This is a genomic window from Kitasatospora sp. NPDC018058 (genome assembly GCF_044327205.1).
GTDB lineage: Bacteria > Actinomycetota > Actinomycetes > Streptomycetales > Streptomycetaceae > Kitasatospora.
Genome location: NZ_JBIRFA010000025.1, coordinates 1 through 57671 on the forward strand (window position 1 = coordinate 1; position 57671 = coordinate 57671).

Annotated in this window: 43 protein-coding genes, 3 pseudogenes and 1 riboswitch (1 of these 47 running past the window's edge); of the genes and pseudogenes, 28 read left to right on the forward strand and 18 right to left on the reverse strand. The window is 72.3% G+C overall.

The features are described 5' to 3' along the window. A pseudogene (locus ACH4E7_RS29805) lies at positions 1–2888 on the reverse strand (hypothetical protein); the annotation flags it as partial. Between the two features lie 411 nt (positions 2889–3299). Between ACH4E7_RS29805 and ACH4E7_RS29810 the strand changes: the two are divergent. The 11 genes from ACH4E7_RS29810 to ACH4E7_RS29860 all read left to right on the forward strand — a co-directional run bounded on the left by ACH4E7_RS29810 (position 3300) and on the right by ACH4E7_RS29860 (position 19255). Then, complete coding sequence (locus ACH4E7_RS29810; protein WP_396252187.1) at positions 3300–10184, forward strand: RHS repeat domain-containing protein; 6885 nt, start codon at positions 3300–3302, stop codon at positions 10182–10184. Positions 10185–10282: 98 nt separating this feature from the next. Continuing rightward, entirely contained in the window at positions 10283–10888 is a 606-nt protein-coding gene (locus ACH4E7_RS29815) for a hypothetical protein (protein ID WP_396252189.1), read from the forward strand. Between the two features lie 235 nt (positions 10889–11123). Then, entirely contained in the window at positions 11124–11441 is a 318-nt protein-coding gene (locus ACH4E7_RS29820) for a WXG100 family type VII secretion target (RefSeq protein WP_396252190.1), read from the forward strand. Positions 11442–11443: 2 nt separating this feature from the next. Then, positions 11444–13024, forward strand: a complete 1581-nt coding sequence (locus tag ACH4E7_RS29825; RefSeq protein WP_396252191.1) for a hypothetical protein — start codon at positions 11444–11446, stop codon at positions 13022–13024. Between the two features lie 10 nt (positions 13025–13034). Beyond that, entirely contained in the window at positions 13035–13424 is a 390-nt protein-coding gene (locus ACH4E7_RS29830) for a hypothetical protein (RefSeq protein WP_396252193.1), read from the forward strand. Next, a complete protein-coding gene (locus ACH4E7_RS29835; RefSeq protein WP_396252194.1) occupies positions 13421–13885 on the forward strand; it encodes a protease inhibitor I42 family protein in 465 nt (154 codons plus the stop codon). Before ACH4E7_RS29830 ends, ACH4E7_RS29835 begins: the two co-directional genes overlap by 4 nt. A 163-nt stretch (positions 13886–14048) precedes the next feature. Then, entirely contained in the window at positions 14049–14843 is a 795-nt protein-coding gene (locus ACH4E7_RS29840; RefSeq protein ID WP_396252195.1) for an ABC transporter ATP-binding protein, read from the forward strand. Next, positions 14828–16849, forward strand: a complete 2022-nt coding sequence (locus ACH4E7_RS29845) for a hypothetical protein (protein WP_396252196.1) — start codon at positions 14828–14830, stop codon at positions 16847–16849. The genes ACH4E7_RS29840 and ACH4E7_RS29845 overlap by 16 nt, the downstream gene beginning before the upstream one ends. A 52-nt stretch (positions 16850–16901) precedes the next feature. Beyond that, positions 16902–18200: a histidine kinase gene (locus ACH4E7_RS29850; protein WP_396252198.1), complete on the forward strand. Its 1299-nt coding sequence runs from the start codon at positions 16902–16904 to the stop codon at positions 18198–18200. Beyond that, positions 18164–18820: a LuxR C-terminal-related transcriptional regulator gene (locus ACH4E7_RS29855; RefSeq protein WP_396252200.1), complete on the forward strand. Its 657-nt coding sequence runs from the start codon at positions 18164–18166 to the stop codon at positions 18818–18820. Before ACH4E7_RS29850 ends, ACH4E7_RS29855 begins: the two co-directional genes overlap by 37 nt. Before the next feature lie 33 nt (positions 18821–18853). After that, entirely contained in the window at positions 18854–19255 is a 402-nt protein-coding gene (locus ACH4E7_RS29860) for an ArsR/SmtB family transcription factor (RefSeq protein WP_396252201.1), read from the forward strand. Between the two features lie 111 nt (positions 19256–19366). On the opposite strand, the gene ACH4E7_RS29865 is transcribed toward ACH4E7_RS29860, so the two are convergent. After that, positions 19367–20773, reverse strand: a complete 1407-nt coding sequence (locus tag ACH4E7_RS29865) for a nitrate/sulfonate/bicarbonate ABC transporter ATP-binding protein (RefSeq protein WP_396252203.1) — start codon at positions 20771–20773, stop codon at positions 19367–19369. 26 nt (positions 20774–20799) lie between these two features. After that, positions 20800–21042 carry an Arc family DNA-binding protein gene (locus ACH4E7_RS29870; protein ID WP_396252205.1) on the reverse strand — a complete coding sequence of 81 codons (243 nt, stop codon included), beginning with the start codon at positions 21040–21042 and terminating at the stop codon, positions 20800–20802. Positions 21043–21074: 32 nt separating this feature from the next. On the opposite strand from ACH4E7_RS29870, the gene ACH4E7_RS29875 reads away from it, so the two are divergent. Continuing rightward, a complete protein-coding gene (locus ACH4E7_RS29875) occupies positions 21075–22226 on the forward strand; it encodes an RNA-guided endonuclease InsQ/TnpB family protein (RefSeq protein ID WP_396252206.1) in 1152 nt (383 codons plus the stop codon). 73 nt (positions 22227–22299) lie between these two features. Here the strand turns inward: ACH4E7_RS29875 and ACH4E7_RS29880 are convergent, their stop codons facing one another. The 5 genes from ACH4E7_RS29880 to ACH4E7_RS29900 all read right to left on the reverse strand — a co-directional run bounded on the left by ACH4E7_RS29880 (position 22300) and on the right by ACH4E7_RS29900 (position 27308). Continuing rightward, positions 22300–24078, reverse strand: a complete 1779-nt coding sequence (locus ACH4E7_RS29880) for an ABC transporter permease (RefSeq protein WP_396252208.1) — start codon at positions 24076–24078, stop codon at positions 22300–22302. Between the two features lie 82 nt (positions 24079–24160). Then, positions 24161–24538, reverse strand: coding sequence for a glyoxalase (locus ACH4E7_RS29885; RefSeq protein WP_396252209.1), 378 nt, complete (start codon positions 24536–24538; stop codon positions 24161–24163). Continuing rightward, on the reverse strand, positions 24535–25008 hold the full coding sequence (locus ACH4E7_RS29890; RefSeq protein ID WP_396252211.1) for a hypothetical protein: 474 nt from the start codon (positions 25006–25008) through the stop codon (positions 24535–24537). The genes ACH4E7_RS29885 and ACH4E7_RS29890 overlap by 4 nt, the downstream gene beginning before the upstream one ends. Before the next feature lie 67 nt (positions 25009–25075). Next, positions 25076–25468 carry a winged helix-turn-helix domain-containing protein gene (locus ACH4E7_RS29895; protein ID WP_396252212.1) on the reverse strand — a complete coding sequence of 131 codons (393 nt, stop codon included), beginning with the start codon at positions 25466–25468 and terminating at the stop codon, positions 25076–25078. 163 nt (positions 25469–25631) lie between these two features. Then, positions 25632–27308, reverse strand: coding sequence for an NRAMP family divalent metal transporter (locus ACH4E7_RS29900; RefSeq protein ID WP_396252214.1), 1677 nt, complete (start codon positions 27306–27308; stop codon positions 25632–25634). A gap of 344 nt (positions 27309–27652) precedes the next feature. Further along, a riboswitch (M-box (ykoK) riboswitch) is annotated at positions 27653–27832 on the reverse strand. A gap of 185 nt (positions 27833–28017) precedes the next feature. Here ACH4E7_RS29900 and ACH4E7_RS29905 point away from each other — a divergent pair. Then, entirely contained in the window at positions 28018–29319 is a 1302-nt protein-coding gene (locus ACH4E7_RS29905) for a DUF3533 domain-containing protein (RefSeq protein WP_396252216.1), read from the forward strand. 19 nt (positions 29320–29338) lie between these two features. Here ACH4E7_RS29905 and fdhD read toward each other — a convergent pair whose 3' ends face one another. The 3 genes from fdhD to ACH4E7_RS29920 all read right to left on the reverse strand — a co-directional run bounded on the left by fdhD (position 29339) and on the right by ACH4E7_RS29920 (position 33142). Beyond that, positions 29339–30211: a formate dehydrogenase accessory sulfurtransferase FdhD gene (fdhD, locus tag ACH4E7_RS29910; RefSeq protein ID WP_396252218.1), complete on the reverse strand. Its 873-nt coding sequence runs from the start codon at positions 30209–30211 to the stop codon at positions 29339–29341. A 194-nt stretch (positions 30212–30405) separates the two neighbouring features. Continuing rightward, entirely contained in the window at positions 30406–30885 is a 480-nt protein-coding gene (locus ACH4E7_RS29915; RefSeq protein ID WP_396252219.1) for a GreA/GreB family elongation factor, read from the reverse strand. Positions 30886–30991: 106 nt separating this feature from the next. Continuing rightward, complete coding sequence (locus tag ACH4E7_RS29920) at positions 30992–33142, reverse strand: UvrD-helicase domain-containing protein (protein ID WP_396252221.1); 2151 nt, start codon at positions 33140–33142, stop codon at positions 30992–30994. Between the two features lie 323 nt (positions 33143–33465). Between ACH4E7_RS29920 and ACH4E7_RS29925 the strand changes: the two genes are divergently transcribed. Then, complete coding sequence (locus ACH4E7_RS29925) at positions 33466–34908, forward strand: glyceraldehyde-3-phosphate dehydrogenase (protein ID WP_396252222.1); 1443 nt, start codon at positions 33466–33468, stop codon at positions 34906–34908. Positions 34909–35078: 170 nt separating this feature from the next. Then, a complete protein-coding gene (locus ACH4E7_RS29930; RefSeq protein WP_396252224.1) occupies positions 35079–35912 on the forward strand; it encodes a hypothetical protein in 834 nt (277 codons plus the stop codon). 49 nt (positions 35913–35961) lie between these two features. On the opposite strand, the gene ACH4E7_RS29935 is transcribed toward ACH4E7_RS29930, so the two are convergent. Beyond that, on the reverse strand, positions 35962–36291 hold the full coding sequence (locus tag ACH4E7_RS29935) for a hypothetical protein (protein ID WP_396252225.1): 330 nt from the start codon (positions 36289–36291) through the stop codon (positions 35962–35964). Between the two features lie 256 nt (positions 36292–36547). On the opposite strand from ACH4E7_RS29935, the gene ACH4E7_RS29940 reads away from it, so the two are divergent. From ACH4E7_RS29940 to ACH4E7_RS29950, 3 genes are all read left to right on the forward strand, one after another. After that, the gene (locus ACH4E7_RS29940) at positions 36548–37582 is read left to right on the forward strand and encodes a hypothetical protein (RefSeq protein ID WP_396252227.1); all 1035 of its coding nucleotides are present in this window, start codon (positions 36548–36550) and stop codon (positions 37580–37582) included. 132 nt (positions 37583–37714) lie between these two features. Further along, a complete protein-coding gene (locus ACH4E7_RS29945) occupies positions 37715–39586 on the forward strand; it encodes an HSP90 family protein (protein WP_396252228.1) in 1872 nt (623 codons plus the stop codon). Then, positions 39586–42495 (forward strand): hypothetical protein, encoded by a 2910-nt coding sequence (locus ACH4E7_RS29950; RefSeq protein WP_396252230.1) that lies wholly within the window; start codon positions 39586–39588, stop codon positions 42493–42495. Before ACH4E7_RS29945 ends, ACH4E7_RS29950 begins: the two co-directional genes overlap by 1 nt. Before the next feature lie 53 nt (positions 42496–42548). On the opposite strand, the gene ACH4E7_RS29955 is transcribed toward ACH4E7_RS29950, so the two are convergent. Next, a complete protein-coding gene (locus ACH4E7_RS29955; RefSeq protein WP_396252232.1) occupies positions 42549–43841 on the reverse strand; it encodes a carbohydrate-binding protein in 1293 nt (430 codons plus the stop codon). Between the two features lie 340 nt (positions 43842–44181). Between ACH4E7_RS29955 and ACH4E7_RS29960 the strand changes: the two genes are divergently transcribed. Further along, a complete protein-coding gene (locus ACH4E7_RS29960) occupies positions 44182–44502 on the forward strand; it encodes a hypothetical protein (RefSeq protein WP_396252235.1) in 321 nt (106 codons plus the stop codon). Positions 44503–44582: 80 nt separating this feature from the next. On the opposite strand, the gene ACH4E7_RS29965 is transcribed toward ACH4E7_RS29960, so the two are convergent. The 3 genes from ACH4E7_RS29965 to ACH4E7_RS29975 all read right to left on the reverse strand — a co-directional run bounded on the left by ACH4E7_RS29965 (position 44583) and on the right by ACH4E7_RS29975 (position 48006). Then, positions 44583–45563 (reverse strand): Lrp/AsnC family transcriptional regulator, encoded by a 981-nt coding sequence (locus ACH4E7_RS29965; protein ID WP_396252237.1) that lies wholly within the window; start codon positions 45561–45563, stop codon positions 44583–44585. Further along, positions 45553–46998 (reverse strand): MFS transporter, encoded by a 1446-nt coding sequence (locus ACH4E7_RS29970; RefSeq protein WP_396252239.1) that lies wholly within the window; start codon positions 46996–46998, stop codon positions 45553–45555. Before ACH4E7_RS29970 ends, ACH4E7_RS29965 begins: the two co-directional genes overlap by 11 nt. A 129-nt stretch (positions 46999–47127) precedes the next feature. Beyond that, the gene (locus ACH4E7_RS29975; RefSeq protein ID WP_396252241.1) at positions 47128–48006 is read right to left on the reverse strand and encodes a LysR family transcriptional regulator; all 879 of its coding nucleotides are present in this window, start codon (positions 48004–48006) and stop codon (positions 47128–47130) included. A 107-nt stretch (positions 48007–48113) separates the two neighbouring features. On the opposite strand from ACH4E7_RS29975, the gene ACH4E7_RS29980 reads away from it, so the two are divergent. The 9 genes and pseudogenes from ACH4E7_RS29980 (at position 48114) to ACH4E7_RS30020 (ending at position 55097) form a co-directional block, all read left to right on the forward strand. After that, on the forward strand, positions 48114–49040 hold the full coding sequence (locus ACH4E7_RS29980) for a DMT family transporter (protein ID WP_396252243.1): 927 nt from the start codon (positions 48114–48116) through the stop codon (positions 49038–49040). A 123-nt stretch (positions 49041–49163) separates the two neighbouring features. Further along, positions 49164–50108, forward strand: a complete 945-nt coding sequence (locus ACH4E7_RS29985; protein ID WP_396252245.1) for a GNAT family N-acetyltransferase — start codon at positions 49164–49166, stop codon at positions 50106–50108. Then, a complete protein-coding gene (locus tag ACH4E7_RS29990; RefSeq protein WP_396252247.1) occupies positions 50101–50889 on the forward strand; it encodes an aminotransferase class IV in 789 nt (262 codons plus the stop codon). The genes ACH4E7_RS29985 and ACH4E7_RS29990 overlap by 8 nt, the downstream gene beginning before the upstream one ends. A 59-nt stretch (positions 50890–50948) precedes the next feature. Next, a pseudogene (locus tag ACH4E7_RS29995) lies at positions 50949–51050 on the forward strand (hypothetical protein); the annotation flags it as partial. 172 nt (positions 51051–51222) lie between these two features. Then, positions 51223–51453 (forward strand): annotated as a pseudogene (locus ACH4E7_RS30000) (multicopper oxidase domain-containing protein); the annotation flags it as partial. A gap of 125 nt (positions 51454–51578) precedes the next feature. Further along, positions 51579–52937 (forward strand): DUF2252 domain-containing protein, encoded by a 1359-nt coding sequence (locus ACH4E7_RS30005; protein ID WP_396252249.1) that lies wholly within the window; start codon positions 51579–51581, stop codon positions 52935–52937. Positions 52938–53084: 147 nt separating this feature from the next. Beyond that, positions 53085–53501, forward strand: coding sequence for an ester cyclase (locus ACH4E7_RS30010; protein WP_396252251.1), 417 nt, complete (start codon positions 53085–53087; stop codon positions 53499–53501). 104 nt (positions 53502–53605) lie between these two features. Then, positions 53606–54130 (forward strand): GNAT family N-acetyltransferase, encoded by a 525-nt coding sequence (locus ACH4E7_RS30015; RefSeq protein WP_396252253.1) that lies wholly within the window; start codon positions 53606–53608, stop codon positions 54128–54130. 52 nt (positions 54131–54182) lie between these two features. After that, on the forward strand, positions 54183–55097 hold the full coding sequence (locus ACH4E7_RS30020) for a DUF6891 domain-containing protein (protein ID WP_396252255.1): 915 nt from the start codon (positions 54183–54185) through the stop codon (positions 55095–55097). 171 nt (positions 55098–55268) lie between these two features. Here the strand turns inward: ACH4E7_RS30020 and ACH4E7_RS30025 are convergent, their stop codons facing one another. Together ACH4E7_RS30025 and ACH4E7_RS30030 are read right to left on the reverse strand one after the other, a co-directional pair. Next, positions 55269–56177, reverse strand: a complete 909-nt coding sequence (locus ACH4E7_RS30025) for a diacylglycerol kinase (protein WP_396252257.1) — start codon at positions 56175–56177, stop codon at positions 55269–55271. Then, positions 56174–57671, reverse strand: partial view of an FAD-linked oxidase C-terminal domain-containing protein gene (locus ACH4E7_RS30030; protein ID WP_396252259.1) — the 3' portion only. The gene runs 125 nt beyond the window's last position; 1498 of the gene's 1623 nt are visible here — the last part of the coding sequence; its start codon lies off the right edge, out of view; it ends in the stop codon at positions 56174–56176. The genes ACH4E7_RS30025 and ACH4E7_RS30030 overlap by 4 nt, the downstream gene beginning before the upstream one ends.

Sequence of the window (57671 nt, forward strand, 5' to 3'; positions counted from 1 at the left end):
CAGAGGGCCGCGTCCGCGCCGTTGTTGGTGCTCTCGACGGTCAGCAGGCCGGTCTTGTTCTTGAAGCCCAGCTTGGGGTCGAGGTCGGTGTTCACCGGGTCGCCGAGCGCGGCGATGCGCAGCGTCGTGGACCAGTCGTTGGCGTTGTAGCCGGCCGCGGTGAGCCAGGAGCAGTCCTCGGTGGAGGTCTTGACGCACTTCGGCTTGGTGAGGGAGACCGGCTTGTCGATCCGGCCGTAGACACCGGTGTTGCCGGGGTTCGGGTAGAGCTTGAGCTCCGGGTCGCCGGCGGCGTGGGCGATCACGTCGTCGATGTTGTTGCCGCCGGTGAGCGTGCCGCGGTGGGTGTACTGGATGCCCGCCCAGCCCTTGCCGCCGGGCGCGTCGGCCGGAGTGGCGACGGTGGTCACGGCCGGGCTCTTGGCGTTGGGGTTGCCCGGGGCGTTGTAGCTGTGCAGGTAGCCGGCCTGGTCGGGCAGCAGGATGTCGGGGGCGCCGTCGCCGGTGACGTCACCGAAGACCGGTGGCGGGCCGTCCGGGTTCCACGGCACGTAGAAGGAGTACGCGGCGACCGGCGAGAGGTTGCGCGCCTGGTCTATCACCTGGATGTAGAGGACGTTGGTGCCCCAGCGGCTCGGGGCGATCGGGATGCCGTCCGATGGGTAGTTGGCGCCACAGGCCCAACTCGCCCCGGTGAACTGCGGGTCCCAGCCCCAGCGGGCGCAGACCACACCGGAGGCGCTGCCGTTCGGCGCGGGATCGGTGGCGGTGAAGGGCACCAGGCCCTGCTCGCCGACGCGCTTCTTGGCGACCTGGCCGTTGCCGGACGGCGGGAACTTGTTCGCCAGATCGCCCTCGGGCAGCAGGGTGTAGACGTTCGGGACGGAGATGGTCGGCGGAGTCTGGTCGACACCGAAGCGGCACGTCGGGGTCGAGGCGGACATCTGGACCAGCCGGTCCGTGGCCAGGGCGCTCCAGCCGTAGACGTGGCCTTCCTTGATGACACCCGGCTTGACCTGGAAGGCCGCGTTCCCACCGTTCGGCACCTCGGCCGTGAAGCCGGAGTCGCCACCGGAGCTCGGGTCGGTGTAGTCCCAGATGTGGGTCCAGGCGAACAGCGAGCTCTGCGCGTTGCTGCTGACCGTCGCGTTGAGCGTGACGGAGCCGTTGAAGCCGGAGTCGGAGTTGAGCCAGCCGATCGAGTTGCCGTCGCAGCCCTGGTTCTCGGCCCACGGCACGGAGGTGCTGGGAGCGGGCCAGGCGTACGGGTTGGTCGGGGTGTTCGGCACCCGGTCGTACTCCACCACGACGGCCGGGTTGTAGGTGAGGCGCTTGAACGCCATCGCGTCGGACTCGTTGCGGGCGAACAGGCCGAAGGTGAGGTTGTCGTGGTTCGGCGCGTACTGGCGGTAGACGCCGGTGACGTCGTAGTCGAACTGGGTGTTGCCGCCGCAGCCGTCCTGCCCCGCGCCGCCGACGTCCGCCGAGCCGACTCCGGTCACCACACCGGGGGAGTTGTTCCAGGTGGTGTTGTTGTCGATCGCACCGGTGAACTTGAGGTCGACGGTGTACTGGTTGGTGCAGGAGTGGTCCGAGGACTTGGCCTCGAAGAAGGACATGGTCGCCTTGTTGATGACGATGTCGTTGTACCAGCGGGTGTCGAACTGGAAGTAGGAGCGTTCTACGCCCTTGTCGGTCCGGTAGCCCTGGTAGCCGACACCCGGCTGGGCGTACGGGTCACCGGAGTTGGCGATGGTGCGGCCGAGGTTGTTGGTGCCGGGGTACGCCGACTGGGTCCAGGTCCAGGTGGTGGCCTCGCGGCGGTCGTAGAGCCAGCCGGGGTCGATGAACCAGGGGCCCTGGCCCTTGCCGAGGACGGTGTCGTCGGTGGTGACCTCGACGGCGTCGGCGGTGGCCTTGGTCGGCATGGTGGCGACCTTGGCGCTGGCGCCGGGGCCGTCGGCGGTGCTCTTCTGCTCCCGGGGGTCGCCGCCCTGGTCCTGCCCGTCGCGCTGGGCGGCGGCGGCCTTGCCCTTGGGGGCGTTGGGGGCGGCGGTGCCGGTGGTGCTGTCCCACATCTGGGGGGTGGAGGCGTGCCAGCGGACCTTGCCGTCCTTGGTGGTGGCGGTGAGGTTGCCGGCGTCGTCGGCCTTGACGGTGACGCCCTTGGCCTTGGTGGGGAAGCGGACCTTCTTGAGCGCCGGGTTCTTGGCGGCTTCGGAGGTCTTGACGATCAGGACGGTGGAGAGGCCGCCGAGTTTGGAGGCCGTGACCCTGAGGTCGATGCCGGGGGCGACCTCGGGGTAGACCAGGGCCTCGCCGTTCGGGTCGAGGGTTGGCTTGGTCAGCGGGAAAGGGGAGTCGATGGTGAGGGACTCGCCGTCGGGGCTGGTCAGGGTGCCCAGGGGTCCGTCTCCGCCGCCGGAGAGGTGGACGCCCGCGACGGCGGTCTTGGGTCGGTAGCCGCCGTGGTCGTCGGGGACGAGGGTGCCGTCGAGGTTCGCCCAGGTGTTGTTCTGCTTCACGCGCTGGGGTTCGACGTGCTGGGTGCGGGAGAGGTGTCCGGCGGGGGTGGCGACGGTCTCGCTGTACTCGTCGGTCAACTCCGGGATGGGGACGGGCTTTCCGGTCTTCTTGGCCTCGGCGATGGCCTTGTCGGACGCGAGTTCGGGCTTCTCGCCGGCGAACTTGGCGTCGCCGGCGGCGATCTGGGCGGCCAGGGCCTTGGGGATCGGCTGAGCCTGGCCGGTCGGGGTGCCGGCGGCGGTGGCGGACGGGGAGTCGGAGGCGAAGGCGAGCGGCGCGATCGGCCCGACGGAGGTCAGCGCGAGCGCCAGGCTGACCGCGACGGCGTACGACCGCCGCGACGGATACCTGGTTCTGCGCATGCCGGAGGAACCTCCGGGCGGAGCGGCAGACATGGTGAAGCCCTTCGATGGAAGGTTGGATCGGCTGTGGACGACGTCTGGATTCGGATCGTCCGCAGAGGTCTTTGAGCAAGCTGCCGTAATGCTGAGTCAGCGTCAATCTGGTTCGATGGGTGGGTTGTCCGCTTTGACGGGCCGTCCGCCGATTTAGTTCAGATGTGATCTGAATTACATGCTCAGAGGATCCTCAAGCCGCTCGACCGCTGGATTGTTAGCCCCCTACCCTTCAGCGAGACCGTCCGCGTCGAACCGCGGCGCGGACTACTCATAGGGGCGGAAGTGTCTTCTTTTCCCGAACGGTCACCCGGTGACACCGGGTGGGATAAACCATCCATTAGATGGCGTAAGTCCCGTATCGCAATGTTGAGCTCAATGGCCGTGTTGACCGTTTTGGCGGTTCTGGCCGCGCCGATCGGTTCGTCGGTCGCCGTCGCGGCGGACGGCGGCCAGGGCCAGGACAAGATCTGGTCTCCGCCGAACACACCGCTGTCGAAGACGACTTCGGTGGCCGGTGCGGCGGACAAGCCCAAGTCGGCGTCGCCGCAGACCGGTTCGCCGAACTGGACGCCGCCGAAGTCGGTACCGCAGCCGAAGCAGGGCAGTGCGGATGTGACCCTGGACCCGGCTGCCGGCAGCTCCAAGCGGGCCGGCGAACTGCCGGTCTGGCTTGCCCCGGTGAGCGGGGCTGACGGCTCCTCGCCCGCCGTCCCTGTCCGGGTGCAGGTCGTCGCCCCCGGCTCATCGTCTTCAAAGGGAGTGCAGGGAACGGTCGTTGGACTGTCTCGCGACGAGGCGGTGAAGGCGGGCAAGGTCCAGGTCGGGCTTGACCTCGGCGCAATGGGGGTCAGCGGCGAGTTCGCGCAGCGGGCGCGGCTGGTGGCGCTGCCGGAGTGTGCGCTGAGCACGCCGGAGGCGGACGGGTGTCAGACCCGTACGCCGGTGACTTCGCACTACGACGAGCAGGCGAAGCGGCTGGTGGCGGACGTCGAGCTGCCGGCGGCCGGTGGCAAGAAGAAGGGGACGCGGTCGGAGTCTGCGGCTGCGGCGGATTCGGTTGCCGGTGCGGGGCAGGTGCTGCTGGCGCTGGACGCGGCGCCTTCCAGCGGGACCGGTACGTACAGCGCCACACCGCTGTCACCGAGCCAGAAGTGGGCGGCAGGCACCGCGTCGGGGTCGTTCACGTACAGCTACCCGATCGTGGTTCCGCCGTCCCTGGGCGGCGGTGCGCCGTCGCTCGCCCTCGGGTACGACTCGGCGTCGGTGGACGGCAAGACGGCGTCCACGAACGCGCAGGCGTCGTGGATCGGTGACGGCTGGGACCTGAGCGCCGGCTTCGTCGAGCGCTCGTACCGGGCCTGCGACAAGGCGGGCATTCCGGGTTCGGCCGACCAGTGTTGGGGCGGTGCGAACTTGACGCTGTCCCTCGGCAATCACGCCGGCGAAATCGTTCCCGACGACGCGTCATGCGCGACGGGTGCTGCGACCGATGAGCAGTCGAAGTGCACGTGGCGCTTGAGGGACGACGACGGGACGAAGGTCGAGTTCCTGACCGGGGCCAACAACGGGACCTGGAACGGCTCGTACCTGAAGGTGACCGACACGACGGGGACGGCATACTACTTCGGTCTCAACCAGCTTCCGGCGGCCGACGGTTCGCCGAGCAAGGTGGGGCCGGAGAGCAAGTCGGCGTGGACGGTGCCGGTGTACTCGCCAAACGCGGGTGACCCGTGCTACGACCCGGCGAAGGGCAAGGGTTCGTGGTGCCAGTCGGCTTGGCGCTGGAACCTGGACTACGTGGTCGACCCCCACGGGAACCTGACGACGTACGCCTACACGCCGGAGACCAACTGGTACGCGCGCGGTGGCGCCCAGAACGGTGGCAAGGGCGAGAACACCCCGTACACACGTGGTGGTGTTCTGGCTTCGACCACGTACGGACAGTTGCTGTCCGACCAGCTCGGCGCCGGTGGTGCCTACCAGGCCGCCGCGCGGGTCGACTTCGACTCGGGTGAGCGGTGTGTGTCGGGGGCGGCGGCCTGTGATGCGTCGCAGCGGACGGTGGCGAACGCGGCGAACTGGCCGGACGCGCCGCTGGACAAGCAGTGCCTGGACACTGGTGCCTGCACCAACTACGGCCCGACGTACTGGTCGACGAAGTGGCTGAACGCCGTCACCACCTCGATCCGTTCGGGTGGCTCCTATCGTCCGGTGGACCGCTACGAGCTGACGCACGTCTTCAAGACGCCGCAGAACGCGACGGAGAACGCTCCGATCGCCTGGCTGCAGTCGGTGAAGCGGATTGGCAAGGACACGGCCAACGGCCAGACCGAGCAGTCCCTGCCGCCGGTGACCTTCGCGGACCTGCAGTTGCCCAACCGGGTCGACGGTCTGGTGCCGGCGCGTCCGCGCTACAACCGCCCGCGCTTGGCGGTGATCACCAACGAGAGCGGCGGCACGATCACGGCCTCGTACACCAAGGATTCGTGTTCTCGGGTCACGGGCAGGATGCCGGCCTCGGCCGACAGCAACACCATGGGCTGCTACGCGGTGAAGTGGTTCGACACCAGCCTGCAGACCACAGTGGACGACTGGTTCCTGCGCTATCCGGTCGACACGGTCACCGTCGATCCCAACGCGGGGCTGATCACGGGCTCGGTGCCTACCGTCACGTCCTACTCGTACGGTCTGGCGGCCTGGCACCGCAACGACAGCCCGCTCGTGGAGCCCGACTACCGCACCTGGGACCAGTTCCGCGGCTTCGCGAGCGTGACCACGGTGACCGGCTCGGGCAAGGACGGCGCGCAGTCGAAGTCGACCACCACCTACTACCAGGGCATGGACCAGGACATCAAGGCCGACGGAAAGCCGAAGGGCGCCACCGTGGCCGGGGTGAGGAGCGGCAGTCGGACCGACTCCGACTGGCTTTCCGGACAGGTACTGGAGACGGACACCTACGCGGACGCCTCCACCGATGCGGGCTCGCCGCTCTCGTACACCGTGAACACGTACGAGAACCCGTCGCCGACCGCCACCCACAAGCGCGCCGGTTTGCCGGACTTGGTCGCCCAGTACCAGGCGACCAAGGTCACCGCGGCCACGACGGCCACGACCACGACCGGTACCCGTACCACCTCGACGGTGACCACCAGCGACCCGGCGAACAACAATCGGGCCACGACGTCGCTGAGCACCGCCGACGGCACGCCGGACGTGTGCACCCGCAACCGGTATGCGGCCGCCACCAACCCGCAGATGACCGGGCTGGTGTCTGAGGTGTTCGTGATCTCCGGCTCCAACGCCTGTACGGCGGATGCGAGCGCGGCCAACACGGTCTCCGACACGCGCACGCTCTACGACGGCCAGGCCTTCGGCGCCTCCGGCGCCAAGGGCGAGGTCACCGGCGTCCTGGTGCTTGACGGCTACGACGGCAACGGCACCGCCCAGTACGTCACCAAGGCGGTGAACGGCTACGACGCGTACGGCCGGATGACCTCTGCCACCGATCTGACCGTCACCGACACCGCGAACCCGAACGGCGCCGTCACGACGACCACGTACAACTCGGCCAACCCGGGTGAGCTGTCGAACAAAGTGGTCACCGGTACCCCAGCCCCGGCGGGCGCGCCAGACGCGGGTGGTCGGCGGGAGACCGCCGTCACCGTTGACCCGGCCCGTGCGCTGCCACTCACCTCGATCGATCCCAACGGTCGTAGCACGACCAAGGCCTACGACAGCCTTGGGCGGCTGAAGGCGGTCTGGATCCCGGGTCGCGACACTGGGGCGGGAGCGAACCTCACGTACGACTACGCCGTCAACGGCACCCAGTCGCCGTCGACCGTGACTACGAAGTCGTTGCGTCCGGGCGGCATCGCCTACGGCACGGCGACGCAGATCATGGACGGCCTGGGCCGCGTGGTGCAGACCCAGGGGGACCCGGCGACCCCGGCGTACCACGGCCGTCTGGTCACGGACACGTTCTACGACTCGCAGGGGCGGGTGAACCGCACTTACAGTGCCTACTACGACGACACCAACGCTCCGAGCACAACCCGCTGGATTCCGGACGGTGCGATGGTGCCGAACCAGAGTGTGGTGCAGTTCGACGGTCTGGGACGTGCGGTGAGCACCCAGTTCGTGGCCCTGGGCAGGGTGCAGACCACGACGACCACCGCGTACCCCGGTGCGGACCGGGTGGACGTGTCGCCTCCGACCGGTTCGACCGCGACCAGCACGGTCACCGACGCCCGTGGGCGCAAGACGCAGCTGTGGCAGTACAAGACGGCTTCCGCGACCGGTAACCCGGCCGACGCCGATGTCACCAACTTCACGTACACGCCCGGTGGGCAGGCGGCCACCCGGGTGGACGCGGCCGGGAACACCTGGAGCTTCGGCTACGACCAGCGCGGTCGTGTGGTGCGATCCGACGACCCGGACACCGGTGTGTCGACCCGCACCTACGACGGCGCCGGCCGCCTCGCGTCGACCACGGACGCGCGCGGGCAGACCGTAGTGATCACCTACGACCTGCTGAACCGCAAGACCGGTACGTACAACGGCTCGGTGGGCCCGGCGAACCAGCTGACCGGCTACACCTACGACACCGTGGTCAAGGGCCGGCCGACCGCCTCGACCCGCTACGTGGGCGGCGCGGGCGGCTCGGTGTACACCAAGGCCGTCGGCGAGTACGACACGGCATACCGGGTGACGAAGAGCACCGTTTCGATCCCTGGTAGCGAGATCGGCCAGACGGGGCAGGCGTCTTTCGATTACGGCGCCAGCTACGACCCGGTGACCGGTTCCATGACCACCGAGGGCCGCGCCGCTGCCGGCGACCTCGCCCAGGAGGCGATCGACTACCACTACGACGACTACGGCCAGCTCAACGACATGAGCGGCGCGGGCTACACGTACCTGCGGCAGGCGGACTGGGATGCGTACGGGCGCAACATCCGTGACACGATGAACCCGTGGGGCACCCAGATCGTCGCCACCAACACCTACGACGAGCCGACCGGGCGTCTGCTGACCCAGTACATCGACAAGCAGACCTCGACCACCGGTACCGTCCAGAACACCACCTACGCCTACAACCAGGCAGGCCGGATCACCGCGATCCGCACGATCCCGGACAACAGCCCGGACCGGACGGACCTGCAGTGCTTCACCTACGACTACCTGGGTCGCCTCACCACGGCGTGGTCGGACACCGGGCAGCTCAACCAGCCCACCCCGTCCCTCGCCGGCCAGGGCGCCTGCGCCAACTCCACGCCCACCAGCGGGGCTTCGGCCCCGGCGAAGACGACCGTCGGGGGTAGCGCGCCGTACTGGCAGGATTACACCTACGATGCGGTCGGCAACCGGACCAAGCTGGTCATGCACAACCCGACCGGCGACCCGGTGAAGGACCTGACGATCGATCAGACCTTTCCGGCTGCGGGCAGCCGCAACACGCCGACCACCGCGGCCGGTACGGGCGGTGGCACCGGTGGTGTGCATGCGCCGACCGCCGTCAAGTCCACGTTCCCCAACAACTGGAGTGCGCCGGGCAGTTACCAGTACGACGCGGCGGGCAACACCACGAAGATCGCCAACCCGGGTGCCAACAAGACCATGGGTGCCGGCTTCGTGCTGAACTCCAATGAGTCGATCCGCTCCAGCAGTGTCCAGCTGACCATGCAGGCGGACGGCAATTTGGTGCTGACCTCGCTGCGGACCGGTCTGGTGACCTGGTCGTCCAACACCGGTGGCCACCAGGGTGCGTGGGCGACGATGCAGGACGACGGCAACTTCGTCGTCTACGACCCTCAGCGCAACCCGCTCTGGTCCTCGCAGTCGTGGATCGGCCCGAACAGCAAGTACTTCGCCGTGGTCCAGGACGACGGCAAGTTCATGGTGTACGCGCCGGGTTGGGTCCCGAAGTGGGACTCCCACACCTGGAACGCCGTGGACGCGGCCAACGGCGCCGACCTGAGCTGGGACGTCGAGGGCAAGCTCGCCTCGATGAAGCAGGGCAGCGCGACCACGTCCTACGTCTACGACGCGGACGGCAACCAGCTGGTCCGCCGCAACCCCGGCAAGGTCACGGTCAACCTCGGCGGCGGTGACGAACTCACCTACGACACCAACGCCAAGACCAGCACCGGCACCCGCTACTACACCATCCCCGGCGGCGTCACCCTGGTCCGCCAGGGTCCGACCAAGCTGACCTACCAGTTCTCCGACCACCACAACACCGGCACCCTGTCCATCGACTCGGACACGACCAACGAGACCCGCCGCTGGACCGACCCCTTCGGTGTCCTGCGCGGCTCAGGCGTGGCCAACCCATGGGTCGGCGACAAGGGCTTCGTGGGCGGTCTGAAGGACGACGTCACCGGCTTCACCAACCTGGGCGCCCGGCAGTACCAGCCCAGCACCGGCCGCTTCCTCAACGCGGACCCACTGATGCTCCCCGACGACCCGCAGCAGTGGAACTCCTACGGCTACGCCAACGGGAACCCCGTGGTCAACTGGGATCCCACCGGCATGCAACTGGAGGAGTGCGCCAACGGCATGGCCAAGTGCGAGAACATGGGCACCAAGGTCGTGGACAAGGGCTGGAACTACAACCGGGTCGTCGCCGAGGCCGCGGCTGGGGAGCCGTTCCGACAGGCCGGGTTGGAGACGTTCCTGCACGGTGCGCCGCCGTTGGGCAGCCCCGCCAACCCCAAGAAGCCGAAGCCGGTACCCGCTTCCGAGATCAACAAGGACATGCCCAAGGCCGACGACGACGTCATCGTCACCTCGACCGAGAAGACCTGGGAGGACTACCTCAACCTGAACATCGGGGCCGAGGTCCAGATGGCCAAGGAGGACGCTACCAAACAGCTCACCGAGAGCAGGACGAAGACCAAGCAGTGGACCAAGCAACTCGCTGAGAAGACCACCAAGTCCGAGGGGAGAAAGATCGCCGGATCGCTGGAGGCCTACGACGTCATCAAGATCGAGGCCGAGGCGAACTGGAACACCACCACTGAGACCGGCAGCCAGACGACCGACTCGACGACCGACACGAACTCGGTCAGTACCACGGAGTCCATCAAGGTCAAGGCTGGGCAGGAATACGGGTGGGCGCCGCTCTTCCACAAGACGAACTACCAGACCACCTACTACCACAAGGACGGTACGGTGACGCGGAAGGATTGGTCCACCATCCAGTTCGTCAGTTGGAACCGGGTCACTTTCGACTCCAACCCCGAAATGCACGTCGACCGGTGACGGTGTGTCGTCGCGAGACGACGTGAGTCATCGGAACGACTCCTGAAGGAGGGATGAACCACATGGCGGGACGCTCCGCGAAGCTTCAGGCTGCTCTCATGGGTCTGGTGTGCGGTGCCAGTGCGTGCACCGGGATGACCGGGGGCGGCGGGGTGTCCGCCACCGGTGGGGAGACGACGGCGGTCACGCCCCGACCGACGTTCCCGGAGAGCTCCAAGCAGGTGATCCTGCGGTTCGCGAAGGAGAACGGGACGGCGCCGGCGGGTGACCGGTTCACCGAGTACGACGGCGCGTTCGGGCCGGAGTTGATCTGGGTGGCGGAGAAGACCGGCGACCTGTGCGTCGGGTCGGAGAGCGTCACGGCCGGGACGTGTCAGACGGCGAAGCGGACCGCCGAGGCGCGGGTTCCCGGGGTCGGCATCTTCGTGGACAGCGGATCGGTCGATCACGGGAAGCCCTCATGGGCCGTCCGGCTGATGGCCAGCGGCGAGACGATCGACCACCTGTCGTGCCAGGGCCGGGAGTTCCCGGTCCGGAAGGTGTTCTCCGTTGACCTGGAGGGTGCCCTGCGCACCGTCTACACCGTCGTCATTCCGCAGGACCTCCAGGGCGAGTACCGAGTGGCTGTCCGGCGGGACGGCCAGTCGGCCGAGGAACGTCTCGATCTCAACCTGGAGAAGGTCGACCCGCCCGTGGAGTGCTGAGCGGTCGGTCGTGACCGACGGTGCCCCGCCCCCGCGGCCAGCGGAGGCGGGGCACCGCTGTGTCCGCGTCCGGTTCCCCAAGACATCCCCTCGATCCTGTGCCCGTTCCGTACAGATCTGGCGGGTTGTGCGCACGCCCCGCCACCCCTGCGTTCTCCCCGGTGGGAAGCGGCGGAACTGCCGCTATGCTGTCCGGCGATCTTCGGACGGTATGACGGGGAATCGGGGGAGCAGCATGGGTAGCGACGGCGCCGGGACGGGGTTCAGTGCGCATCCGGACAAGCTCGGGGACGCGGGTGACCAGCTGATCGCGGCGGGGCAGGACGTCCGCTCGGTCAAGGACACCCTGGGCAAGTTGAACATGTCGGACCCGGGGGTGCTCGGGGAGTACGCGGGTGACGCGGCCAAGGCCTTCTGGTCGGCGTGGCAGGACGAGCTCGGGGTGAACCTGGACGCGCTGACCGACCTCGGCGGCAAGGTGCACACCACCGCGGCCAACTACGCCACGACGGACCACGGGGTCGAGCGGCAGTACCAGAAGCAGGGGGCCTGACCGTGCCCGACCACGTTCCGAACCCGCTCGGCATCGACCTGGGGAGCCAGCGGCAGCAGGCCGAGTCGCTGAAGAAGACCATCGACGAGTCGCACGGCATGTGGGGCGCGGGCGATCTCAAGTACGCCGTGCACGACGCCCTGCAACTGCCCGCCCCCAAGGGGGACTCCGGCAAGATCGGTGACCTCGTCGCCGCGTACAACACGGCGGTCGGCCAGATCGACCAGATCCAGATCAAGGTGACGCAGGTCGGCTCCCAGCACCTGCCCGACGCCTGGACCGGGCAGGTCGGCGAGAAGGCCGCCGAGGTGGTCAAGGCCTCCGCCGACGACCTGGGGCGCTGCCGCGACGCGATGGAGAAGGGCCGGCAACAGCTCAGCACGCTGGCCACCGCGCTGAGCGAGGCGCAGACCCTGCACGGGCAGGGCGCCGCGCCGCTGAGCGAGGCGTTGAAGCTGCTGCACGACATCACCGTCAGTGGGGCGCCGGACCCGATCAACTGGGACGACGACAAGATGCACAGCGCCCACGCCAAGGCGAAGGACGGCATCAAGTCGATCTACGACGCCGCGGTGAAGGCCGAGAATGCGGGCCGCGCCGCCGCCCGTGAGCTGAACGCACTGGCGGACAAGGCGCTGGCGGGCAAGTTCAAGAACAAGGGCCTCGGCGCGGAGGACAAGCTGGTGCTCGTCGACGCGTCCGTCGGCGGCGACACGAAGTACGGCACCATCCTGACCGAGGCCAACGCCACCCGGGCCGCCCAGCTCATGGACCAGATGAGCGACGCCGACCGGGCCCGCTTCGACCAGCTGCTGGCCGGGACCAAGTCCCCGGAGGAGCGCGCCTACCTGATGAAGGCGCTGGCCGCCGGACACAGCTACGACGAGGTCAAGGCCTTCGACGACCAGATCCACACGCACGCCGACGACCCCGCCTGGCTCGCGGCGCGGATCTCTCCGGTCCAGCTGGACTCCGCCGCGTCCGGCCAGAACGCGACCGGTTACGGGGGCGTGGCGTGGGACCAGGGCCAGCACAACACCTGCGTGGCCGCCTCGACGGTGACCGCCCGGGCGACGGTCGACCCGCTGTTCGCCTTCCAGCTCACCACCGGTGGGCATCCCGGCGACCCGGCGTACGACAACGGTCAGGCCGCGAAGGACCGTTGGGACAAGGAGACGAACCGCGTCTACGACTCCCGCTCCTGGATGCACCTGGGGCAGGACGGGATGTGGGACTGGGAGTCCAAGGACATCGCCAACTCCGAGATCGGCGATCACACCGGGGCCGGCTACAAGAACGTCGACCTGGAGGGGGAGGACCAGCGCAGGAACGTCCTGGCCCAGGTCGAGTCGGCGGTGGACCAGGGCAAGCCGGTGCCGATCTCGGTCAAGGAGGACACCTGGTTCAGGCCCGACGGCCACCAGATGATGATCATCGGGCACCGCGGCGACCAGCTGGAGATCTACAACCCCTGGGGCTACACGGTCTGGGTCAGCGAGGACGACTTCATCCACAACCACATGACGGGCGCCGCCGAGGGCGGCAACATGCCCATCGCCGAGAGCGTCAGGATGCCCAAGTGAGGCTTGAGAGTTGAGCACCCGCCTGCCCATGAGCGACGACCGGCTGGCCGAGCTGGACATCGAGGTCCTGCTGCGCTTCGGCCTGCCGGCCCCCGGCGTGGTCCGCTCCACGCTGTTCGGCGACGGCGCGGTGGGCGCCGCGATCATCGCCGACCGGCTCGGCGTCATGCCGCGCGCCGTGGCCTTCCTCGGCGAGGTGGTCCGCTCGGGAGGCACCGGCTTCGCGGCCGGGCTGCCCGAACCGCTGCCGGGCCCGGCGGCCGCCGTGGCCCGGGGCTGGCTGGCGGCGGCCGCCACGGTCGCGCAGGACCCGGTGGGGGACCAGCTGGTCGCCCGCTGGCTCGACGCGGTCGCCGCCGTCCTGGCACTGCGGGTCACCAACCGGGAGGCGAACTCGTGAAGAAGTGGCAGCGGATCCTCCTCGTCGCGGTCGTCCTGCTGGCCGTCGCGGGTACGGCGGGCGCGGTGGCGATCCACAAGATGACCACCGGCAAGCTCGACCACGGCACGGTGTTCACCGCCACCTCGGGTGAACTGTCCGTCAAGCCGGGCCAGCTGTTCTCGGTCGAGGTGAGCGCCCACCGGGAGCGGGGCGACGTCTGGACCGTGGCGGATCCGGCCCCCGACCCCGCGGTGGTGCAGACCGTCGGTGACGAGTTCGTCCGGAACGTCGGCCTGGCGAACCTGGGCGGCGCGATCGGCTCGGATTCCGGCGGTCACTACTACTTCGTCTTCCGCGCCGCCCAGAACCCCGGCCGGACCACCGTCACCGTGCACGTCTCCTACCGCGACCGCGGCGGCATGACGTTCTCCGGCGGCCCCGAGCAGACCAGGCGTCAGTTCACCGTCAACGTCGGTTGAGCCGTCACCGGTTGGGGGTGGGTCCAGACCCACCGCCAACCGGGGGCTCAGCCGTATTCTGCCGTCACCCCGCCGTCCCTAACGTTGATCACGAGCCGCCCGGAGCACGGGTGGCCGTGGGAGACACGGGGAGGGCGCGGTGCGGGGCAAGGTGCGGGAAACGGTGCACACGGGGCGGGGGTCCCGTCCGGAACCGGACGGCGGAGCCCCGGCACTGCGGCTGACGGGCCTGCGCAAGCGGTTCGGCGCGCACACCGCCGTGGACGGCGTCGACCTGGTCGTGCCGAGCGGATCCTTCTACGGGCTGGTCGGCCCCAACGGCTCCGGCAAGACCACCTCCCTCTCGATGGCCGTCGGCCTGCTGCGGCCGGACGCCGGGAGCTCGGAGATCTTCGGGGCCGCCGTGTGGAGCGACCCGGTGCGCGCCAAGTCCCTGGTCGGGGTGCTGCCGGACGGCATGATGCTGCCCGAGCGGCTGACCGGCCCGGAACTGCTGCACTACCTGGGCCGGCTGCGCGGCCTGCCGGCCGCCACCGTGGACGCCCGGGCCGAGGAACTGCTGGCCGTCCTGGAGCTGGACGACGCCGAGCACACCCCGGTGATCGACTACTCCACCGGGATGCGCAAGAAGATCGGCCTGGCCACCGCCCTGCTGCACGCCCCCCGGCTGCTGGTGCTGGACGAGCCCTTCGAGGCCGTCGACCCGGTGTCCGCCGCGACCATCCGGGTCATCCTCCAGCGCTTCACCGCCTCCGGCGGCTCGGTGGTGCTCTCCAGCCACGTGATGGCCCTGGTCGAGCAGCTCTGCGACCACGTCGGCGTGATCGCCGGCGGCCGGGTCCTGGTGGCCGGCCCGGTCGACGAGGTCCGCGCCGGGCGCGGCCTGGAGGACGTCTTCGTCGAGCTGGTCGGCGCCCGTACCGGCGGGAAGGAGGGGCTGTCGTGGTTGGCGTCCTGACCGGGATGAAGCTGACCGTCCTGCGACGGTCGATGTCCGGCCCCCGGGCCGCGAGCCTGATCATCGGGGGCGTGTGCGGCGCCCTGGCGGCGGTCGGCACGGCGCTGCTGGGCCTGGTGGACTTCCCCACCCCCGAGGCCGGGGTCGGCACGATCGCCCTGGTGCTGCTGGTGTGGACGGTCGGCTGGGCGGTCGGCCCGACCCTCACCGGCGGTGACCCGACCCTGCGGCTGTCCTACTTCACGCTGGTGCCGCAGCGACCGGGCAGGCTCGCCCTCGGTCTGCTGGGCGCCTCGTTCGTCGGCATCACCCCGCTGGTCAGCCTGGTCGCCTTCGCGGTGCTGATCGTCTTCGGCGCCGGGCTGGGGCCGCTGCCCGCCCTGGTCGCCGTCCCCGCCGTCCTGCTGCAGCTGCTGTTCGTGGCGGTGCTCGCCAAGCTGAGCCTGCAGGGCCTCGGCAGCGTGGCCCGCTCGCGGCTCGGCTGGGAGCTCTCCGCGCTGCTGGTCGGCCTGGTCTGCGGTTTCCTCAACACCGGCTGGTTCAGCATCGGCTTCTTCTTCAAGCTGCTCGGCGGCCACTGGGCCGCCACCATCGGGACGGTCGTGCGGGTGCTGCCCTCGGGCTGGGCGGTGGTCGCCGTGGACGCCGCCCGCCGCTCCGACTGGGCCCAGGCCGGCGCCCGCCTCGGCGGACTGCTCGCCCTCTGCGCGCTGCTGTTCGCCGCCTGGACCGCCCTGCTCTCCCGGCAGCTGGTGCGCGGTACGGCCGGCGGCGGCCGGTCCACCACCCGGCGCGGCGCCCGGCTGCGGGCCGTCCCGGACAGCCCCGAGGGCGCCGTCCTCGGCAAGGAGCTGCGTCTGTGGGTGCGCGACCCGCGCCGCGCCCGGTTCCTGCGGATAGCCCTGTGGACCGGCCTGTTCACCGGCCTGCTCCCGGTGCTCGGCGGATTCACCACCGTGCTGCCGTGGACCGGTGTGGTCCTCGCGCTGTACGCCGGGGCGCTCAGCTCCAGCCTGTACGGCCTGGACGCCGGCGCGCTCTGGCTGACCCTGGTCGTCCCCGGCGCCGAGCGGATCGACGTCCGGGCCCGGCAGCTGGCCTGGCTGCTGGTGGTCGGCCCGGCCGCCCTGCTGCTCACCGTGGTCGCCACCCTCGCCGTCCCGAACGGCTGGGCCTGGCCCTGGTCGCTCGCCACCCTGCCCGCCGTCCTCGGCGCCGGGGCGGGCCTGACGCCGCTGATGTCCCTGCTCGGCCCGACGCCGTTCCCGGACCGGCCCGGCGGCAACCCGCTGGACGGCTTCAGCGACGAGAGCGGCGACCAGGCCCGGATGCAGTCCCTGGCCGTCCTGCTGCTCCAGCTCTTCGCCGCGCTGCCCGCCGCCGGCGTCGTGCTGGCCGGCACCCTGCTGCACAGCGCGCCGCTGCGCTGGGCCGGGGTCGTGGTCGGCCTGGGCACCGGGCTGCTGTACGCCTGGTGGATGGGCCGGGAGGCCCGGCGCCGGCTGGAGACCCGCGGGCCGGAGCTGCTCGACGTGATGCGCAAGGGCGTGCGCCGGGTGACCGCGACCGCCCGGTCCGAGGAGGAGCAGGACCTGCTGGACGGCCTCTCCCGCCGCCGCACGACGATCGCCGGCCTGCTGGTGACGGTCGGGGTGCTGAGCACCGCTCCGCAGGGCGGGGTGGCGATGGGGATGTCGCTCCTCGCGCCGACGAACCGGAGCTGGTTCCTCGCCCTGTACCTGCCCGCGGGCTGGCAGGTGCCGGTGGAGGCGGGCTTCATCCTGCTGGGCGTGGCCTGCTTCTTCGGGGTGTACCGGCTGATCCGCGCCAAGCACTCCGCCGCCGGGCCCGTCCCGGCGGAACTCCCGGACCCTTCGGACTCCTTGGACCCTTCGGACCCTTCGGACCCGGAGACCGCGCCCGCCGCTCAGGCGCCCTCCGAGCGGACAACGGCCCACGGAACACCGCCCGTTGTCCGGGCCCGGCCCGCCCTGTTCCGCCGGTAGGGCGGGCCGGCTGCCATCATGATCAACCGAACTCGACACCCCGGAGCGCCTCGTGAGCACCCCTCAGACCCAAGCCGCCCAGGCGCTGCACACCGCCGTGCGGGCGCTCGGGCGCCTCGCCGTCCTGACCCTCCTGATCCCGGCCGGGGCGGTGCTGTCCGTGCTCTACCTGGCGTCCTTCCTGCTCTGGGGCTGCCTCGGGATGTTCCCGCTCTTCCCCCTGGCCACCAAGGTGGTCCGCAGCGCCGCCGGCGCCGCCCGCTGGGCGTCCGGCCACTGGTCGCAGGTGCCCGTACCGGTGCCCTACCAGCCGCGACCGGCGCTGGAACGCACTCTGCACGGCTGGTTCTGGACCGGCCACGACTACCACAAGAGCCGCTGGTTCGCGGGCATGGCGCGCACCCTCCGCTGGCTCTGGAACGACCCGGCGACCTGGCGCGACGCCCTCTGGGTGATCACCGACCCGCTGGTCGGCGGGGCGATCGCCGCCGGGCCCGTGCTGCTGATCGGCTCCGGCCTGTACGGGCTCGGGCAGCCCCTCGTGCCGTACGACCTGCCGCTCGGCGGCCTGCTCGCCTTCCTCCTCGGCCCGGTCCTGATCGCCGGCGGCCTCGCGCTCGCGCCGCCCGCGCTGCGCCTGCACGGCCTGTGGACCCTCTCCGTGCTCGGCCCCACCGAGCGCTCCCGGCTGGCCCAGCGGGTCGAGCAGCTCACCGAGATCCGGCTCGACGCCACCGAGGCCCAGGCCGCCGAACTGCGCCGCATAGAGCGGGACCTGCACGACGGCGCGCAGGCCCGACTGGTCGCGGTGAGCCTGCGGCTCGGTGCGGTCGCGGCACTGATCGACCGGGACCCGGAGAGCGCCAAGCAGGTGGTGGCGGACGCCCAGGAGAACGTCACCCAGGCCCTGCAGGAACTGCGCGACCTGGTCCGCGGCATCCACCCGCCGGTGCTCGCCGAACGCGGACTGGCCGAGGGGGTACGGGCGTTGTCGCTGGACGTCCCGCTGAAGGTCGAGGTCCGGGCCGAACTGCCGGGCCGGGCCGAGGCCCCGGTGGAATCGGCGGTCTACTTCGCCGTCAGCGAGGCCCTCACCAACGCCGTCAAGCACGGCGACGCCCGCCACGCCACGGTGGAACTCACCCACGCCGCCGGGCTGATGAGGGCCGAGGTGACCGACGACGGCCAGGGCGGGGCCGACCCCGGCAAGGGCAGCGGCCTGCGGGGCATCCAGCGCAGGTTGGCGGTCTTCGACGGTACGCTCGCGGTGACCAGCCCCCCGGGGGGCCCGACCAGGCTGATCATGGAGCTACCGTGCGTGTTGTCCTCGCCGAGGACCTCGTCCTGCTGAGGGACGGACTGGAACTGCTGCTGCGTGCCCACGGGCACGACATCGTCGCAGCGGTGGAGAGCGGGCCCGAACTGGCCGCCGCCCTCGCCGAACACCGCCCGGACATCGCCGTGGTCGACGTCCGCCTGCCCCCGACCCACACCGACGAGGGCCTCCAGGTCGCGCTGGCCGCCCGCCGCGAACAGCCCGGCCTGCCGGTGCTGGTCCTCTCCCAGCACGTCGAGCAGCTCTACGCCCGCGAGCTGATCGCCGACGGCACCGGCGGCGTCGGCTACCTCCTCAAGGACCGCGTCTCCAAGGCCGACCAGTTCGTCGACGCCGTCCACACCGTCGCCGCCGGCGGTACGGTCATGGACCCCCAGGTCATCACCCGCCTCCTCGCCCGCAACGCCTACGACGAGCCGCTCGCGATGCTCACCCCGCGGGAGCGGGACGTCCTGGCGATGATGGCCGAGGGGCGCTCCAACGCGGCGATCGCCCAGCGCCTGCACTTCAGCGAGGGCGCGGTCAGCAAGCACACCTCCAACATCTTCGCGAAGCTGGGGCTCGGGGCGTCGGACGACGACAACCGGCGGGTGCTGGCGGTGCTGGCGTACCTGAACGGGACGCGCTCCGCCTGAGAACGACATTCAGTACGTCGGTACGATCCATGTATGGGTGGTGCTGAGGAAGAGGCCTGGGATGCCGACGCGGCCGAGCGGGCGGTGGCCGTGCTGAAGGCGGTGGCCGATCCGTCGCGGTACCGACTGCTGTGGGCGTTGAGCCGTCGCGAGCTGCCGGTCAGCGAGCTGGCCGAACTGCTGGGCGCCCATGTCGCGGCCACCTCGCAGCACCTGGCGAAGCTGCGGGCGGCGGGCCTGGTGGTGGCCCGCCGGGAAGGCACCCGGATCTTCTACCGCGCCACCGAGGTGCGCGGCCTGCTGACCGAGGCCGCCGTGATCGCCAACGACCTGCCGGCCCGCGGCGGCGACGGCGGTGCGACCCCGGCCGCCGCGCAGGCCGAGCAGCCCTTCGCCCGCGCCGTCCGGGCGGTCCACCGCCGCCCCGCGACCTGAGGCCTGTCTGACCAAGCACTACGAGGACTGCTCCTCGCCATCCCCGTCGCGGATGGCCTGGGCGCGGCGGAACAGCGCGTCGGTCTCCTCGGTGAGCACCCCGCCCAGCCGTTACGGCAGCATTGTCCCCGGGAAGGCCTCCTCCAGCCGGTACTCCCGCCGGGCCGCGTCGTAACCGAACAGGCCCGCGTAGCGGCCCCAGTCCGTCGCCGTCTCCAGCTGCCGGTCGACCTGCTCGCTGGTGTAGTGGTGGGCCAGCAGGTCGCGGAAGAAGCCGGCCCGGACGGTAGTGCCGGGTTCGCCGCGGAGGCTGTTGGCGATCAGCTTGACCAGCGGCACCTCTGTCGCGGCGGCGGCGAAGAGGGCACGGGAGTCCTGGACGTCGGCGTGGGCGAAGGCGGTGCCGTCCTCGGTGAGGAGCAGGTCGTCGCCGTGGATCTCGGCGAAGCCGAGCAGGTCGAGGGCGTCGACCTGGGGGAGCACGTCGTCCATGTCGAGGCCGAGTTCGTCGGCGAGGTCGGCGAGGTCGCAACGGCCGTCACGGTGGGCGATCATCTCGGCGAGGCCGGAGAGGCCGTCGACGCCGGCGGTGGGCAGCGGGGTGGTGGCGAGGGTGCGGCGGTCGGGGCGGCCCGGGTCGGGGCGCCCGGGCAGGCGGGTCTCCTTGGCGCGGCCGGTCATGATCCGGTAGACCCGGTCGACGAGTTCGTCGAAGGCGGCGCAGTCGCGGTCGCGCGGGCGGTCGAGGCCGACCTCGACGGTCTCGCGGATGGTGCCGTACGGGCGGGAGCCGAGGACGACGATGCGGTCGGCCATCAGCACCGCCTCCTCGATGTTGTGGGTGACCAGGACGACGGCCCGGGTGGGGAACTGGCCGGAGTCCCACAGCTCCATCAGCTCGCCGCGCAGGTTCTCGGCGGTGAGCACGTCGAGCGCGGAGAACGGCTCGTCCATCATCAGCACGTCCGGCTCGACCACCAACGCCCGGGCGAAGCCGACGCGTTGGCGCATGCCGCCGGAGAGTTCCTTGGGGTAGGCGGACTCGAAGCCGGCCAGGCCGATCAGGTCGATGGCCTGGTCGGCGGCGCGGGCACGTTCGCGGGGCGGCACCCCGCGTGCCTCCAGGCCGAGTTCGACGTTCTGTCGGACGGTCAGCCAGGGCAGCAGCGCGAAGGTCTGGAAGACCAGTGCGGTACCGGGGTTGGCACCGGCGAGCGGGGTGCCGCGGTAGCGGACGGTGCCGGAGCTGGGCGGCAGGAGGCCGGCCAGGCAGCGCAGCAGGGTGGACTTGCCGGAGCCGGAGCGGCCGAGCAGGGCGACGATCTCGCCGGACCGGACGGTGAGGTCGATCCCGGAGAGCACCGGCAGTTCGCCGTCGGCCCCGGCGTAGGCCTTGGTGAGGCCCACGGTCTCCAGCAGGATCCCGTCGTCGCCCGGGGAGCCCGGCGGGACCGGGTCCTCGGCGGTGGCGACGGTCGCGGGGCGGGAGAACGGGAAGCGCATCGGGTGGAACCTCACTTGGGAACCGGAGAATGCCCCCAACTTTAGGCGGGGCAGGAATCCGGCGTCCCGCGCTGGGGGCGCCCCCGGCCGGAGGCTGGGGGAGGGGCAGGGGCAGGGGCAGGGGTGGCCGTTCCGCTGCCGGGCGAACCGGTGTCCTGGCCCGCGGTGGTGAGGGTGGCCTCAAGCCGGTGCACGATCTCCGAGTTGAGCGACCTGCGGGCGTGCTTGGCCTCGGCGGTCAGCCGGGCGTGGATGTCGGAGGGCATGCGTAGGGTGATCCGCACTTCTTGGTGCCCGGTACACCTACCGTGTGCGCGTGTCGTCCACCGCTCTCGCGCTGCTGAACGCCGAGTGGGGCCGGTGCCGGTGGATATGGAACGAATGCGTCGCGAAGTCCCGTCAGCGGCACATCGCCAACCGGAACCGCCCCGACGGCGCGCCGAAGGTGACGTGCGGCCCGACTGAGCTGGACAAGATGCTGACCGAGGCCCGAGCCGCGAACACATGGCTGCGCGATGGCTCCTCGGTTCCGCAGCAGCAGATCATCCGGGACTTCGCGAAGTCCCGGGCGAAGGCGCACAAGGACATCACGGCGAAGCTGCCGGTGCGGCAGCGCGCGGGGATGCCCAGGCACAAGAGGCTCAAGGATGCCCGGCCGTCGCTGAACTACACCCGGCGTGGCTTCCGGATCAAGGATGGCCGTCTGCACCTCGCGGGCGGGATCGCCTTGACGGTGGTGTGGTCTCGCGACCTCCCGGCTGATCCGTCCAGCGCTCGGGTGTACCAGGACAGCATCGGGCATTGGTACGTGTCGTTCGTCGTCCCCGTACAGGCTGAGCCGCTGCCGCACGCGTGCCGCTCGATCGGCATCGACTGGGGCGTGAGCGAGACCGCGACCACCACCAGCGACACGCACGATCTCCCGCACGCACAGCACGGGAAGAAGGCCGCTGCCGCGCTGGCGAAGTACCAGCGGCGCATGGCCCGACGCAGGCCGCCGAAGGGCAAGCCCGCGTCCAAGGGCTACCGCCGTGCGCAGAAGCAGACGGCGAAGGCCCACAAGAAGGTCGCCCGGCAGCGTCAGGACACCGGCCGCAAGTGGGCCAAGAGCGTTGTCCGCGACCACCAGCACATAGCCGTGGAGGACTTCCGCCCGAAGTTCCTCGCGAAGACCACGATGGCCAGGAAGGCGGCTGACGGGGCGATCTCCGCGACCAAGACCGCGCTGATCGAGATGACCCGCAAGCACGGCCGGACCCTGTACCTGATCAACCCTGCGCACACCACGATGGATTGCGCGCACTGCGGGGCGAGAGCCAAGCACCGCATGCCGCTGTCCGTGCGCACCTACACCTGCACCGCGTGCGGAGCATCCTCCCCCAGGGACAAGAACTCCGCCCGCGTGATGCTCATCCGGGCAGGTCTGAACCCGGCTGGCGTTGAGTGTGTAGGACGTGGCTGCCCGTAGGGCAACCACGCAGCACGAGTCAGAAATCCCCCAGGCGAAGGCGGAGTCCCCCGCCCTTCAGGCGGGGGAGCAGTCAATGGAGCGAGTAGCGGCGCTCGGCCAGCCGGTACAGGCGGCGCCAGAGCAGGCGGTTGAGGGCGACGACGTACAGGCTCATCACCGCCACCCCGGCGAGCAGGTGCGGGCGGTCGCCGTGCTCGGTGGCCTGAGCGATGTACGCGCCGAGGCCGGTGGCGGTCAGGGTGGTGCCGCCGAAGGTGACCACCTCGGAGACGATGGCGGCGTTCCAGGCGCCGCCGGAGGCGGTGATGCCGCCGGTGACGTACGCCGGGAAGATCCCGGGGATGATCAGCCGCCGCCAGCGCTGCCAGCCGCGCACGCCGAGGTTGTCCATGGCCTCGCGCAGGTCGCTGGGGATGGCCATGGCCCCGGCGATGGCGTTGAACAGGATGTACCACTGGGCGCCGAGTGCCATCAGCAGGATGCCGCCGAGGTCGATCGACAGACCGGTGCGCAGCAGCAGCCAGACCACCAGCGGGAAGAGGAAGTTGGCCGGGAAGCTGGCGAGGATCTGGACCAGCGGCTGGGCGATCCGGGTCAGCCGGGGCGAGAAGCCGATCCGCACCCCGATCGGCACCCAGACGACCGTGGCCACCGCGACCAGGACGACCACCCGGGCCAGGGTGACCAGCCCGAGCAGCAGCGGTTCGCCGAAGACGCCGAGGCCGGTGCGGTCGGCGAGGTAGCGGCCGAGGTCGACCAGGCCCCAGAGCACGATGCCGCCGGAGACCAGGGCGAAGGTGACGTCCCCGGCGCGCTGCCGGGCCGGGTGGACGGCGAGTGGCCGGTCGTCGGTGCCGAACACCCGCCCGGCGCGGTTCAGTGCCCGCCCGAGGGGGCGCAGCGCCCGGCCGAGCAGTGTGGGCAGGTACGAGCGGCGCAGCAGGTCGAGGACGGCGGAGCGCTGCACCTCGGTGGCCTCGGACTGCTCGTTGCGGAAGCGCTCGGCCCAGGCGGTGAGCGGCCGCCAGAACAGGAAGTTGACGCCGGTGACCAGGACGGCCATGGTCGCGATCGCCCAGCCGACGCTGCCCAGGTCCCCGGCGGCGATGGCGGCGCCCGCGTAGGAGCCGACCCCGGGCAGCGCGTACCGCTGGTCGTCGACGCTGATCGCCTCGGAGGCGACCAGGAAGAACCAGCCGCCGCCGAAGCTGAGCATGCCGTTCCAGACCAGGCCGATCATGCCCGAGGGCAGTTCGACCTTCCAGAACCGCGTCCACCGGCTGAACCGGAACGACCGTGACAGCTCGTCGAGTTCGCGCGGCAGCGAGACCAGCGAGTGGTAGAAGCCGAAGGTCATGTTCCACGCCTGGGACGTGAAGATGGCGAACACGGCGGCGCACTCCAGGCCCAGCATCGAGCCGGGGAACAGGGTGAGGAATCCGGTCACCGCGACGGTCAGGAAGGCGAGCACCGGCACCGACTGGAGGATGTCCAGTGCCGGGATCAGCACCCGCTCCAGCCGCCGGCTGCGGGCGGCGGCGTAGGCGTAGCCGAACGTGAAGACGACGGAGACGACGAGCGCGGCGAACATCCGCAGCAGCGAGCGTGCCGCGTAGTAGGGCAGGTGGGACGGGTCGGTGGAGACGGCGGCGTCCCGGGCGGTGGCGAACCGTACCGTGGTGCCCTGCCCCACCCGCAGTGCCAGGTAGAGCAGGACCAGGACGGCGGCCGCCACGGCCGCGTCCACCCAGATCGTCCGGGTCCGGCGGCGCTCCGCCCGGGGCGGCAGCGGGCCCCGCGGCGGCAGCGGGCCCCGGGACAGGCCCGGGGCGGACTTCAGCAAGGACATGGTGGACCTCCGGCGCGCAAACCCGGGCAGTCTGCTCTGTTCTGACGTCCGTATGCAAATGAACCGGAGGTTGGGCCGACGTTCAGACCGGCTGCTCGGCCGCCTCGACGAACTCCAGCAGGTTGCCCACCGGGTCGGTGGTGTAGAAGCGCCGCCGGGGCGGCAGGCTCTCGTCCCAGACTACTTGGGCGCCGAGTTCGGCGAGCCGCAGCGCGAACTCGTCGATCTCGCACACGGCCATCCCGGGGTGCGCCTTGGTGCTGGGCCGGAAGCGCTCCTCGATGCCGAGGTAGAGCCGCACCCGGCCGCCGTCGGCGGCGAACCAGCAGCCACCGCGGCCGGTCAGCGGCTGGGGCTTGGGGAGCTCGGCCATCTGCAGGACGTCGCCGTAGAAAGCGCGCAGCAGGGCCTCGCTGCCGGGTGGGGCGGAGAGCTGGACGTGGTCGAGGGCCGTGATCACCGCGGCTTCCTTCCGGTCGGGGTGGACGTGGCGTGCTGCCGGGCCGCGGTGACCAGCAGCCGGGCGGTCGGGGAGGGCAGGTCGAGGTGGTGGGCGATCCACTGCGGATCGTGCCCGTGGGTGGCGAACACCCAGGCGGTGTAGAGCCGGTTCAGGCCCGGGGCGCCGGGGGACAGCAGGAGCGGGCGGACCTGCTCCATGGGGAAGCCCTCCAGCGAGCGGGCGCTGAACCACTGGGCGTCGTCGTCCGGGGTGGCCTTTCCCGCCAGGCCCGCCCGCTGCCGGCTGTGGGCCAGCAGCAGGGCGAGCAGCAGCCCGACGACCGAGGCGCCGATGAGCACCCCGGACAGGAACAGCCGTAGCGGGGCGGGCGCGACGCCGACGGCGAGGCCCTGGAGGGCGAGCAGGAGGAGGACGCCGCACAGGGCGGTCCCTCTGCCGGTCCGGGGGAACAGGGCGGTTCTGGTCATGCGGTGTCCTCCTCCGATGACTTGGCCGGGTGGCTGTCGGTCAGGCGGCCCTGTCGGTCAGGCGGCCTCAGGCGGCCCGGACCAGCCGGGGGTCGTACTTGTAGCCGATCTGCCGGACGGTGGCGATCGCCTCCCGGTGGCCGGGGCCGAGCTTGCGGCGGATCCGGGCGATGTGGGTGGCGATGGTGCGGGTGTCACCGGTGTCCGGCCGGCCCCAGACCGTCTCCATCAGCTGACGGCGGGAGTGCACCCGCAGCGGGTTGCCGACCAGGTGCGCGAGCAGCTCGAACTCCAGGTACGGCATGGTGAGTTGCTGACCGTCCACGGTGACGGTGCGCTGTTCGGCGTTCACCACCAGGCCGTTGTCCGGGTCGGTGGAGGACTGCGGTTCGGGTATCGGGCGCCGGGCGGGGGCGTGGTCCGAGAAGACGGCGTCGAGCCTGCGGTAGCGCACGGCCATGGCGGTGCTCCTTCGGCTGATGGGGTCGGTCGGTTCAGTGCCCGGGGTGCCAGGAGGCTTCCAGCCGGGTGGTCCCGTCCGGTGCGGTGACGGTGGCCGTGGCTGGTCACCTCCGTGACGGGGCAAGGGGTGAAGTGGCGTACCGAGTGGTCGAGTCGACCGTTCAGTGGTTGAGGGCGGTCTGGACGACCTTGATGATGACCATGACCATCGCGATCAGCAGGTACGCGCGCAGGGCGCCCATGCCGATCTTGCGGGCGGTGGACATCACCGGCTTCTCCAGGGTCTCCAGCGGGGGCATCCGCCAGTTCTCGCGGCCGGTGCGGTCATGGGGGCACCCCTGGCCGGAGGCTGGGGGATGGTCCTCCTTGGTGCCGCGGCGGCCGAAGGTGAAGAAGTACCCGGCGACCAGCACGCCCGTCACGCCGCAGGCGGCCATGATCCACAGGATCGCGTCCGAGCTGATGTCCGGCCAGACCACGGCGGCGGTCAGGATCAGCGAGAGGGTGACCAGGACGCTGACCACGGCGGCGGTGAAGGCGTTGGTCCTGGGGCCGTTGACCCAGGGGCCGAGCACGGCCTTGTCGTTGCAGAGCAGCAGCAGGAAGACGGTGGCGGAGGGCAGCAGCACCCCGGCCAGCACCTGGACGAACTGGGTCATCAGGCCCTGGGTGTAGTCGGTGGACAGCAGGGTGATGGCGGCCGCCGCGACCACCAGGCCGGCGTAGATGCCGTAGAAGCCCTTGGCGCCCCTGACCCCGCGGTGCAGCGAGTGCTTGATGCCGAAGACGTCGCCGATCGCGTAGGCGGTGGACAGCGACACCGCGAAGGCGCCGATGATCGAGGCGTCCAGCAGCGCGATGGCGAACAGCACGCCCGCCAGGTGGCCGGCCTTGTCCTCGATGCCCTTGGCGACCGCGCCCGCGTCCGAGAACTGCCCGAAGCCGTCGGTGCCCGCGAACGCGGCGGCGGTCAGGCCCATCATCGCGGCGGCGCCGATGATCACGACCGCGATGCCGATCCACAGGTCGATCTTCTCGTACTTCATGAACCGCGGGGTGATGCGCTTGTCGATGACGTACGACTGCTGGAAGAACAGCTGCCACGGGGCGACGGTGGTGCCGACGATCGAGACGATCACCAGCATCACTGCGGCCAGCTCACCCGAGCCGCCCGGCATGGACGGCACCACGAAGTCGTGCGCCATTTGCGAGGTCTTCGGGTGGACCATGAAGTAGATCGGCACCAGCAGCAGCGAGCCGGCGCACAGGGTGATGGCGACGCGCTCGAAGCGCTGGAAGGAGCCGGTGAAGGCCGAGGCGATGATGATTGCCGCCGCCAGCACCACCGAGGCCACCTTGGGCAGGCCCAGGTAGCCGGCGGCCAGCGTGACGCCGATGAACTCCGTGACCAGGGTCAGCGCGTTCAGCAGGAACAGGTCGATGACGCTGAACGCGCCCCAGAACCTGCCGAAGCGCTCCAGGATCAGGCGGGCGTGGCCGACGCCGGTCACGGCGCCCAGGCGCAGCACCATCTCCTGGTTCACGTACAGCACCGGGACCAGCATCAGCAGCGTCCACAGCAGCTGGGTGCCGTAGTTCTGCCCGGCCTGGCCGTAGGTGGAGAAGGCACCCGCGTCGTTGTCGCCGACCATCACGATCAGACCGGGGCCGACGATCGCGAGCAGGGTCTTGAGTCTCGCTGACAGGCCCTGGCGGGGTGCGTCGTCATCGAGCTTGATGGTGCCGAGGGCGCCCTTGATGTCGCCGACGTGGGCGTCGTCCAGCACCGCTGAACGCGGCGGCGGAACCTTGGAGTTGAGCGTGGCGTTGGTGGTCATGACGTTCCTCCCGTGAACCCCTGGCAGGTGGGGTGGTTGGGGGCGCGCAGCAGCAATTCCCCCTGCGTGCGGGCACGGCGCATCGGCGCGCGGCGGTGCGCCCGTACGGGGACGTACGGGCGCGGCGGAGCCGCGTGCGTGGTGCTCGGTGCTGATGCGACGTCAGATATACGCGCAGGGAAGGCTGTTACCGCGTGCCGGAGGTGTGCGAGGGCAGGCGGGGGCAGGGGCTACTGTGGCCCGGACTACTGCAATCCATGTTTCTCGCCTCCTCCCGGCCGACGCACCCCGTGGTGCGTGTCATCGACGCGGCAAGGAGTTCGCCGGCGCATGAAGCGACCGCCGGTTCACCCCAACTCGTCAGAGCTTTGGCACTCCACGGCGTGTCCAGCGCCCTTCGGCGCTGGAAGCCACTTCGGATCAACCCTTAGGTCGGGAAGATCTGTCCTAACCCTGGGCGTCTCTCGACGTCGTCGGATCAGTGGCCTGTGTCCGTGAAGAAGCCTCACCGAACGAGGTGCCTTCTTCAAACCTCCAGAAGCATAGAGCGCCCGGAGTTCGATACTTGCGCACTTGGTAGAACCTTTACCTTTTTTGGAGGTGTGGCACCCACCCGGGTGACGTGGGTTTGACCGCGAGGCCGCCACGGAACGACTTCCCGCCGTACCCGGCAGCGGCACCAGGTCGTGGCCATTACCCGAGGGGTGGCATGGCGACCGCAGGCTCTCAGGGGGCTCCCCGGCAGGCGAGGGCGCTGGCACTCGCCCGGCACCCGAAACTGTGGCTCTTCCCGAGCATCCTGTGCGGCCTGGTGGCCGTGGTGCTCTCACTGCTCTACATGGGCGGCATCATCAACCCGACCGGCAATCTGCACCGGCTGCCGATCGCCCTGGTGAACGCCGATCAGGGCCCGCCGCCACCGGGACGGACGGTGAACCTCGGCACCGAGCTGACCCGGGCGGTGGTGGCCAGCACCCCCGACGACACCGTCAACTGGCGGCAGACGGACGCCGCCGGGGTGGGCGACCTGCTCGCCTCCGGCAAGGTCTACGGCGCGCTGCTCGTGCCGCAGGACTTCACCGCCACCGTCACCAAGCTGGCCACCGGCGGGGCCACCGAACGGCCCACCCTCACCGTCCTCACCAACCCGGGCCTGGGCAGCCTCGGCTCCTCGATGGCCGCGCAGATCGCCCAGAACGCCGCCCACCAGGCCTCCGTCACGGCCGGCCGGCAACTGCTGGCCGCCGTACCGGCCTCCGGCGCCCGGGGCCCGGACACCGGCGCCACCGCCCGGCTGCTGCTCGCCGACCCGATCGCCGTCGCCACCAAGGTCGGCCACCCGATCGGCAGCCACAGCGGCCTCGGCCTGAGCGCCTTCTACTACACCCTGCTGGCCGTGCTGACCGGCTTCATCGGCGGCAACATCATCCACAACGGCGTCGACGGCGCGCTCGGCTACAGCGACAGCGAGATTGGCCCCTGGCACACCCGCCGCCCCACCGTCCCGATCGACCGCACCCAGACCCTGCTGCTCAAGATGGTCATGACGGCCGGGATCATGCTGCTCACCACCAGCCTGGTGCTGCTCTGCACGGTCGGGATCCTCGGCATGGACGCCCCGCACCAGGCGATGCTCTGGTTGTTCGCCTACTGCGCCAGCCTCGCCGTGGGCCTCGGGGTGCAGGCGATCAACGCCGCGTTCGGCGGGATCGGGCAGCTGGTGTCGATGTTCGTCTTCATCGCGCTGGCCCTGCCCTCCTCCGGGGCGACCGTCCCCCTCCAGGCGGTGCCCGACTTCTACCGCTTCCTCGGCGTCTTCGAGCCGATGCGCCAGCTGAGCGACGGCATCCGGGCGATCATCTTCTTCGACGCCCGGGGCGACGCCGGGCTGGCCCGCGGCTGGACCATGATCGCCGTCGGCGCGGTGCTCGCCGTGGCCTTCGGCTTCGCGATGACCCGCTACTACGACCGCAAGGGCCTGCACCGCTGGACGCCCCAGCCCTCCGACTAGCCCCTCGGCACGGTGACCGTCAGGTGCTGATGACCGGCCGGTCGCTCCGGGTGCTGTGGTCGTCGTCGCGCACGTCGATCCGGTCCGCGCGGGTGTAGACGTTCATCGAGTCGCCGCGCATGAAGCCGACCAGGGTCAGCCCGCTCTCCTCGGCCAGGTCCACCGCCAGCGAGGAGGGCGCGGAGACGGCGGCGAGCATCGGGACGCCCGCCATCACGGCCTTCTGGACCAGTTCGAAGGAGGCCCGGCCGCTGACCATCAGCACCGTGCCGCGGGCCGGGAGCAGGCCCTCGCGCAGCGCGTGGCCGACCACCTTGTCCACCGCGTTGTGCCGGCCCACGTCCTCGCGCAGGCAGAGCAGCCGGCCCTCGGCGTCGAACAGCCCGGCCGCGTGCAGGCCGCCGGTGCTGTCGAAGATCTTCTGGGCCGCGCGCAGCCGGTCGGGCAGCGCGGACAACAGCTCGGGGGTGACCCGCAGGTCGTCCTCGGCGACGCTCCAGGGCGCGGTGGTGCGCACCGCGTCCAGGCTGGCCTTGCCGCACAGGCCGCAGGAGGAGGTGGTGTAGAAGTTGCGCTCCAGCGAGGCGTCCGGGGCGGGCACGCCGCGGGCGAGCACGACGTCCACCACGTTGTAGGTGTTGCCGCCGTCGGCGGTCGCCCCGGCGCAGTAGCGGATCCCGGCCAGGTGGTCGGCGGCGTGCAGCACGCCCTCGCTCACCAGGAAGCCGGCCGCCAGGTCGAAGTCGCTGCCGGGAGTGCGCATGGTGACCGTCAGCGGGCGCCCGCCGACCCGGATCTCCATCGGCTCCTCGGCGGCCAGGGTGTCGGGGCGGTGCGAGGGCACGCCCTTGCGCAGCCGCAGCACCCTGCGCGGTACGGTCACTCGGCCCATCGTCGTCGGCTCCTCGGTGGTGTGCTCATGGCGGACTGTACGGACAATCCTCGCGCGTGCCGGGCCCGAGGTGCGCCGGGCGGTCGGTGCCGGGCAGGTGGCGGCGGCCGCACGCGGCGGTGACGGCAAGTACAGCACGCCCACCGCCGCCATGGCGGTGAGCGTGTTCCGGGGCCGGCGAGGACGGCTGACCGCTATCCGCTGCTTTCCGTCGAGTTCCCCACCGACAGCACCATCGCGCTCGCCGCGCCGCCCGGCGTCTCGTAGTTCACCGTTTCCCCGGCGTGCCGACCCAGCAGCGCCTTCCCGAGCGGACTGTCGTAGGTCACCAGGGTCAGCTCCCGTTCCTCCGCCACCTCCGAGATCTCGACCGTCTCCTCGGCCCCGTCCCCGAACCGCACGGTGACCGTCGAGCCCACCCCCACCACCTCCGTCGACGGCGCTCCGGCCACCTCGGCCTCCCGCAGCCGTCCCTCCAACTCGGCGATCCGCCGGTCCAGCCGCGTCACCTCCGACGCCCGCTGCAACTCGTCCGCCGCATCCGCCCGGTCGCCCACCGGCTCCTCGCCGCGCAGCGTCGCGGCCACCTCCCCCCGCTCCATCCGCAGCTGCGCCAGCTCCTCCCGCACGGCACGCAGCCCCTCGGCACTGATCGGTTCCGGCCCACCGCTCATGGGAAGCTCCCGGGTCTCTCACGGAACGCTCGAACACCGGCCGCCTCCATTACCCCACCCCACCGGGCCCCCGGCAAATCCTCGGACGACCCGGTGGCGCCGCGTGTCACTGAGCGAGAAGCCGCGCCGCGACGACCGGTTCGAGGAAGACGCTGGGCGCCCCGTGCCAGGAGACGGAGAGAGCCTCCCGTGCCCGCGTGCACGCCACGAAGAGCAGGCTGAGCTCGCCGTTCAGGTCCTCCCGGTGCTGCTGCGGATCCGTGTCCTCCGGGGTGATCGCGTTGCGCATGGGAACCACGCCGTCGCTCACGCCCGCGACGGCGACGCAGCGGAACTCCAGCCCCTTCATCCGGTGCATGGTCCCGATCCGCACGCCGGGGGACGGCGCGTTGCCGAGCAGGTAGGCGGGCGTCCCGGCCTGCTCCAGGGCTTGGGCGATCTCGCGGCCGAGTTGGACGGTCCGGGCGGTGACGCCGATGTCCTCCGGGCTCACGCCCGACGTGGTCCACTCCTCGATGCGGGCGACGAGTGCCTGGATCTCCTCGGACTTGTCGACGTGACCGTGCGTCTCGGGGTGCGCGCCGTGCAGGGTCGAGTGGTAGCCCACGAGGGACTCCTCCCCGCCGTCCATGTCGTCCGGGCGTTCGCCGGTGAGCAGGGAGGCGGACCAGCTGAGGATCTCTTGTGTGGTCCGGTAGTTGATCCGCAGCCGGGAGGACCGCCCGACCACCTGGATCCCGAGCGAGCGCAGCGAGACCTTGTTCCCGTAGATTCGCTGGTGCGGGTCGCCGGCGAGGAACAGGTCGTCCGGCCCGGGTGCGACGAGCGCGCGGAGGAACCGCCACTGCGCCGGGTGCAGGTCCTGCGCCTCGTCGATCACCACGTGCCGGAACGGGCGGTCGCCCTGTTCGTCGAGCACCCGCGCGGCCTGCGCGCAGACCTGGAGGAACGTCCACTCCCCGGCCTGCCGCAGCTCCTCCTCGAACGCGGCCACCGCGCGCCACAGTTGGGCCTTCTTCAGCGGTCCGAGGGGCGTGCCCCGGCCGGACCGCGATGCCTTCAGGTACTGCTCCTGGCCGTCGATCGCCTGGGCCAGGACGACCTGTCGCCACTCCTGGTCCAGGAAGACGTCGGTGAAGTCGACCCCGAGCCGCTGGGCGACCCGCCCCCAGCGGGCGAGGACCGCGCGCTGGTTGAAGACGATCTTCAGTGGAGCGCCGCCGCGGGAGCGGCGCAGGACCTCGTTGGCCAACGCGTCGACGGTGACCACCCGGACCTTCGCCCTGATCCGCTCGTCCGTGACGAGCAGGGCGAGGCAGCGTTCCAGCTCCGCGGCGAGGTCCTTGGTGTAGGTGGTGAGCAGTATCGACCCGTCGGGGGCGTCCGGCGGCAGCCGGCGGGCCAGGTGGTAGGTCCGGTGCAGGGCCACCACGGTCTTGCCGGTCCCCGGGCCGCCGGTGACGCGGGCGGGCCCGTTGTAGGAGTCCCGGTAGGCGATCCGGTACTGGGCCGGGTGCAGGAAGATCCGCCACGCGTCGAACGGGCGCTCCAGGATCTCCAGCAGCTCTTCGGGGCAGGACACCAGTGCGACGCGGCCACGCGCGTGGGCCATTGCCGAGACCAGCCCGTCCTCGGGCTGCGCGGCGCTCACCGGAGCCGCCGCCCGCGCGTACGCCTGGACGATCTCACGGTCGATGTCGGCCGGCTCCATGCCGCTGGCGAGGCCGATCAGGACGTCGAACTGCTGCTCCGGCAGGACCCGGTGGAGCGCTTCCAGGTGGGCTTCGTCGGGCAGCAGCCGGATGATCGGCAGGATCTCCTCGTCGATGCCCAGGCTGCGCAGGACCTTGTCGGAACGGTCGGCGAAGAGCCGCCGGGGTTCGTCAAAGGCCCGGGTCCTCAGTGACGCGGTGGCACGTTCCAGGGCGACGTCGTTGCGGATCTCGACGCCCTGGGTGGCGGCGTTGACCGAGGCCCGGTGCTTGTACGCCCAGTCGTTGGCCTTGTCGTGCGGGAGGACCTTCAGCAGCAGGTAGCCGTCGCCCCGGTCGGCCTTGAGGACGACGCCGCGCCAGAAGTCGGTGATCCGGATGGTCCGGATCCGGGGGTCCCGCTGGTGCGTGAGCTTCTCCAGGTGCGCGCCGGCGTGGGTCGCCCCGGTGAACTTCTCGAAGGTCTCGAAGACCCTCCGCTGCACCGACTTCTCCAAGCCCGCGAACTCCATCAGGAAGTCCCGGTGCATACCCAGCGTCGCCACGCAGGCCCCCTCACGCCTCTGTCCGGTCGGGCAGTCCGATCACTGTACTGGCCCCGATGATCACTCGGGGCGGGTCCGGACGGCTGCCGCGCGCTCCCCCCGAAGCGGGAGGAGACGCCTGGGGCGCATCGGCCGCGGCACCGTGCTCGGGAGGCGCTACCGGCGGGGCATGAGGGTGGCGGTGATCACCTTTGGCGGTGGGGCGGCGGGTGAAAGCGCAGGTGGGAGGCTCGGGTGAGACGGTCGGAGGAGGGACCGGCCGCTGGGTCGGGGGCGGGCGAAGCTACCATGTGCGCAACACCCTCAGCTCGAAAGATGGACTTGTGACTGTCAACGACGACGTGTTCACGGACTGGAAGAACCGCGAGGAGATCGCGGAGTCGATGATCCCGATCATCGGGCGGCTGCACCGGGAGAAGGACGTCACCGTCCTGCTCCACAGCCGTTCCCTGGTGAACAAGTCGGTGGTCAGCATCCTCAAGACGCACCGCTTCGCCCGGCAGATCGCGGGCGAGGAGCTCTCGGTCACCGAGACCATGCCGTTCCTGCAGGCGCTGACCACCCTGGACCTCGGCCCCTCGCAGATCGACCTCGGGATGCTCGCCTCGACCTACCGGGCGGACGACCGCGGCCTGTCGGTGGAGGAGTTCACCGCCCAGGCCGTCGCCGGTGCCACCGGTGAGAACAAGCTGGAGCGCCGGTCCGCGCAGGACGTCGTGCTGTACGGGTTCGGCCGCATCGGCCGCCTGGTCGCCCGCCTGCTGATCGAGAAGGCCTCCGGCAACGGCCTGCGCCTGAAGGCCATCGTCGTGCGCAACGGCGGCGGCGACGACCTGGTCAAGCGCGCCTCGCTGCTGCGCCGGGACTCCATCCACGGCCAGTTCCAGGGCACCATCACCGTCGACGAGGCGAACAACAAGATCGTCGTCAACGGCAACGAGATCACGGTGATCTACTCCGACGACCCGAGCAAGGTCGACTACACGGAGTACGGGATCAAGGACGCGATCCTGATCGACAACACCGGCAAGTGGCGCGACCGCGAGGGCCTGTCCAAGCACCTGCGCCCCGGCATCGCCAAGGTCGTGCTGACCGCCCCGGGCAAGGGCGACGTCCCGAACATCGTGCACGGCGTCAACCACGACATGATCAAGCCGGACGAGCAGATCATCTCCTGCGCCTCCTGCACCACCAACGCCATCGTCCCGCCGCTGAAGGCGATGGAGGACGAGTACGGCGTCGTGCGCGGCCACGTGGAGACCGTCCACTCGTTCACCAACGACCAGAACCTGCTGGACAACTACCACAAGGCCGACCGCCGCGGCCGCTCGGCGCCGCTGAACATGGTGATCACCGAGACCGGTGCCGCCTCGGCCGTCGCCAAGGCCCTGCCGGACCTCAAGGCGAAGATCACCGGCAGCTCGATCCGCGTGCCGGTGCCGGACGTGTCCATCGCGATCCTGAACCTGCAGCTGAAGCGCGAGACCAACCGCGAGGAGGTCCTCGACTACCTGCGGGACATCTCGCTGACCTCCCCGCTGAAGCGTCAGATCGACTTCACCGACTCGCCCGACGCGGTCTCCAGCGACTTCATCGGCTCGCGCCACGCCTCGATCGTGGACGCCGGCGCGACCAAGGTCGAGGGCGACAACGCGATCCTGTACCTGTGGTACGACAACGAGTTCGGCTACTCGTGCCAGGTCGTCCGGGTCGTGCAGTACATCTCGGGTGTCGAGTACCCGACCTACCCGGCTCCGGCGGTCTGATCCACCGGTCGGGCTGTTCCGCGGGGCGGTGACCTTTCGGTCGCCGCCCCGTCGGCGTTCCCAGGGGTGTCGGGGCGGGTGGGGCGGTTCGTGTGCGGGGAACCCGGGGTGGGTGCGCTGTGGGGCGGTCGCTATCTTGAGGGGTCACGGACAGCCGTAAGGGAGCGGGCATGGGGATGGGTGGTCGGCGGATGGCCGTCGGGGTGGCGGTCGGGGTGCTGGCGGGCGTGCTGGCCGGGTGTTCGTCCGGTGGGTCGGCGGATGCCAAGGGGGCCTCGGGGGCGTCGAGTTCGGCGGTGACGGGTTCGGTGGCGACGGGCACGGCGGGCGGTACGGCCCCGGCCTCCGCGACGGCGGCGCCGTCCGCGTCCGCGACCGGGGCGGGAGCCGCGCCGTCGGCGGCCGGTGCCGCGACGGCCGGGGCCACCGCCGGGACCGGGAGCGGGGCGCCGGTGCCGCCGCCCGCTGCCGCGGCGACGCCCGGGGCGGATCTGGAGGGTGTGCTGCTGGACGACAAGGTCGTCGGGCAGGTGCTGCCGGACGTCAAGGCGATGGCCGGGTGGGACGAGGAGAAGCGCAAGGTCGACACCGCCGACCACGCCACCACCTGCACGGCCTCGACCCCCTGTGCGGGCAAGCCGCTGAGCGGGTCGGTCCGGTTCTCCTCGGGTGACCTGGTCACCCGCTTCCTGGTGGACACGCTGCCGAGCCGGGACGCGGCCAAGGACCGACTGAAGGAGGCGTACGCCTCCTACCCCGTCGGGCCGTTCCACAAGGTCGACACCCCGGTGCTGGGCAGCGAGAGCCAGGCCTTCGTCGGGCCGCTGTCCGTGGGTGACGGGGTGAGCATCGTGGTCCGCTCGGGCACCGTGGTGGCGAGCGTGACCACCGAGGGTGGCCCGGTGGATGTGAACGCCGCCCGACGGTTCGCGGTGATGCTGATCAAGCGGATCGAGCAGGCGCAGTCGGGGAAGGCGCCGGACGCCGGGCTCGGCCCGGCCTGACCGGGGTCGGGCGGGTGTGACCCGGGTTCGGGCGCGGCTACGGCCTGCCTCAGGGACAGGCCGGCAGCTCGTACTGTCCGAGCGCCAGCAGGGTGTCCACCGCGCAGTGCGGTACCCGCCAGCCGGGCAGCGGGCCGTCTGCGCCCGTCAGCTCGGCGCAGGCGGTGGTGACGGCGGCCTCGGCGGCGAGCAGATGGTCGGCGAGGACGAAGACCACGCCGTCCACGGTGCCCGGGCCGACCAGGATCCGGGCGTGTTCGATTCTGGTGGGACCGTGGACCGCGCGCGCCAGCCCGTCCCGGACGGTCTCCGGGGTGGGCGGACGCTCGGGCGCGGGATCGTCGTCCGGGGCGCTGAGGTGGAAGCGGATAGCGTGCACGGGAGTAAGCCTGACGGATCGTCGGCGCGATCGGTGGTCTCGGGACTGTCAGGAAACTGTCAGGCAGCAAGATGTCACCGCGTCCCATCTGGAATGTCGTCTCGTGGGAACGCCGCCGCCGCCCCCGCGCCGCACCCCGCCCCCGAACGTCGCTGGGCTGGGGAAACGGATGTCGGTCACCCGTGATATGTACTCATCTGGCGTGGCCACTGTGCGGCCGTGCGAAAGATGCCGATGATGTTCGAGGGGGCCACACATGCCGCTGTTCCGACGCCGCTCGGGCGGGGAGGGCGCGCAGGACCGGGCCGGTCGGCGCGGGTTCGGGTTCGGCAGACGGGCCGCCGGGGCACCCGCGGTCGCCCGTGCCGCGGAGCCGCGGCTGGACCCGACCTTCGGCGACGAGTCCGTCCGGCTGGTGCTCGGGCAGGCCGCGGCCGGGGACTGGACGGCACTGCGTCCCGCGCTGGCCGCTGCGGACGGGGCCGACCTGACCTGGCTGGCCGGCTCGATCGCCGACGTGTCCGGGGTCGAGCGGTGGACGGCCCGCGCGATGGACGACGCGCCGGACGACGCGCTGCCGCTGCTGCTGTCCGGCGCCCGGCACGTCACCTGGGCCTGGGAGGCGCGGACCGGCGCCCGGGCCAAGCACGTCACCGAGGAGCAGTGGAAGCTGTTCCACGAGCGGCTGGACACCGCCGAGGAGCAGCTGCTGGAGGTCGCCGAGCGTGAGCCGTCCTGGCTCGCCCCCTGGTACTTCCTGCAGATCAGCGCCCGCGGCGCCTCGCTCGCCCCGGACGTCGCCACCTGCCGCTTCGAGGCCGCCGTCCGGCGCGTGCCCGGGCACCCCGGCTCGCACCGCCAGCGGCTCCAGCAGCTGTGCGCCAAGTGGGGCGGCTCGCACGACGCGATGCACGAGTTCGCCCGCTCCTCGATGCTGGCCGCCCCCGAGGGCAGCCAGCTCGGCGAGCTGGTGGCGCTCGCCCACCTGGAGCGCTGGCTGGACCTCCCGGACGGCGAGGACCACGCCTACCTGTCCGGCCCCACCGTGCTGGCCGAGCTGCAGGAGGCCGCCTTCCGGTCCGTCCTGCACCCGGATTTCGTCCCGGTCCGCGGCTGGCAGGCGAGCTTCAACACCTTCGCCATGGCCTTCTCGCTCGCCGACCAGCGCAAGACCGCGCGGCTGCTGTTCGACGCGCTGGACGGCCTCGTCACCGAGTCGCCCTGGCACTACCTGGCCGGCGACCCGGCCAAGGCCTACCGCGCCCACCGTGACCGTTGCGCCACGTACTGACGCCCCGAGCCGCGTACCGCTGCCGAGCCGCCCAGCGGTGCCGAGCCGCGCACCGGCGCCGGGCAGCGCACCGCTGACGCCGCGCCGCGTCCCCTGAACCCTTCACCCCCCTCGCGATCGAAAGAGCCTCCGGTGTCCCCATCCGACAACCCGACGAGTGCGCACACCTTCCAGGTGGACCTGCGCGGCCTGGTGGACCTGCTCTCCCACCACCTCTACTCCAGCCCGCGGGTCTACCTGCGCGAGCTGCTGCAGAACGCGGTGGACGCGATCTCGGCCCGCCGCGCCCTCGACCCCGAGGCGCCTGCGGCGATCACCGTCCGCGCCGACGACGAGTTGTCCGTCACCGACACCGGCATCGGCCTGACCGAGAAGGACGTCCACACCTTCCTCGCCACCATCGGCCGCAGCTCCAAGCGCGACGCCGACGGCCGCCTGGACGGCGCCGGCCTGGCCAAGGCCCGCGGCGACTTCATCGGCCAGTTCGGCATCGGCCTGCTCGCCTGCTTCGTGGTCGCCGACGAGATCACCGTGGTCACCCGCTCCGCCGCCACCCCGGACGCCCCGGTGATCGAGTGGCGCGGCAGCTCCGACGGCAGCTACACCATCCGCACCCTGCCCGCCGAGGCCAAGCCCGAGCCCGGCACCACCGTCACCCTCGCCCCGCGCGCCGACGCCGCCGAGTGGACCCGCTCCGGCCGGGTGCTCTCCCTCGCCCGGGACTTCGGCAGCCTGCTGCGTCACGACGTCACCGTCATCGACGCGAACGGCACCGAGCACCGGGTCAACCGCACCCCGCCGTGGGCCGAGCGGCACGCCTCCCCGCTGGCCCGGCGCGACGCGCTCGCCGAGTACTGCCGCGCCACCTTCGACTTCACCCCGCTCGACACCATCGAGCTGAACCTCCCGCTGGTCGGCCTGCGCGGCGTCGCGTACGTCCTGCCCGACGCCGCCGCGCCCTCGCGCCGCAACGGCCACCGGGTCCACCTCAAGGGCATGCTGCTCTCCGACCAGGCCGACGAACTGCTGCCGGACTGGGCCTTCTTCGTCCGCTGCGTGGTGGACACCGACGGGCTGCGCCCCACCGCCTCGCGCGAGGGCCTGTACGCCGACGAGACGCTGGCGGCCGTCCGCGAGGCGCTCGGCGCCAGGATCCGCGACTGGCTGACCGGCCTGTCCGCGAGCGACCCGGCGCTGCTGCACCGCTTCCTCTCCGTGCACCACCTGGCCGTCAAGGAACTCGCCCGCTACGACGACGAGTTGCTGCGGATGATGCTGCCCTGGCTGCCGTTCGAGACCACCGACGGCAACGTCACCTTGGACGAGTTCGCCCGCAGCCACCCGGTGGTGCTGGTGACCCGTACGGTCGAGGAGTTCCGCCAGGTCGCCCCGATCGCCGGCGCGGCCGGTCTCGGCGTGGTCAACGGCGGCTACACCTACGACCGCGACCTGGTGCACCGGCTGCCCGAGATCCGCCCCGGCGTCTCGGTCGCCGACCTCGACCCGGGCACCGTCACCGCGCACCTGGACAGCGTGGACCCGGCCGCCGAGCTGGCCGCGGGCGTCTTCCTGGCGATCGCCCGCGAGGTGGTCGGCCGCTTCGACTGCGACGTCGCCCTGCGCAGCTTCCATCCGACCAACGCGCCCGCCCTGCTGCTCGACAACCGGGAGGCCCGGCACGAGCGCACGCGCGCCCAACTCGCCGACGAGGCGGACGGGTTGTGGGCGGACATTCTGGGTTCGCTGCGCGCCGAGGCGCCCCGCGCCCAGCTGGTGCTGAACCACCTCAACCCGCTGGTGCGCCGCGCCGCGACGGTCACCAACCGCGAGTTGGCGGTCACCGCGGTCGAGGCGCTGTACGGGCAGGCCGTGCTGATGACCCGCCGCCCGCTCAAGGCCAGCGAGTCCGCGCTGCTGAACCGCTCGTTCATCAGCCTGCTCGACCACGCCATGCTCGGCCACGAGGCGGCCGGCGCCGCAGGCACCGACGAGAAGGAGGCGTGATGCTGGACACCCCCGACGCGGTGATGGCCGGGCTGCGCGAGAACGACGCCCGCCCGTACGGCCGCACCCGCACCGTCACCGCCGAGGAACTCGTCGACGCCGCCGAGCAGTTCGAGGACACCGGGGTCCGCTCGATGGCCCTGCTCGAACTCATGGAGGCCTACGAGTACGACGGCGAGCGCAGCAAGAGCCCGGTGGTCTTCGCCCGCGTGCTCAAGCTCTGGGACCAGGACCCGGAGGGCTTCGGCGAGTGGGCCCGGCACCAGGTGTTCTGGCGCTTCAAGTGGGTCGCCTCCGCACTGATGGACACCCCGGACGTGCCGTTGGCCGCGATCCGGCGCTGGCACACCGAGTTGCGCGACCGCTACCGCGCGGCCGGCTACGACCTCCAGCCGTACTACGCCCAGCGCTACCACCTGGCCGCGCAGACCGGCGTCGACGTCCAGGACGCCTACGAGCTGTGGACGGCCCGCCCGCGCACCGAGCTGAGCGACTGCCATGCCTGCGAGACCCGGGCCCGCGCCCGGCACTTCATCGAGGCCGGGGACGACGCCCGCGCGCTGGAGATCCTCGCCCCGGTGCTGGACGGCCGCAGCGCCTGCGAGCAGGAGCCCTACCTCAGCCAGGCCGCCGCCCTGCTGCCGCTGCTGCGCCGGGGCCGGCTGGACGAGGCCCGCTCCGGCCACCTCACCGGCTACCGCTTCGCGCGCGGCAAGGCGTCGATGCTGCACGCCGTCGGCCTGCACATCGAGTTCTGCGCGCTGTCCGGCAACGAGCCGCGCGGCCTGGAGCTGCTCGCCGAGAACCGCGACCTGTTCGCGGTGACCGGTGAGCCCGCCTCCCGGCTGGAGTTCCTCACCGGCGTCGAGGTGCTGATCGCCGGCCTGGCCGCGGCCGGGCACGGCGGGCTCGCGGTCAGCGGCCCGGCCGGCACCTCCTGGACGGTCGACACCCTGCTCGCCCACCTGCGTGGTGAGGCCGACGCGCTGGCCGCCCGCTTCGACGCCCGCAACGGCACCGACTCGGTGAGCGCCGGGCGGCGCGCCCGGCTGGCCGTCGAACCGCTGCTGGCCGAGCCGCTGGCGCTCGGCGTGCGGGCGGTCGCCGCGCCCGAGCTGGCCGCCACCGCCCCCGCCGTCGCCCCGGTGCCGCGTCGGACCGTCGAGGCGGAGCCGGAGGACTTCACCGCCCTGGTGCTGCGGGCTCGCGAGCTGGAGGTGGTCGGCCACCCCGACGCCGACCGGCTCTGGAAGCGGATCGCCGAGCGCGCCGACGCCGACGGCTTCGTCCACCCCGAGAGCGTCGAACTCGGCGGCCCCGAGCGGCTGGCCGCCGAACTCGCGGAGCAGCACGCCCACGAGGCGCTGCAGCGCGACGAGCACGCCGAGGGCAAGGCGGGCCTGCTGGCCGCCGCCGAGCTGTACGAGCAGGCCGGGCTGCCCGGCCCGGCGCTGATGGTCCGCACCCGCACGCTGATCGCCGAACTCGGCGATGTCGACGGTGCGGTGGCCGACTGGACGGCGCTGGACGCCGCGCTGGCCCGGGCCGAGGAACTGCGGGCCGCGGGCACGCTGACCGACGACGACTACCTGATCATCCTGCAGTCGCGCGCCTACGCCGCCCACCACGACATGGTCGAGGCGCTGCCCGAGCCCTCCGACGGGACCGCGGCGCGTTTCGAGGCCGCCGTCGGCGCCTACCGGCAGATCGCCGTCGCCCTCGGTTCCGCCCGTCGGGCCGCCACCTCCCGGCAGTACACCGCCGACGCCGCCGCCCGGCAGGGCCGCCTGGCCGATGCGGCGGCCGAACTGCGCGAGGTGCTGGCACAGTTGGACGCGGCCGAACTGCCCTGGCACACCCCGCGGGTGCTCGGCCTGCTCGGCCAGGTGCTGCTGCAGGACGGCGAACCCGCCCAGGCCGTCGAGGTGTTCCACCGGGCGCTGGCTGAGGCGGGGCGCTGGGGCGACGACTCCTACCCGTACGCGCCGACGTACATGATGCTCGGCCACGCGAGCATGCAGGTGGAGGACCTCGGCGGCGCGGTCCGGGCGCTCTCGGAGGCCGCCGCGCGCTACGACCGCCAGGGCGGGACCGCCGTCGAGGAGGCCGCCCAGGTCCGGCTGCAGTTGGCCGATGTGCTGCGCGGCACCGGACGCACGGCGGACGCGGTGGCCGTCCTGGAGTCGGTGCTGGACGCCGCGACCGGCGGCCTGGACGTGCGGATGCTCGCCCAGGTCCGGCTCGACCTCGCCCGGGGCCTGGCCGAACTGGACGAGCACCGGGACGCCGCCGAGGAGTACCTGCGCCTGGCCGACCTGGTGGCCGACTGGGAGGACCAGCAGACCCACACCATGGTCGCCTGCGAGGCCACCCTCGCGCTCGCCCAGGCGGACCGCTGGGACGCCGCCGAGGCGGCCCTGGAGCGGGCCCGCGAGGCCCACCGCAAGGCCCCGCAGGTGGACCAACTGGCGGCGACTCTGCGCGAGTTGGCCCGGCTCACGGTCTGTGACAAGGGCGCCGAGTGGCTGGACGCCGCGCTCGCCCTGCTCGCCGAGGCGGACGCGCTCGGCGAGGCCGCCGAGCGGAGCGGCGAGGAGTACAACAGCTGGTACCTGCGCGGCGGTTCGCACCATGAGCGGGCGCGCTGCCTGGCCGTCGCCGACCGGCACGAGGAGGCGCTCGCCGAGGTCGAACGGTCGATCGCGGTCTACGAGCAGGGCGGCGGGCAGGCCGAGTCGCCGCGGGCGGAGTCCGTGCGGCTGGCCGCGCTGATCGAGGGCGGCGACCTCGGGCGCCCCCAGGCGGCGGTGGCCCGGCTGACCGCCGGGATCACCCGCTGCGAGGCGGCCGGGCTGCCGGAGGCGGCGCGGATCCTGGCCGAGCTGCGCGAGCGGTTCACCTCCGACTGACGTACAAGCGGCGGGCGTTGTGCGCGCCCGCCGCTGTCGTCCGGGTGTTCCGGTCAGCAGGGGCCGTCGTCGGCCCAGACGCCCCACTGGCCGCTGGCGCTCGGCACCTCGTTCAGCGTCCACCACTTGGCGTGGTAGTCGTGCCCGTTGTACGAGACCTTGGCGCCGGCCGTGTACGTGGTGCTCGCGCTCCATGCCGGGGCGGTGCAGGTACCCGGGTTGCCGGTCGGGGTGCCGGGACCGGTCGGCGGGGGTGTGGTCGGCACAGTGGTGGGCGGGGTCGCCCCGGCGAACTTCACCGTGTACTCGGTGAAGTCCCAGTCGCTCTGCGCCACGCTGGAGCAGGAGCCGGACAGCCCCGGGTCCACCGGGCCCGAGCACTGGCGGTCCCGGTTGACCGACCAGAAGGTGTACCGGGCCAGGCCGTGCGCGGTGGCGAAGTCCAGCACGGTCTGGAAGTCCGCCTGGCGGAAGTACTCGGCGGCGTCGGTGCGGCCGTTCATCATCGACACGCCCTCGTGGGCGTACGCGGTGGCCTCGTTCCAGCCGAAGGTGGTCTGCAGGAGCTGGTTGAACTTCACCAGCGCGTCGGTCTGCGCGGCGGCGCCGTTGAAGCCGCCGTCGAACGGCATGATCGAGTAGTTGTTCGGCGTGAAGCCCTGGGACTTGGCCTCGTTGAGCATCTGGGTGCCGAACCAGCCGGTGCCCGCGTTGGTCCCGGCGGTGGTGATCGAGATGTACAGCCCCGGGTTGTTCTGCTGGAGGATGCGGGCGGCGCCGATCTCGTTGTGGATCGCGGCCGTGTTCTCGTACTCGGGCTCCTCCAGGTCGAAGTCGATCGCCTTGAGGCCGTACTTGGTGATCACCTGCTGGTACCCGGCGGCGGTCGCCTCGGGCGTGCCGCAGACCTGGCCGAGCTTGGTGCCGCCGTACCCGCCGACCGACACCGAGACGTCCCCGCCCTTGGCGCGGACGGTCTGGATGACGCCCGGCATGGTGGTGTCGGAGTCGATCGAGGAGGTGCCGCCCCAGGCGGGCGAACAGCTATTGCCCTGGGCGAGGATGAAGGCCAGCTGGAAGGCCTTCTGCCCGGTCGCGTCCATCACGGCGGCGGCGTCCGGCGGACTGTTGTCCTCGGGCATCAGGTACGGCGCCGAGGCGTACCAGTTGCTGCCCAGTCCGCCCGCCCCGGTGGTGGCGACGGTGTCGGCGGAGGCGGAGCCGGTGGCGGCCAGGGCGGCGACACCGCCGGCGACCAGGCCGAGCACGCCGGCCACGGCGAGCGCGGCGCGGGATCTGCGCGAGGTCGGTGCGGTTCGGTGCTGTGGGGGAAGAGCGCGTTCCATCGGAGGCCTTTCCAGGAAGCGGCGGTGGGGGGAACGGACCTGGTCACGCCGGGAGTGGGGGTGGCGTGACGGCCGAACGGACCGTCGGCGGCGGGTAGTTGCCGATGGTCCCCACTGGTATAGACCTGTTGAGCAGGGGTGGTCAACCCCTGGAAGGTCAAGGCGTTCGGGGTGCTCGGCCCGGAGCGCGGAGCGAAGTCGCTCGATCGCCGGGTGAGTCCGTGGCACGATGGGGCCATGACGATCAACCGAAAGGCCCATGCCGCGTAGACGGCCAGGGCAGGTCCGGGCGGAGCTTCCGTGTCGCCGGACGCATCAGAGGCGGCATGCGATCGACGGTGTGTCCGCAGGGGCGCTCGCCGAGATCGCGCGGCTCGAACGGACGCGGAACTATCTGCAGCCGGGGGACGTGGGAGCCGCGCTGTGGCGCTGGCGGGCGTATGTTCATCGCCCGGAGCGCCTGTTGTGGGGCGACTACGAGTTCGGCGACGTGCATTGGTACTGCTGTGGTTCCCCGTGGGGCGCCCGCGAGCTCCTCGATGCCGCGCTACGGGCGATGTCGCCGCGCGGCGCCCGTGAACTGCGTGCCGTCGTGGGCCGGTTCGATGCGGTGTGGAACACGCCCGCGCCGCCGTATCTCGCGCCGGCCCCGTGGGTCTGAGGGGCCGGCACCGGCCCCGCGCACTGGACCGTCGCCCGTCGCCCGTCGCCCGTCGCCCGTCGCCCGTCGCCCGTCGCCCGTCACCCGTCGTGCCGCAGCGCCGCCCGCAGTGCCGGAACCGGCCCCGCCGCCTTCAGCGTCCGCAGCACCGGCGCCGACTCCAGGCCGGTGATCGCCGCGACGCCCCCCAGCCGCCGGGTGAGGTAGCGGTGCAGGTCCGCCGGGTCGGTGCACAGGGCGAGCGCCGCGAGGTTGCTGGGGCCGGTGGTGGCGGCGACGAAGGCGAGCTCCCGGTGGGTGGCCAGGGTGCGGCCGACCTCGTCGAGGTGGGTGGGGGCGACGCGCAGCCAGAGCAGTGCCTGCATGTCCGCCCCCAGCAGTCGGGGGTCCAGCTCGACGTCGAGGAAGACCGCGCCGTCGGCCCGCAGTTCGGCCAGGCGCCGCGCGACGGTGGCCGGGGTGCGCCCGGTGGCGGCGGCGAGTTCGCCGAGGGGCGTGCGCCCGTCCACGTGCAGCGCGCCGAGCAGCGCCCGGTCGGCGGCGTCCAGCCCGCCGGAGGGCCCGCCCGCGAGTACGGGCCGGAGCCGGGCCTGCTGCTCCTCGGTGAGCGCCTCGGTGCTGACCGGCCAGGCGGTCGGGCCGCCCCGGTAGGTGTGCAGCAGGCAGTGCGCGGAGACGGCGGTGACGGCGGCGGTGCGCGGGATGTCGCGCAGCAGCAGGCTGTGGCCGTCCGGCCCGGGATCGGTCTCCACGATCGCGGTGATCTCCGTGCCGCCGGAGGTGAGCTTCACCCAGGCCGTGTCGTCGCGCCGGACCAGTGCCTGGGCGAGCTGTTGCGCGGTCTGCGGCCCGGCGGTCAGGCGCAGCAGCCACTGTGCCCGCCCGGTCCGGTGCGGGTCGGCGAGCCCGACGACCCGCAGCCCGGCCTCGGCCCGCAGCCGCCGGTAGCGGCGGGCGACGGTCTGCGGGGACACGTCGAGCACGGCCGCGATCCGGTTGAACGGGGCGCGCCCGTCGACCCGCAGGGCGTGTACGAGGGCGCGGTCGAGCTCATCGAGCATGCGTCGGTTCCCGGTGGTCGGAGGCGCGGCCGTCCCATTCTGCCGCGCGGCGGGCGGTCATCATCCGCCCCGCCACTGCGGCGGCCGCCAGTGCCGCCACCGCTACCCAGCAGGCCCGCTGCGCCCCGGCGGCGGACGGGTCGGCCAGGTGGAGCCGCCCGAGCAGTGCGATGCCCAGGGTGGCGCCGAGCTGTTGGACGGCGTTGAGCAGTCCCGCCGCCGAGCCGGTCTCCTGCGGCTGCAGCGGCTGCAGGGCGGTGGTGAAGAAGGCCGGGGTGAACAGCCCCTGCCCGAGGCCGACCACCGCGAGCGCGTACGGCAGCGACTCCGGCCGCTCGCCGGTACGGTAGGCGGCGATCACCGTCACCAGTCCCGTCGCCATCACCGCGACGCCGACGGGCATCACCCGTGCCCCGTACCGCCGGACCAGTGCGCCGCCCGCCCACAGCGACCCGGCCGCGAGCCCGGCCGACATCGGGAGCAGGGTCAGCCCGCAGGTCAACGCGTCCGTGCCGGAGGCGAGTTGGAGCTGCAGGACGACGACCAGGGTGAGCCCGGTGGTGACCGCGAAGGCCAGTGCCAGGGTGACCAGCGCGGCCGGGAACCGGAGTGAGCGGAACAGGCTCGGCTCGACCAGGGTGTCCGCGCCGCGCCGGGCGCCGTAGCGCTGGTGGGCGGCGAGGACGAGCGCGAGCACCGCCCCGGCGGCCACCAGGACCCACGAGCCGCCACCGCTCAGCAACGGCAGCACGACCGACCCGGTGGCCAGGGCCGCGAGCGTGCCGCCGACCGGGTCGAGGCCGGGGTGGCGCGGGGCGCGGTCCTCGACGAGCAGCGGGGCGAGGGTCAGGACGGCGAGTGAGAGCGGCAGGTTGACCAGGAAGACGGCGCGCCAGGAGGAGCCGAACAGGTCGGCGTGGGTGAGCAGCCCGCCGAGCACCGGTCCGGCCACCGCCGCGAGCCCCATCACCGGCCCGATCGTTCCGAGTGCCCGGGCCGTCTCCCCGCCCCGGAACATGGCCTTGATCAGCCCGATGGTCTGCGGCACGATCACGGCGGCCGCCGCGCCCTGGACGGCCCGGAAGGCGAGCAGCGCGTCGAGGGTGGGCGCGCAGGCGCAGGCCAGCGAGGCGAGCAGGAAGCCCACGACGCCGATCCGGAACATCCGCCGCCGCCCGAGCCGGTCGCCCAGTCGTCCGCCGGTGAGCAGGAGCACGGCGAACGGCAGGGTGTAGGCGGAGGTCAGCCAGGGCACGGCCGCCGCCGGCCCGCCCAGCTCGGCGCGCATGCGCGGGGCGGCGACCTGCACGATCGTCGCGTCCAGCAGGTTCATCGCCTCGGCGGTGAGCAGCGCGCAGAGCGCCCACCAACGGCGCGGATGGACAGACGGCGGGTGGACGGACGATGGGGGGACGGACGGCGGATGGACGGACAAGAGAAGGCTCCCTGGGAAGAGTGGCCGAACGCCGCCACCTTCCGGTCGGACGACCACCGCCACCAGCCAACGCCGCCCCGATCCACGAAAAGCTCCACCCGAGCTGCTCACCGCGTCGAAAAGCTCCACTCAGACCAGGGCGGTGACCCCCACTCCGGCGAGCAGCCCGCTGACCGTCGGCGACCACGGTCGGCCGGTCGGCCCGGTGAGCGTCAGCGTCCGGTGCACGGCCGGACGGATCGGTACCAGGACGCAGTCGGCCGGCAGCATGGTCAGCGCCAGCGCGGGCATCACCGACACCCCGACGCCCGCGTGCACCATGCCGATCAGCGTGTTGAGGTCGCGGATCCGGTGCCGGGGCGTGAAGCGGGTGCCGGCCCGCCGGTAGGCCTCGCGGATGTGGCGCTCGCAGCCGCCCTCGGAGAGCAGGAAGTCGTCGTCCTCCAGGTCGGCCACGTGGATGCTCTCCTGCCCGGCGAGCGGGTGGTCGCGGCGCAGCAGTGCGTGCATGGAGTCGGCGCCGAGCGCGACCGCCCCGGGCGGCAGCGGCCCGGCGTCCACCAGTACGGCGGCGTCCACCGTGCCGGCCTCCAGCCAGGCGGCCAGCTCGGCGTCCTCACCCTCGAAGAGCCGCACGGTGACCTGCGGGTACGCCGCCTTCCATTCCCGCAGCAGCCCGGGCAGCAGCGCCTGGCAGACGGTGGTCGGCGCGGCCAGCCGCACGGTGCCGGTCAGGCCGCCGGTGTGCCGGGTGGCGATGGTGCGCACGGCGGCGGCGGAGGCGACGGCGGTGCGGGCGTGCGGCAGGATCCGCTCGCCGAGCGGGGTGGGCCGGCAGGGGCTGCCGCGCCGCAGTACGGGCGCGCCGAGCGAGCGCTCCAGCGCGGCGACGGCGTGCGAGACGGCGGACTGGCTGATGCCCAGCTCGTCGGCGGCCGCGCCGAAGCCGCCGGTGTCGGCGACCGCGACCAGCGCCCTGAGCTGGGCCAGGTTGACCTCCGAGGCCATGAGACTTCCTCATCCTTCCGGCACCGCCACTTGTTGGACTCATGCTCCGCCGCCGGGCCACCCTCTGTCCAGAACACAACGGGAGGACGGACGGGGAGGTGGTCGGGGTGCGGCGCTGGTTGCCGGGCTTCGTGGCACTGTCGGCGATCTGGGGCGCGAGCTTCGCCCTGATCAAGGTGGCGGTCGAGGCCGGGGTTCCGCCGGTGTGGGTGGCGCTGGGGCGCAGCCTGCTCGGTGCGGTCACGCTGTGGATCGTCCTGTTGCTGCGCGGCGAGCGGGCCCCGCGCGACCGGGTGCTGTGGGGGCACTCGGCGGTGGTCGCGGTGCTGCTCAACACCGTGCCGTTCACCCTGTTCTCCTTCGGCGAGACCCGGGTCAGCTCGGTGCTGGCCGGGGTGATGAACGCGACCACCCCGCTGTTCACCCTGCTGTTCGCGGTGCTCACCGTCCCCGAGGAACGCCGCCCGGGCGCCCGCCGGCTCTGCGGCCTCGCGCTCGGCTTCGTCGGCGTGCTCACCGTCCTCGGGGTCTGGCGCGGCCTCGGTTCCGGCGCGACCGTGGGCGCCCTCGCCTGCCTGTCCGCCGCCTGCTGCTACGGCGCCGGCTTCGCCTACCTGCGCCGCTTCCTGTCCGGCCGCCCGGAGTCGGTGACCACCCTCTCCGCGCTCCAGATCGGCTGCGCCGCCGCCGAGTTGGGCCTGGTCGCCCCGTTCGCCGCGGGCGCCCCGCACTGGCCGGGAGCCGCCGCGGCCGCCGCCCTGCTGGTGCTCGGCGGGCTCGGTACGGGCCTGGCGTACCTGCTCAACCTCGGCCTGATCCGGGCGGCGGGCACCGCCGTCGCCTCCGCCGTCACCTACGTCACGCCGCTGTGGTCCACCGCCCTCGGGGCCGCCTTCCTGGCCGAGCCGGTCGGCTGGAACGCCCTGGCCGGCGGCGTCCTGGTGATCGCCGCGGTCGCCCTGACCCGGCCGCGCCGGGTGCCGGCCGCCTCCGCTGTTCCTCCGCCCCCGAAGGAACGTCAGCCGGTCGGTTAGAGGGATCGGGTGAACCGGGACCCGCGGCCGGTGGCCGTCCGGGTCGCGCTGCGGGCTCGGACCCTGACGGTCGGTGCTCGGCGGATTACGGCTCGTGCCCGGTGGCCCGCTATCGTGGCGCGTGTGAGGTCGTGGGATGCCGCGGTGGAGCGGGCGCAGGGGCGGTTGGCGGCGGGGGAGCGGCTGCGGGCGGCGGGGGAGGGGGAGGAACGGCGGTTCGCGCTGTGGGACTTGGCGTCGCTGGTGGAAGGCGAGCTGAGCGAGGTGGTCGACCCGGACGCGCTGACGGCGCGGGCCGAGCGCGGGTGGCGGGACCGGCTGGGGGAGAGCGGGCGGGAGTGGCCCGGCGGGGAGCTGTACCGGCGGCGGTACTGGATCCAGGACGACCGCGCGGAGGTCGTCGGCACCGTCGCGGTGGACAACTGGACCAGGGGGCCGAGCCAACTCGCCGTCAGTTCCCTCTATGTGCGGCCCGAGGCGCGCGGTCGCGGGCTGGCGGCCGCCGCGCTGGACGAGGTGTACGCGGCGGCCACCGCCGAGGGGCTGCCCGGTTTCCGGTTGGAGGCGCACTGGACCTGGCAGCCGGCGGTCCGCTACTACCTGCGCCGGGGGCTGTGGGTGGTGGCCTGGAAGCGGTCGCTGTCGCTGGCCCGGATGCCCCAACTGCCGCTGCACCGGGTGCGGGAGGAGGGTGGGCGGCTGCTCCTGCTGGTCGCCGACCGGCAGCGCGGGTGGGTGCCGATACTGGCCGCCGGGCGGGAGGGGCGTTGGCTGCGGCTGGACGAGACCGCCGACTACCGGGGCTGCGACGGCTGGGTGCACGAGTACGCGCGGTCGACGCTGGCGCTGTACCTGGCGCTGGCGGGGTGGCCGATGGTGCGCGGGCCGCAGTGGTGGGCGGAGGCGTGGCGCTGGTCGGACGCGGGGGAGCCGGAGGGGTTGGCGTTCAAGATCGAGCAGTTCGAGCAGGCCGCCCGGACGAGGGCGGGCCGCGCGGTCGCCGGCCCGGAACCCCCGGTGCCGACGCCGGAGGCGACCCCGCAGCTGGCAGACTCGGGGGATGGCTGAGATCGAGATCGACGGCGCGCCCGCCGACCCGGCGCGGCTCGCCGCCCTGGGGCTGCTCAACTACGGGCACTTCACCACCCTGCGTGCCGAGGCGGGCCGGGTACGCGGTCTGACGCTGCACCTGGAGCGACTGGACCGGGACTGCCGGACGCTGTTCGGCGCCGAGTTGGACCGGGCGGTGGTCCGGGAGCGGATCCGCGCCGCGCTGCCCGCCGACGGCGGGCCGGTGATCGTCCGGGTCACCGTCTACGACCCCGCCCTCGGCCTGGAGCGGCCCGCCGCCCCCGCCGCGCCCGCTCTGCTGGTGACCACCCGCCCCGCCGCCACGGCCGAACCGGCCCCGCTGCGGGCGCGTACGACGGTGTACCGGCGGGAGCTGCCCGAGGTGAAGCACGTCGGGCTGTTCGGGCTGGTCCACCGCCGTCGGCTGGCCCAACTCGCCGGGTACGATGACGCGTTGTTCGCAGACGAGGACGGCCGGGTGACCGAGGGCGCCACCTGGAACATCGGCTTCCTGGCCGGGGAGCGCCTGGTCTGGCCCGAGGGCCCCAGCCTGCGCGGCGTCACCGAGGCGCTGCTGGCCGGTGCGTACGACGGCCCGCAGTCCCGCGAGCCCGTCCACGCCGCCCGGCTGGACGCGTTCGACGCGGCCTTCGCCGTCAACGCGGGCGTCGGTGTGCGCCCGATCGCCGCCGTGGACGGCACCGCCTTCGACCCGGCCCACCCCGTGCTCGCCGAACTGAGCGCCGCCTACCGGGGGATCGCCGCCGAGCCCGTGTAGCGCGGGCCGCTCCTGCGGCAGGCCCTGGGGGCAGCCGGGCCATGGACGGCATGCCGGGGATGCGGCACGCGGCGGGCCGCGACACGGTCGGCGAGCGCACCCACACCTACCCGGGCAGGCAGCGCGCCGCCACCCTCTGGTACCACGACCACCGGATGGGCTTCACCGGCCCCGGCGTCTGGCGCGGCCTGTCCGGCTTCCACCTGGTCCACGACGACGAGGAGGACGCCCTGCCGCTGCCGCGCGGCGAGCGCGACCTGCCGCTGATACCAGCCCGGGCGCAGCCTCGCCGCCCCCGCGCTCGGCAGCGTCGAACGGTGGCGCTTCTCCACCGACGTGCACCACCCCGTGCACCTCCACCTCGACCACTTCCAGGTGATCGGGCGCAACGGCCAGGACCCGGGCCCGTGGGACGCGGGCTGGAAGGACACCGTCGATCTGCGCCCGGCCGAGGCGGTGGAGGTGTTGGTGCGGTTCACGGACTACGCGGGGACGTACATGATGCACTGCCACAACCTGGAGCACGAGGACATGGCGATGATGGCCGACTTCACGGTGGGGTGACCGGTCGGCCTCACTCGATCGGCCGAGTGCCGGAGGGCGCGGCATGCGCCCTCCGGCACTCTTGTCCTAGCGTCGCGGTGAGGTGTACGCGTTGAAGGTTGCCTGGTGACGGACGGAGCCGCCGCATGACCACCCCCGCCGAACGCCGCCGTGCCGGCCGGGCCGCCCGTGAGCGCGTCTCCCGCTCCGACCACGGCCGGTGGATCCCGGCCGCCGACCGGCCCGACCCGCTCGGCGTGCTGGAGGCACAGGGCGCCGACCGGGTCACCCGGCTGCTGCCGATCCGCTACGGGCGGATGGCCGACAGCCCGTTCAGCTACCTGCGCGGTGCCGCCGCCGTGATGGCCGCCGACCTCGCGGCCGTCCCGAACACCGGCCTGACCGTCCAACTCTGCGGCGACGCACACCTGTTGAACTTCGGGGTGTACGCCTCGCCGGAGCGCGCACTGCTCTTCGACGTCAACGACTTCGACGAGACCTACCCCGGGCCCTTCGAGTGGGACGTCAAGCGCCTGGCCGCCAGCGTCGCGGTCGCCGGCCGGGACAGCGGCCAGGGGGACCAGCGCGCCCGGCACGCCGCGCTCGTCGCCGTCCGGAGCTACGCCACCGCGATGCGCCGGCTGGCCGGGAGGGGTGAACTCGACGTCTGGTACAGCCGGATCGACGCCGCCGACCTGTTGCCGCTGGTCGGCAAGGACAAGCGGCGCCGACGGACCGAGGGCGAACTCGTCCACGCCCGGCGCCGCACCAGCCTGCAGGCCTTCGGCAAGCTCACCGAGGAGCGGGACGGGCAGCGGCGGATCATCAGCTCGCCGCCGCTGATCGAGCCGCTGAAGAAGACCGAACTGCGCGACATCGGCAAGGTGTTCAGCGACTACCGGGCCACTCTGGCGGAGGACCGCCGGGTGCTGATGGACCGCTACCGGTTCGTGGACGCGGCGATGAAGGTGGTCGGCGTCGGCAGCGTCGGCACCCGCTGCTTCATCCTCCTGCTGGAGGGCCGGGACACCGGTGACCCGCTGTTCCTGCAGCTCAAGGAGGCCGGGCGGTCGGTGCTCGAGGACCACCTGCCGCCCACCCGGGTGGACGCCGAGATCGCCGCACACCACGGCGGGCGCCGGGTGGTCACCGGGCAGCACCTGATGCAGGCCGCCAGCGACATCTTCCTCGGCTGGACCGCCGGCCCGGCCGGGCGCCACTACTACGGCCGCCGACTGCGCGACATGAAGGGCTCGGTGGAGGTCGACTCGATGACCCCCTCCGGTCTGCGCGCCTACGCCGACCTGTGTGGGCGCACCCTCGCCCGGGCCCACGCCCGCACCGGCCACCGCCTCGCCATCGCCGGCTACCTGGGCGGTGCCGACACCTTCGCCGAGGCGGTCGCCGACTTCGCGATGCGGTACGCGGACCGGACGGCGGCCGACCACGCGGAGCTGGTCGAGGCGATCGAGGCCGGGCGGGTCACCGCGACGCGGGGCGTGTGAGCCCGGGAGCGGGGTGAGCGGGGAGTCGTTGACCGGACAATTCCCGCCCGGGAATGGTCGCCGCTCCCGGGTGGAAGGCGTGCGGCGTCCGTGGGAACGTCGAGAGCGGGGGAGTCCTTGGCCGCTCCCCCGCGGGAGGTGGACGTCGTGAGCACCGAGGTCAACAAGCAGGTCGTGGACGGCTTCGACGCCCTGGTCCGGGCCGGGGACGTCGCCCGCCTGGACGAGTTCTGTACTCCGGACCTGGTCAACCATGCCCTCGCCCCCGGCTACCCGGCCGGCCTCGCGGGCGCCCGGGAGTTCCTGACCACGATGGCCGGGCAGTGCGAGGACGACCACTGGCGCAGCTGCCTCACCGTCGCCGAGGACGACCTGGTCGTCCAGTTCGGCCTGCGGGCCGGCCACTGGGCGGGCGGCGACTTTCTTGGCTTCCCCACCCACAGCGGGAACTACGCTCGGGACGTCGCCTTCGCGTACCGGCTGCGGGAGGGGCGGATCGCCGAGCGCTGGGCGATCCGCGACGACCTCACCATGATCCGGCAGCTCGGCGGCATCCGGTTGTGAGCCGGGATCGCGCTCCGGGCGGCCGGTAGGCTGCCGCGGCCTCCGTCTCCGAAGCACCCGTTTTTCGCTTGCCCGGGTGGGCGTGGTGCCGTTGGGTTGGCGACATGAACGAACTGTGCACCGACCGCTTGCTGATCCGCCGCTGGCGGGAGGCCGACCTCTCCCCCTGGGCCGCGATGAACGCCGACCCGGAGATCCGCGAGCACCTCGGCGGCATCCTCACCCGCGAGCAGAGCGATGCCTCGGTGGCGCGGTACGAGGCGGCGATCGAGAAGCGCGGGTACGGGTGGCTGGCCGTCGAGGTGCGGGGGAGCGGCGAGTTCGTCGGTTTCGTCGGCCTGGACGACGTCGAGGAGCAGGACCTGGTCGGCGGGGTCGAGATCGGCTGGCGCCTGGCGCGCTCCGCCTGGGGCCACGGCTATGCGACGGAGGCGGCCCGCGCCGTCCTCGCGTACGGCTTCGACACGCTCGACCTCTCCGAGATCCTCGCCCTCACCACCGCCGCCAACCTGCGCTCCCAGGCCGTGATGCGGCGCCTCGGGATGTCGCACGACCCGGCCGAGGACTTCGACGACGCCGAGGGGGGTCGCAATGTGGTGTTCCGTCTGCGGCGGGAGGACCGGGCCTGAGTCGCCGGGGGCGGGCGCCGATCGTGTCAGTGGTCTGTGCAAGGGTGACCGCATGCTGGCGATCACGGTGCAGACGAACGACACGCGGCACCTGAGGGTGACCGTGGAGGAACTGGCGGGGCTGGTCCGGCGCATCGGCGCGGGGGCCGACTCCTTCCTCGTCGTGCAGCGGGTACCGGACCTGCCGGACGTGTACATCCAGATGTGTCACAAGGACGGCGGCGACTACACGTTGGAGCACCGCGACGGCTCCGCCGCCCGGCATTTCGAGGTGCGGCTCGACGGGCCCGAGCCGGTGGTCGCGGCGATGACGGGGTGGGCGCGCCAGGAGCCGGGCTGGGGTGACGGCCTGGACTGGGCGCCGCTCGACTTCGGGCCGCCGGAGCCCGTGCCTGCCCTGGTGCTGGAGGCGGACGAGCGGCGGGAGTTGGAGGATCAGCTGCGGCTGACGCTGGCTTGCGGCTACACCGACCGTGCCCGGCTCGCCGAGCAGGCGGAGGAGTACCTGGTGTCGGGCGAGCGCCGCCCGGTCTCCCGGGCGCAGGCCGAGCAGCTCGCCGACCGGCTGTGGCTGGAGCGGGTCGGCGTGCAGAGCGGCTGGACCGGCGAGACGGATCCGGAGCGCCTCGCCCGTGCCTTCGCCGCCCTGGAGGAGACCGGCATCACCGCGCGGGAGCACTTCACCTGTTGCCGCTCCTGCGGCGAGGCCGAGATCGGCGCGGAGGGGGAGCCGGACGCGCGCGGCTTCGTCTACTTCCACTTCCAGTGCACCGAGTCCGCGGCCGCCGGGCACGGCCTGTCGCTGCTCTACGGCGGCTTCGACGGTTCGGCGTCCACCACCACGGCTATCGGCAAGGAGGTGGTCGCCGCTCTGGCGGCCGTCGGGCTGCCGACGGTCTGGAGCGGTGACCCGTCGGACGCGATCGAGATACGCCCGCTGCTCTGGCGTCGCCGCCTGGTCGGATGAAGCCGGAGCAGGTGCCACGGAGCAACGTCCGGGAGCTGTCGCGGGAGGTGCCGCGCGGCGTGCGGCGGCAGGTGATCGCGGCGGCCAGGAGGGGGCGGGCCTGCGAGGGCGGTCGGGTGGACGGGGCTTGAGTCCCCCGGGCGGCGCAGGCTGCCCGGGGGACGTCACGGCTCACGGCACCAGCAGTCGCAGGGCCTCGCGCACCACCGTGACCTCGACCGGTAGGGCCGTGATGAACTCCCCGTCGGCGTAGGCGGTGATGCCCGGGGACTCGATCCGCACGGACTCGGTGCGCAGCGTGGTGACCTCCGGGTGGCTGACGTGAGTGCCCTTGAAGATGGTGGGGAAGAAGCGGGCGACCCGCAGCCGGGGCATGGCGTCGACCAGGGTGACGTCGAGCAGGCCGTCGTCGGGGAGGGCGGAGGGGCAGATCAGCATGCCGCCGCCGTAGCTGCGGGTGTTGCCGACGGCGGCCAGGGTGAGGTCGCGTTCGATGACGGTGCCGTCGGCGAGGGTGATCCGGAACGGCAGCGGGCGCAGGTTGGCGAACTCGGCGAGGATGGCCAGGTTGTAGCGCATCCGGCCGCGCGGCCAGCGCAGTCGGTTGGCACGGTCGCTGACCAGCGAGTCGAAGCCGGTGGCGAGGACGGAGCCGTACCAGCGGACGGCGCCGTCCGGGCCGGTGATCCGGCCGAGGTCGATGCCGCGCACCCGCCCGGCGGCGATGACGTCGGCGGCGGCCTCGGGGGCGGCGATCGGCAGGCCGTACTCGCGGGCGTGGTCGTTGCCGGTGCCGGCCGGTATCACGCCGAGCGGGACGGCGGTGCCGGCCAGGGCCTGGAGGGCGAGGTTGATCATGCCGTCGCCGCCGACCACGACCACCGCGTCCACGCCGTCCGCCGCCGCCTCGCGGGCCAGGCGGACGCCGTCCTCGGCGGAGCGCCCGGCCTGCGGTTCGACCTCGACTCCGAGGGCGCGCAGGCGGGCGACGGCCCGGCGGGCGGCGGGTTCGGCGTGGCCGATGCCCGCCGCCGGGTTGGTGAGAACGGCGACCCTGCGGACGGTTCTCGTGCCGGTCATGGGATCAGCTTGCCGGGGTTGAGGATGCCCGCCGGGTCGAGTTCGGCCTTGACGGCGCGCAGGATGCGCACGCCGAGGTCGCCGATCTCCTCGGTCATCCAGGGCCGGTGGTCGGCGCCGACCGCGTGGTGGTGGCTGATGGTGCCGCCTGCGCCGAGGATGGCGTCCCCGGCGGCGCGCTTGGCGACGCCCCAGCGGCTCAGCGGGTCCTCGCCGAGGGCGGAGACGACGGTGAAGTAGAGCGAGGCGCCGGTCGGGTAGACGTGCGAGATGTGGCAGAGCACCAGCGCGCCGGGCAGGGCGCCGGTCAGGGCCTCGGTGACGGCCGTCCGGAGGTGGGGCAGTGCGCTCCAGCCGGCCGCGGTCTCCAGGGTCTCGCACAGAGCGCCCGCGTTGAGCAGCGAGTCGCGCAGGTAGGGGGCGTTGAAGCGGCCGTGCTCCCAGGCCCGGGCGGGCTCCTCACCGAGCGAGGTGCCGCCGGCGGCGAGGAGGACCTCGCGGGTGAGGTCGTGCCGGGCGGCGACCTGCTCGGCGCTGCCCTCGAACACGGTGACGGCCAGGCAGCCGCTGACCGCCGGGGCGCCGCCGATCTGCTCGGTCATGGCGAGGTTGATCATGGTCTCGGCCTCGTCGGAGAGCCGGATCACGGTCGGGCCGGTGCCCTGCTGCTCGACGGCGCGCAGCGCGGCGGTACCGGTGGCGAAGTCGGGGAAGCTCCACGCCTCGTACGCCTTGACGGCGGGCAGCGGGTGGACGCGCAGCCGGACGGCGGTGATCACGCCGAGGGTGCCCTCGGAGCCGAGGAAGAGCTGGCGCAGGTCGGGGCCGGCGGCCGAGGCGGGGGCGCGGCCGAGGTCCAGCACCTCGGCGGGGGTGACCACGCGCAGGCCGCGGACCATCTCGTCGAAGCGCCCGTACCCGGCGGAGTCCTGGCCGGAGGAGCGGGTGGCCGCGAAGCCGCCGATGGTGGCGAAGCGGAAGCTCTGCGGGTAGTGGCCGAGCTCCCAGCCGCGCTCGGCGAGCAGTGCCTCCGTCGCCGGGCCGGTCAGGCCGGCGCCGAGGACGGCCTCGCCGGAGGTCTCGTCCAGGTCGAGCAGCTGGTCGAAGCGGCGCAGGTCGAGCGAGACGACGGCCTGGAGGCCGCCGCGCTCGGGGTCGAGGCCGCCGACCACGCTGGTGCCGCCGCCGAACGGGACGACGGCGATCCGGCGCTCGGCGCAGACGGCCAGGACGGCGGCGATCTCCTGCTCGCTGCCGGGCACGACCACGGCGTCGGGCGCGTCCTGCGGCTCGCGGCTGCGGCGACGCAGCAGGTCAGGGGTGGACTTGCCGCCGGCGCGCGGCAGGCGGTCGGCGTCGGCGGCGCTGACGTGCGCCTCGCCGACGGCGGCGGCCAGCGCCTTGAGGTCCTCGGCGGTGATCCGGGAGGGACGCAGCAGGACCTCCTCGGCGCTCGGCCCGGGGGCGGCGTCGCCGGCGACACCGAGGGCGGCG

What these genes read in the sequence shown, in the direction of transcription:
- ACH4E7_RS29810 (WP_396252187.1), top strand. Translation starts at nt 3,300, where the DNA reads ATGGCCGTGTTGACCGTTTTGGCGGTTCTGGCCGCGCCGATCGGTTCG.
- ACH4E7_RS29815 (WP_396252189.1), top strand. Translation starts at nt 10,283, where the DNA reads ATGGGTCTGGTGTGCGGTGCCAGTGCGTGCACCGGGATGACCGGGGGC.
- ACH4E7_RS29820 (WP_396252190.1), top strand. Translation starts at nt 11,124, where the DNA reads ATGGGTAGCGACGGCGCCGGGACGGGGTTCAGTGCGCATCCGGACAAG.
- ACH4E7_RS29860 (WP_396252201.1), top strand. Translation starts at nt 18,854, where the DNA reads ATGGGTGGTGCTGAGGAAGAGGCCTGGGATGCCGACGCGGCCGAGCGG.
- ACH4E7_RS29880 (WP_396252208.1), bottom strand. Translation starts at nt 24,078, where the DNA reads ATGTCCTTGCTGAAGTCCGCCCCGGGCCTGTCCCGGGGCCCGCTGCCG.
- ACH4E7_RS29890 (WP_396252211.1), bottom strand. Translation starts at nt 25,008, where the DNA reads ATGACCAGAACCGCCCTGTTCCCCCGGACCGGCAGAGGGACCGCCCTG.
- ACH4E7_RS29895 (WP_396252212.1), bottom strand. Translation starts at nt 25,468, where the DNA reads ATGGCCGTGCGCTACCGCAGGCTCGACGCCGTCTTCTCGGACCACGCC.
- ACH4E7_RS29900 (WP_396252214.1), bottom strand. Translation starts at nt 27,308, where the DNA reads ATGACCACCAACGCCACGCTCAACTCCAAGGTTCCGCCGCCGCGTTCA.
- ACH4E7_RS29905 (WP_396252216.1), top strand. Translation starts at nt 28,018, where the DNA reads ATGGCGACCGCAGGCTCTCAGGGGGCTCCCCGGCAGGCGAGGGCGCTG.
- fdhD (WP_396252218.1), bottom strand. Translation starts at nt 30,211, where the DNA reads ATGGGCCGAGTGACCGTACCGCGCAGGGTGCTGCGGCTGCGCAAGGGC.
- ACH4E7_RS29915 (WP_396252219.1), bottom strand. Translation starts at nt 30,885, where the DNA reads ATGAGCGGTGGGCCGGAACCGATCAGTGCCGAGGGGCTGCGTGCCGTG.
- ACH4E7_RS29930 (WP_396252224.1), top strand. Translation starts at nt 35,079, where the DNA reads ATGGGGATGGGTGGTCGGCGGATGGCCGTCGGGGTGGCGGTCGGGGTG.
- ACH4E7_RS29940 (WP_396252227.1), top strand. Translation starts at nt 36,548, where the DNA reads ATGCCGCTGTTCCGACGCCGCTCGGGCGGGGAGGGCGCGCAGGACCGG.
- ACH4E7_RS29950 (WP_396252230.1), top strand. Translation starts at nt 39,586, where the DNA reads ATGCTGGACACCCCCGACGCGGTGATGGCCGGGCTGCGCGAGAACGAC.
- ACH4E7_RS29955 (WP_396252232.1), bottom strand. Translation starts at nt 43,841, where the DNA reads ATGGAACGCGCTCTTCCCCCACAGCACCGAACCGCACCGACCTCGCGC.
- ACH4E7_RS29965 (WP_396252237.1), bottom strand. Translation starts at nt 45,563, where the DNA reads ATGCTCGATGAGCTCGACCGCGCCCTCGTACACGCCCTGCGGGTCGAC.
- ACH4E7_RS29975 (WP_396252241.1), bottom strand. Translation starts at nt 48,006, where the DNA reads ATGGCCTCGGAGGTCAACCTGGCCCAGCTCAGGGCGCTGGTCGCGGTC.
- ACH4E7_RS29990 (WP_396252247.1), top strand. Translation starts at nt 50,101, where the DNA reads ATGGCTGAGATCGAGATCGACGGCGCGCCCGCCGACCCGGCGCGGCTC.
- ACH4E7_RS30005 (WP_396252249.1), top strand. Translation starts at nt 51,579, where the DNA reads ATGACCACCCCCGCCGAACGCCGCCGTGCCGGCCGGGCCGCCCGTGAG.
- ACH4E7_RS30015 (WP_396252253.1), top strand. Translation starts at nt 53,606, where the DNA reads ATGAACGAACTGTGCACCGACCGCTTGCTGATCCGCCGCTGGCGGGAG.
- ACH4E7_RS30020 (WP_396252255.1), top strand. Translation starts at nt 54,183, where the DNA reads ATGCTGGCGATCACGGTGCAGACGAACGACACGCGGCACCTGAGGGTG.
- ACH4E7_RS30025 (WP_396252257.1), bottom strand. Translation starts at nt 56,177, where the DNA reads ATGACCGGCACGAGAACCGTCCGCAGGGTCGCCGTTCTCACCAACCCG.